The organism is Streptomyces sp. NPDC033178 (assembly GCF_055577685.1).
Genome location: NZ_JBVIPT010000013.1, coordinates 57,672 through 113,652 on the forward strand (window position 1 = coordinate 57,672; position 55,981 = coordinate 113,652).

The 55,981-nt window shown below is 70.3% G+C and carries 51 protein-coding genes and 1 pseudogene (2 of these 52 only partly in view); 27 read left to right on the forward strand and 25 right to left on the reverse strand.

Translation table 11 applies throughout. The annotated features are described in order from the left end of the window. The 4 genes from ACZ5VQ_RS29505 to ACZ5VQ_RS29520 form a co-directional block, all read right to left on the reverse strand. Window positions 1–863, reverse strand: partial view of an extracellular solute-binding protein gene (locus ACZ5VQ_RS29505; RefSeq protein ID WP_469107533.1) — the 5' portion only. 796 nt of this gene lie to the left of the window's left edge; only the first 863 of its 1,659 coding nucleotides appear in the window; it begins with the start codon at window positions 861–863; its stop codon lies beyond the left edge, outside the window. A gap of 69 nt (window positions 864–932) precedes the next feature. After that, entirely contained in the window at window positions 933–1,820 is an 888-nt protein-coding gene (locus ACZ5VQ_RS29510; protein WP_469107534.1) for a carbohydrate ABC transporter permease, read from the reverse strand. Beyond that, complete coding sequence (locus tag ACZ5VQ_RS29515) at window positions 1,817–2,671, reverse strand: ABC transporter permease (RefSeq protein ID WP_143634985.1); 855 nt, start codon at window positions 2,669–2,671, stop codon at window positions 1,817–1,819. Before ACZ5VQ_RS29515 ends, ACZ5VQ_RS29510 begins: the two co-directional genes overlap by 4 nt. A 267-nt stretch (window positions 2,672–2,938) precedes the next feature. Continuing rightward, window positions 2,939–3,655 (reverse strand): MerR family transcriptional regulator, encoded by a 717-nt coding sequence (locus ACZ5VQ_RS29520; protein WP_469107535.1) that lies wholly within the window; start codon window positions 3,653–3,655, stop codon window positions 2,939–2,941. 173 nt (window positions 3,656–3,828) lie between these two features. Between ACZ5VQ_RS29520 and ACZ5VQ_RS29525 the strand changes: the two genes are divergently transcribed. Beyond that, on the forward strand, window positions 3,829–4,020 hold the full coding sequence (locus ACZ5VQ_RS29525) for a hypothetical protein (RefSeq protein WP_055617641.1): 192 nt from the start codon (window positions 3,829–3,831) through the stop codon (window positions 4,018–4,020). Between the two features lie 216 nt (window positions 4,021–4,236). Here ACZ5VQ_RS29525 and ACZ5VQ_RS29530 read toward each other — a convergent pair whose 3' ends face one another. After that, window positions 4,237–4,668: a protease inhibitor gene (locus ACZ5VQ_RS29530; RefSeq protein WP_469107536.1), complete on the reverse strand. Its 432-nt coding sequence runs from the start codon at window positions 4,666–4,668 to the stop codon at window positions 4,237–4,239. 307 nt (window positions 4,669–4,975) lie between these two features. On the opposite strand from ACZ5VQ_RS29530, the gene ACZ5VQ_RS29535 reads away from it, so the two are divergent. From ACZ5VQ_RS29535 to ACZ5VQ_RS29555, 5 genes are all read left to right on the forward strand, one after another. Next, the gene (locus tag ACZ5VQ_RS29535; RefSeq protein WP_469107537.1) at window positions 4,976–5,548 is read left to right on the forward strand and encodes a hypothetical protein; all 573 of its coding nucleotides are present in this window, start codon (window positions 4,976–4,978) and stop codon (window positions 5,546–5,548) included. A 448-nt stretch (window positions 5,549–5,996) separates the two neighbouring features. Then, window positions 5,997–7,580, forward strand: a complete 1,584-nt coding sequence (locus ACZ5VQ_RS29540; protein ID WP_469107538.1) for a purine-cytosine permease family protein — start codon at window positions 5,997–5,999, stop codon at window positions 7,578–7,580. 99 nt (window positions 7,581–7,679) lie between these two features. Further along, a complete protein-coding gene (locus ACZ5VQ_RS29545; protein ID WP_469107539.1) occupies window positions 7,680–8,678 on the forward strand; it encodes a hypothetical protein in 999 nt (332 codons plus the stop codon). A gap of 188 nt (window positions 8,679–8,866) precedes the next feature. Next, the gene (locus tag ACZ5VQ_RS29550) at window positions 8,867–10,036 is read left to right on the forward strand and encodes a lactate 2-monooxygenase (protein ID WP_469107735.1); all 1,170 of its coding nucleotides are present in this window, start codon (window positions 8,867–8,869) and stop codon (window positions 10,034–10,036) included. Beyond that, complete coding sequence (locus ACZ5VQ_RS29555; RefSeq protein ID WP_469107540.1) at window positions 10,033–11,097, forward strand: 2-hydroxyacid dehydrogenase; 1,065 nt, start codon at window positions 10,033–10,035, stop codon at window positions 11,095–11,097. Before ACZ5VQ_RS29550 ends, ACZ5VQ_RS29555 begins: the two co-directional genes overlap by 4 nt. A 103-nt stretch (window positions 11,098–11,200) precedes the next feature. Here ACZ5VQ_RS29555 and ACZ5VQ_RS29560 read toward each other — a convergent pair whose 3' ends face one another. From ACZ5VQ_RS29560 to ACZ5VQ_RS29570, 3 genes are all read right to left on the reverse strand, one after another. After that, window positions 11,201–13,072, reverse strand: coding sequence for an RICIN domain-containing protein (locus tag ACZ5VQ_RS29560; protein ID WP_469107541.1), 1,872 nt, complete (start codon window positions 13,070–13,072; stop codon window positions 11,201–11,203). A 574-nt stretch (window positions 13,073–13,646) separates the two neighbouring features. Beyond that, complete coding sequence (locus ACZ5VQ_RS29565; protein ID WP_055617647.1) at window positions 13,647–14,024, reverse strand: hypothetical protein; 378 nt, start codon at window positions 14,022–14,024, stop codon at window positions 13,647–13,649. A gap of 3 nt (window positions 14,025–14,027) precedes the next feature. Then, the gene (locus ACZ5VQ_RS29570) at window positions 14,028–14,273 is read right to left on the reverse strand and encodes a hypothetical protein (protein WP_143634966.1); all 246 of its coding nucleotides are present in this window, start codon (window positions 14,271–14,273) and stop codon (window positions 14,028–14,030) included. A 197-nt stretch (window positions 14,274–14,470) separates the two neighbouring features. Here ACZ5VQ_RS29570 and sigJ point away from each other — a divergent pair, with 197 nt between their 5' ends. Then, complete coding sequence (sigJ, locus tag ACZ5VQ_RS29575) at window positions 14,471–15,433, forward strand: RNA polymerase sigma factor SigJ (RefSeq protein WP_469107542.1); 963 nt, start codon at window positions 14,471–14,473, stop codon at window positions 15,431–15,433. After that, window positions 15,430–17,181: a cytochrome bc1 complex cytochrome b subunit gene (qcrB, locus tag ACZ5VQ_RS29580; RefSeq protein ID WP_469107543.1), complete on the forward strand. Its 1,752-nt coding sequence runs from the start codon at window positions 15,430–15,432 to the stop codon at window positions 17,179–17,181. The genes sigJ and qcrB overlap by 4 nt, the downstream gene beginning before the upstream one ends. Here qcrB and ACZ5VQ_RS29585 read toward each other — a convergent pair. Next, a pseudogene (locus ACZ5VQ_RS29585) lies at window positions 17,153–18,115 on the reverse strand (hypothetical protein); the annotation flags it as partial. The gene qcrB and the pseudogene ACZ5VQ_RS29585 sit on opposite strands and share 29 nt — an antisense overlap. Window positions 18,116–18,572: 457 nt before the next feature. Here ACZ5VQ_RS29585 and ACZ5VQ_RS29590 point away from each other — a divergent pair. After that, complete coding sequence (locus ACZ5VQ_RS29590) at window positions 18,573–20,981, forward strand: SpoIIE family protein phosphatase (RefSeq protein ID WP_469107544.1); 2,409 nt, start codon at window positions 18,573–18,575, stop codon at window positions 20,979–20,981. Between the two features lie 47 nt (window positions 20,982–21,028). Here the strand turns inward: ACZ5VQ_RS29590 and ACZ5VQ_RS29595 are convergent, their stop codons facing one another. Further along, a complete protein-coding gene (locus ACZ5VQ_RS29595) occupies window positions 21,029–23,350 on the reverse strand; it encodes a ricin-type beta-trefoil lectin domain protein (RefSeq protein ID WP_469107545.1) in 2,322 nt (773 codons plus the stop codon). A gap of 398 nt (window positions 23,351–23,748) precedes the next feature. Between ACZ5VQ_RS29595 and ACZ5VQ_RS29600 the strand changes: the two genes are divergently transcribed. Together ACZ5VQ_RS29600 and ACZ5VQ_RS29605 are read left to right on the forward strand one after the other, a co-directional pair. Further along, window positions 23,749–25,005, forward strand: coding sequence for an SLC13 family permease (locus ACZ5VQ_RS29600; protein ID WP_469107736.1), 1,257 nt, complete (start codon window positions 23,749–23,751; stop codon window positions 25,003–25,005). Window positions 25,006–25,198: 193 nt separating this feature from the next. Next, a complete protein-coding gene (locus tag ACZ5VQ_RS29605) occupies window positions 25,199–27,097 on the forward strand; it encodes a glycoside hydrolase family 9 protein (RefSeq protein ID WP_469107546.1) in 1,899 nt (632 codons plus the stop codon). A 13-nt stretch (window positions 27,098–27,110) separates the two neighbouring features. Here ACZ5VQ_RS29605 and ACZ5VQ_RS29610 read toward each other — a convergent pair whose 3' ends face one another. Beyond that, window positions 27,111–28,025, reverse strand: coding sequence for a helix-turn-helix domain-containing protein (locus ACZ5VQ_RS29610; protein WP_469107547.1), 915 nt, complete (start codon window positions 28,023–28,025; stop codon window positions 27,111–27,113). A 64-nt stretch (window positions 28,026–28,089) separates the two neighbouring features. Between ACZ5VQ_RS29610 and ACZ5VQ_RS29615 the strand changes: the two genes are divergently transcribed. Continuing rightward, window positions 28,090–28,929, forward strand: coding sequence for a phytanoyl-CoA dioxygenase family protein (locus ACZ5VQ_RS29615; protein ID WP_469107548.1), 840 nt, complete (start codon window positions 28,090–28,092; stop codon window positions 28,927–28,929). 21 nt (window positions 28,930–28,950) lie between these two features. On the opposite strand, the gene ACZ5VQ_RS29620 is transcribed toward ACZ5VQ_RS29615, so the two are convergent. The 3 genes from ACZ5VQ_RS29620 to ACZ5VQ_RS29630 all read right to left on the reverse strand — a co-directional run bounded on the left by ACZ5VQ_RS29620 (window position 28,951) and on the right by ACZ5VQ_RS29630 (window position 31,840). Then, window positions 28,951–29,598 carry an HAD-IA family hydrolase gene (locus ACZ5VQ_RS29620; RefSeq protein ID WP_469107549.1) on the reverse strand — a complete coding sequence of 216 codons (648 nt, stop codon included), beginning with the start codon at window positions 29,596–29,598 and terminating at the stop codon, window positions 28,951–28,953. Window positions 29,599–29,703: 105 nt separating this feature from the next. Next, on the reverse strand, window positions 29,704–30,720 hold the full coding sequence (locus tag ACZ5VQ_RS29625) for an NAD(P)-dependent oxidoreductase (RefSeq protein ID WP_469107550.1): 1,017 nt from the start codon (window positions 30,718–30,720) through the stop codon (window positions 29,704–29,706). A gap of 217 nt (window positions 30,721–30,937) precedes the next feature. Next, a complete protein-coding gene (locus tag ACZ5VQ_RS29630; protein WP_469107551.1) occupies window positions 30,938–31,840 on the reverse strand; it encodes an alpha/beta fold hydrolase in 903 nt (300 codons plus the stop codon). 310 nt (window positions 31,841–32,150) lie between these two features. On the opposite strand from ACZ5VQ_RS29630, the gene ACZ5VQ_RS29635 reads away from it, so the two are divergent. The 6 genes from ACZ5VQ_RS29635 to melA all read left to right on the forward strand — a co-directional run bounded on the left by ACZ5VQ_RS29635 (window position 32,151) and on the right by melA (window position 38,516). After that, window positions 32,151–32,996: an endo alpha-1,4 polygalactosaminidase gene (locus ACZ5VQ_RS29635; RefSeq protein ID WP_469107552.1), complete on the forward strand. Its 846-nt coding sequence runs from the start codon at window positions 32,151–32,153 to the stop codon at window positions 32,994–32,996. Between the two features lie 12 nt (window positions 32,997–33,008). Further along, a complete protein-coding gene (locus ACZ5VQ_RS29640; RefSeq protein WP_469107553.1) occupies window positions 33,009–34,331 on the forward strand; it encodes an ABC transporter substrate-binding protein in 1,323 nt (440 codons plus the stop codon). An 81-nt stretch (window positions 34,332–34,412) separates the two neighbouring features. Then, window positions 34,413–35,381 (forward strand): carbohydrate ABC transporter permease, encoded by a 969-nt coding sequence (locus ACZ5VQ_RS29645; protein WP_469107554.1) that lies wholly within the window; start codon window positions 34,413–34,415, stop codon window positions 35,379–35,381. Further along, window positions 35,378–36,256, forward strand: coding sequence for a carbohydrate ABC transporter permease (locus tag ACZ5VQ_RS29650; protein ID WP_469107555.1), 879 nt, complete (start codon window positions 35,378–35,380; stop codon window positions 36,254–36,256). Before ACZ5VQ_RS29645 ends, ACZ5VQ_RS29650 begins: the two co-directional genes overlap by 4 nt. Before the next feature lie 5 nt (window positions 36,257–36,261). Further along, entirely contained in the window at window positions 36,262–37,209 is a 948-nt protein-coding gene (locus ACZ5VQ_RS29655) for a carbohydrate kinase family protein (RefSeq protein WP_469107556.1), read from the forward strand. Then, entirely contained in the window at window positions 37,206–38,516 is a 1,311-nt protein-coding gene (melA, locus tag ACZ5VQ_RS29660; protein WP_469107557.1) for an alpha-galactosidase, read from the forward strand. Before ACZ5VQ_RS29655 ends, melA begins: the two co-directional genes overlap by 4 nt. A 19-nt stretch (window positions 38,517–38,535) precedes the next feature. On the opposite strand, the gene ACZ5VQ_RS29665 is transcribed toward melA, so the two are convergent. Beyond that, window positions 38,536–39,051 carry a flavoprotein gene (locus ACZ5VQ_RS29665; protein WP_469107558.1) on the reverse strand — a complete coding sequence of 172 codons (516 nt, stop codon included), beginning with the start codon at window positions 39,049–39,051 and terminating at the stop codon, window positions 38,536–38,538. Between the two features lie 50 nt (window positions 39,052–39,101). Further along, the gene (locus ACZ5VQ_RS29670; protein ID WP_469107559.1) at window positions 39,102–39,560 is read right to left on the reverse strand and encodes a nuclear transport factor 2 family protein; all 459 of its coding nucleotides are present in this window, start codon (window positions 39,558–39,560) and stop codon (window positions 39,102–39,104) included. A 115-nt stretch (window positions 39,561–39,675) separates the two neighbouring features. Here ACZ5VQ_RS29670 and ACZ5VQ_RS29675 point away from each other — a divergent pair, with 115 nt between their 5' ends. The 4 genes from ACZ5VQ_RS29675 to ACZ5VQ_RS29690 all read left to right on the forward strand — a co-directional run bounded on the left by ACZ5VQ_RS29675 (window position 39,676) and on the right by ACZ5VQ_RS29690 (window position 43,219). Next, on the forward strand, window positions 39,676–40,248 hold the full coding sequence (locus ACZ5VQ_RS29675) for a TetR/AcrR family transcriptional regulator (RefSeq protein WP_469107560.1): 573 nt from the start codon (window positions 39,676–39,678) through the stop codon (window positions 40,246–40,248). 119 nt (window positions 40,249–40,367) lie between these two features. Next, on the forward strand, window positions 40,368–41,828 hold the full coding sequence (locus ACZ5VQ_RS29680) for an aldehyde dehydrogenase family protein (RefSeq protein WP_469107561.1): 1,461 nt from the start codon (window positions 40,368–40,370) through the stop codon (window positions 41,826–41,828). A gap of 244 nt (window positions 41,829–42,072) precedes the next feature. After that, entirely contained in the window at window positions 42,073–42,696 is a 624-nt protein-coding gene (locus ACZ5VQ_RS29685) for a LysE/ArgO family amino acid transporter (protein ID WP_469107562.1), read from the forward strand. Between the two features lie 73 nt (window positions 42,697–42,769). Further along, window positions 42,770–43,219 (forward strand): nitroreductase family deazaflavin-dependent oxidoreductase, encoded by a 450-nt coding sequence (locus ACZ5VQ_RS29690; RefSeq protein WP_469107737.1) that lies wholly within the window; start codon window positions 42,770–42,772, stop codon window positions 43,217–43,219. Between the two features lie 147 nt (window positions 43,220–43,366). Here the strand turns inward: ACZ5VQ_RS29690 and ACZ5VQ_RS29695 are convergent, their stop codons facing one another. Further along, window positions 43,367–44,377, reverse strand: a complete 1,011-nt coding sequence (locus ACZ5VQ_RS29695) for a cation diffusion facilitator family transporter (protein ID WP_469107563.1) — start codon at window positions 44,375–44,377, stop codon at window positions 43,367–43,369. A gap of 93 nt (window positions 44,378–44,470) precedes the next feature. Between ACZ5VQ_RS29695 and ACZ5VQ_RS29700 the strand changes: the two genes are divergently transcribed. The 3 genes from ACZ5VQ_RS29700 (at window position 44,471) to ACZ5VQ_RS29710 (ending at window position 46,397) form a co-directional block, all read left to right on the forward strand. Next, on the forward strand, window positions 44,471–45,487 hold the full coding sequence (locus ACZ5VQ_RS29700) for a glutathione S-transferase family protein (RefSeq protein ID WP_469107564.1): 1,017 nt from the start codon (window positions 44,471–44,473) through the stop codon (window positions 45,485–45,487). A gap of 76 nt (window positions 45,488–45,563) precedes the next feature. Next, entirely contained in the window at window positions 45,564–45,857 is a 294-nt protein-coding gene (locus tag ACZ5VQ_RS29705; RefSeq protein WP_362076084.1) for a DUF4235 domain-containing protein, read from the forward strand. 72 nt (window positions 45,858–45,929) lie between these two features. Then, window positions 45,930–46,397, forward strand: coding sequence for a peroxiredoxin (locus ACZ5VQ_RS29710; RefSeq protein ID WP_469107565.1), 468 nt, complete (start codon window positions 45,930–45,932; stop codon window positions 46,395–46,397). 22 nt (window positions 46,398–46,419) lie between these two features. Here ACZ5VQ_RS29710 and ACZ5VQ_RS29715 read toward each other — a convergent pair whose 3' ends face one another. Continuing rightward, the gene (locus ACZ5VQ_RS29715; RefSeq protein WP_469107566.1) at window positions 46,420–46,812 is read right to left on the reverse strand and encodes a VOC family protein; all 393 of its coding nucleotides are present in this window, start codon (window positions 46,810–46,812) and stop codon (window positions 46,420–46,422) included. A gap of 361 nt (window positions 46,813–47,173) precedes the next feature. Here ACZ5VQ_RS29715 and ACZ5VQ_RS29720 point away from each other — a divergent pair, with 361 nt between their 5' ends. Then, the gene (locus ACZ5VQ_RS29720; RefSeq protein WP_469107567.1) at window positions 47,174–48,205 is read left to right on the forward strand and encodes a 7-epi-alpha-eudesmol synthase; all 1,032 of its coding nucleotides are present in this window, start codon (window positions 47,174–47,176) and stop codon (window positions 48,203–48,205) included. A gap of 132 nt (window positions 48,206–48,337) precedes the next feature. Here the strand turns inward: ACZ5VQ_RS29720 and ACZ5VQ_RS29725 are convergent, their stop codons facing one another. The 5 genes from ACZ5VQ_RS29725 to ACZ5VQ_RS29745 are packed head-to-tail and all read right to left on the reverse strand — an operon-like array spanning window position 48,338 to window position 52,607. Beyond that, complete coding sequence (locus ACZ5VQ_RS29725) at window positions 48,338–49,591, reverse strand: cytochrome P450 (protein WP_469107568.1); 1,254 nt, start codon at window positions 49,589–49,591, stop codon at window positions 48,338–48,340. Further along, complete coding sequence (locus tag ACZ5VQ_RS29730) at window positions 49,588–50,208, reverse strand: GTP-binding protein (RefSeq protein ID WP_469107569.1); 621 nt, start codon at window positions 50,206–50,208, stop codon at window positions 49,588–49,590. The genes ACZ5VQ_RS29725 and ACZ5VQ_RS29730 overlap by 4 nt, the downstream gene beginning before the upstream one ends. Continuing rightward, complete coding sequence (locus ACZ5VQ_RS29735; RefSeq protein ID WP_189844169.1) at window positions 50,189–50,560, reverse strand: DUF742 domain-containing protein; 372 nt, start codon at window positions 50,558–50,560, stop codon at window positions 50,189–50,191. The genes ACZ5VQ_RS29730 and ACZ5VQ_RS29735 overlap by 20 nt, the downstream gene beginning before the upstream one ends. Next, on the reverse strand, window positions 50,557–50,967 hold the full coding sequence (locus ACZ5VQ_RS29740; RefSeq protein WP_055611716.1) for a roadblock/LC7 domain-containing protein: 411 nt from the start codon (window positions 50,965–50,967) through the stop codon (window positions 50,557–50,559). Before ACZ5VQ_RS29740 ends, ACZ5VQ_RS29735 begins: the two co-directional genes overlap by 4 nt. 5 nt (window positions 50,968–50,972) lie before the next feature. Continuing rightward, complete coding sequence (locus ACZ5VQ_RS29745) at window positions 50,973–52,607, reverse strand: sensor histidine kinase (RefSeq protein ID WP_469107570.1); 1,635 nt, start codon at window positions 52,605–52,607, stop codon at window positions 50,973–50,975. Window positions 52,608–52,965: 358 nt separating this feature from the next. Between ACZ5VQ_RS29745 and ACZ5VQ_RS29750 the strand changes: the two genes are divergently transcribed. Next, a complete protein-coding gene (locus tag ACZ5VQ_RS29750; RefSeq protein ID WP_469107571.1) occupies window positions 52,966–54,429 on the forward strand; it encodes a cytochrome P450 in 1,464 nt (487 codons plus the stop codon). Window positions 54,430–54,435: 6 nt separating this feature from the next. On the opposite strand, the gene ccrA is transcribed toward ACZ5VQ_RS29750, so the two are convergent. Further along, the gene (gene ccrA / locus ACZ5VQ_RS29755) at window positions 54,436–55,737 is read right to left on the reverse strand and encodes a crotonyl-CoA carboxylase/reductase (protein WP_469107572.1); all 1,302 of its coding nucleotides are present in this window, start codon (window positions 55,735–55,737) and stop codon (window positions 54,436–54,438) included. 88 nt (window positions 55,738–55,825) lie between these two features. Then, on the reverse strand, window positions 55,826–55,981 hold the final stretch of the coding sequence (locus ACZ5VQ_RS29760) for an alpha/beta hydrolase (RefSeq protein ID WP_469107573.1). The gene runs 858 nt beyond the window's last position; 156 of the gene's 1,014 nt are visible here — the last part of the coding sequence; its start codon lies off the right edge, out of view — the gene reads right to left on this strand; the stop codon is at window positions 55,826–55,828.

Below are 55,981 nucleotides of genomic sequence, written 5' to 3' on the forward strand. Positions count from 1 at the left end.
TCCTTCACCGACCAGCCCCGGGCGTGCACACCGTGCGCCGCAGAGTGGAACCCGTCCCCGAACACGGATCCGACCGCGGCCCCCAGGGCGTACTTCTTCGAGCCGGTCCCCCTCTTGGCGACCGCCGCGAAGTCCTGGTCGGTCCACCCCTCCTTCATCCCGGCATCGTCGAAGTACTCCTCGTTCAGCCAGAGCGTGGATCCGGGCAGCGGCCGCTCCAGGGGAATGCCGTAGATGCGGCCGCCGATCCGGCCCATGTCTCGCCAGGCGTGCGTCGGAATGTTCGCGAGGTTCGGATAGTCCTCGACCGCGTCCCCGGACAGGAAGGGCGTGAGGTCCTCGGCACGCCGCTGCACGAACTGGGCCTCGCGGGGCAGCGCGAACCCGGAGAAGATGTTGATGATGTCCGGGAGTTCGCCCGGATCGCCCGCCATCACGGTGGCCATCTTCTTCTGGTAGTCGGTCTGCGAGATGACCGTGTACTCGATCTTCACACCGAGCGCCTTCTCGACGGCCTGCCAGAACCTGTTGGACGAGGCCGGCTTCGGCGGCGTACCGAACGACACCGACATCACCTTGACGGTGGACCCGTCCCCCGGAGTGCGGGACACCGACCGCGCCAGATCCGCCGGGTAGGAGGTGTAACCGGGCTGAACCCCCTCCGTGGTGGGCGCGAGATCCGGCTTCGGACCCGCGAAGGCCTTGTACGCGGGCCAGGGGGCAAGCTTCTTGCCCGCGTTCGACACCCCGTCACCCCCCGACTCCGTGGAGCAGGCGGTCAGACCGGCCGGAGCAGCCAGCGCGACAGCACCCACGGCAGCGGTACGCATCAGGGCACGACGGGACAGCGGTGTACTGGACATACGTGTTCTCTCCCAGCTCTGGAGGAGGGGTTCGCCCCGTGGGGGGCGCGGGGCTGTGTCGGCGGAGCCCTAACTCTTGATGGCCCCGGTGAGCACACCCTTCGTGAAGTACTTCTGCAGGAACGGGTAGATCAAAAGAATCGGCACCGTGGCGATCACCAGCACAGCCATCTGCACGGTCTGCGGAGCATTGACGGTGCCCTCACTGGTCGCGGTGTCGGTGAGCCCCGACCCGGCAACGACATACGTGCGCAGCACCTGTTGCAGCGGCCAGTGGTCGCTCTCCAGATACAGCGAGGCATAGAACCAGGAGTTCCAGTACGCCACCGCGTAGAAGAGACCCACGACGGCGAGCGCGGCCTTGGACAGCGGCAGCACGACGGACCACAGCACCCGCCAGTCGCCCGCCCCGTCCAGCCGCGCGGCCTCGTACAACTCGTCGGGTATCGACTGGAAGAAGCCGCGCAGCACCACGAGGTTGAACACGTTGATCAGTACGGGGAAGACCAGCGACCCGTACGAGTCCAGCAGACCCAGCTCCTTGACCAGCAGGAAACTGGGGATCATGCCGGGCGGGAAGAGGAACGTGAACAGCACGAGGAGCAGCACGGGCCGGCCGCCGAAGACGCCTGGGCGCGACAGGGCGTAGGCGAGCGTGACCGTGCAGAAGAGGCTGAACAGGGTGCCGACGACGGTCACGCCCGCGCTGACGCCGAGGGCGTGGGTGACGATGCCGCCGTCGAGGATGTCGCGGTACGCCTGAACGGTCGGCTCGGTCGGCCACAGCACCCAGCCGCCGTTGTCGACCACCTCCTCGGGCGAGGCGAGCGAGGTCGAGAGGATCACCAGGAACGGCACACAGACGAGGAGGACGACGGCCACGAGCGCGACGGCCTTCGCCGCCTGGGTCAGGGGCCTGGGTTTCTCCATCCAGGCCGGACGGGCGTGGGCGCTCACTTGTAGACCCCCTGTTCGCCGAGGCGATGGGCGACCTTGTTGGCCGCGTAGACGAGCAGGGCGCCGATCACGCCCTTGAACAGGCCCGCGGCGGCCGCGAATCCGTAGTCGCCGCCGACCATGCCCTGGTAGTAGACGAAGGTGTCGATGATCTCGGCGGCCTCGGGGCCGACGGCGTCGCGCTGGAGCAGCATCTGCTCGAACCCGACGGAGAGGATGTCGCCGAGCCGCATGATGAGCAGCAGCACGATCACCGGCCGGATCGCGGGCAGGGTGACGTGCCAGAAGCGCCGCCAGGGTCCGGCGCCGTCGATGGCGGCGGCCTCGTACTGCTGCTCGTCGACCTGGGAGAGCGCGGCGAGGAAGATGATCGTGCCCCAGCCGGCGTCCTTCCAGATCACCTGGGCGACGGTGAGCGGTCTGAAGGCGTCCGGGTTGCCGATGATGTCGACGGTGCTCAGGCCGGCGTCGCCGAGGTAGCCGTTCACCAGGCCCGTGTCGCCGAGGACCTGCTGGAACAGGGCGACCACGATCACCCATGAGATGAAGTGCGGCAGATACGCCACCGACTGCACGAAGCGGCGGACGGTCGTCCAGGTCAGGGTGTGCAGGAGCAGGGCGAGGGCGAGCGGTACGGGGAAGTAGAAGACGATCTGGAGGACCGCGATCCAGAGGGTGTTGAGGACCGCGTCCCAGAACTCGGCGTCCTGGAACATCCGTTGGAAGTTGCCGAGGCCCACCCACGGGCTGCCCCAGATGCCGTCGAAGGGTACGTAGTCCTTGAACGCGATGACATTGCCGGCCAGGGCGCCGTAGTGGAACAGCAGGAAGTAGCCGAGCCCGGGGAGCATCAGCAGGAACAGCGCCCGGTTTCCTCGGCGCCCGCTCCTACGGTTCTGGAAACCTTTTCTCCTCCTGAACGCACCGGTCGGACGGCGTCTGGATGCGGTCACCGCCTCTGTACCTGCACGCTCCCGCACCACCGCGGCCACGGAGCCTCCTCGCCTCTGCCTGTTGGATGAGGGGAAATTAAAACGTTTCCAGAACAGGGTCAACACTTCTGACACAGAGCGGTAGTTGGCCTTGGTACGACACGTCTGCCGACCTGCGGAGATCGCTTAAAACGTTTTCGTGAGCCCCTGGAGGTACGCGTGGAGAGCCGCCGAGCCCTCCAGCCGGCTCCGGCTCCGCAGATGCAACGCGCGCTCCCGGCCCGCCAGTTCGGCCCGTACGCGCTCGGGGCTGCCGGTGGTGCGCAGTTCGGCCAGGACCGACTCGATGGTGGAGAACGGGTGGTGGCCGCGCCGCAGCAGCGCCACGATCTGGGCCAGCCGCGCTTCCGACGCGGAGTAGCGGCGGTATCCGGTGACCTTCTCCCGCGTCGGCCGCAGCAGGCCGCGCGTCTCCCACAGGCGCAGTACGGGTGTCTGCACTCCGACGGCGTCGGCCACTTCACCGATGCGCATCCCGCCACGGTCCCGGTCCGACGGCTCGGCCCCGTGGGTGATCAGCGTGTCCAGCGCCCGGATGACCTCGGCCAGTTCGGTGCGCTCGCGGTGGAGCTCGGCGTGACTTTCGTCGAGTACGGCGAGCGCGGTCTCCAGGTCGCCGCCGTGTACGGCACGCATGATCGCGCCGGTCGTCGGCCAGCCGTGTCCGACGGCCAGCGCACGGCCGGCCCTGAGCGCTTCGGCATGTGCGGTCGTGAACAACCGGTAGCCGCTGTCCGTGCGTTCGACGGGCGGCAGGATGCCCGTCTCCACGTAGTTGCGGACCTGCTGGGTCGAGATGCCCGCCTCACGCGCGAGGTCGACGGCCCGCAGCCGGTCGCCCACCCTGCCTCCTCAGCCTGTCGCTTCACCACGATTTGAGGGTTACAGAGTAGGCCGTGGGCTTGAGCTGGTACGAACTCGGATCAAGTCTCAAGAAGCACTTCAATGAAACGATTGAAGGAGAGCACACCGGAACAGGACCGGGAAGACAGGACCAGGAAGAGGAGAGCTCCGCCATGAAGTTCGTTCTCGAAGTCGACATGGGTGACACCGCCTGGGAGGGGAACGCCGCGCGGGAGCTGGGGCGGATCCTGCGCTACTGGGGAGGGAACCTCCAGCACTACGAGCTGAAGCCGGGCGACGGGGCGGCCGTTTCCGACTCCGACTACCGCGAGGTGGGTTCCTGGAGCATCACCGCTTCGGCATGACGAGGGGATCGGCTCCGGACTGACGCCGGGGCCGTCCCGGAAATGACGTCGCGGCCGTCCCGGGAATGACGCCGGGGCCGGCGGAGACGGCCCCACTCCGTCTCCGCCGGCCCCTGTTGCGAGATCGCATGGCACTCCGCGAGGGGACCCGCACTCCCCATCCGCATCCGCGGGCCTCCGTCGACGCACATCGGCGAACCGCGCGACCCCGGTCTTTTAGAACGTGAAGACGGTCGACCCGTAGGCGTTCTTCACGCACTCGTTGGAGAAGGTGCGTTCATAGGACACCCGCTTGCCCTGCCAGACACCGTCTACCGTGACGACGACGGGATCGTATTCGCGGGTGCACATGGCTTCGGTTCTTCCTGGCAGGGTGTTGAAGTCCCCTCCGGACGCCCGGAGTTCGGCGCAGGCCGACGCCGCGGCCGGGTGGGTCCCCGAGGCGGTCGGCGCACAGGTCAGGGTGACCGCGCGTTCGGGGGCGGCGTCGGCCTTGATCTCGCCGTGGCCCATCGTGAGCACCAGGGAGGAGGGGGCATAGAGGGAGTTCGGCGAGGGGGTGGCGGCGAGGGCGGTCCCGGTGAGGGGTCCGCATACGGCGGTGGCCGTCAGCGTGATCGTCGCTGCCCAGCGCGCGGTGTTCGGCATTGTGTGCATCCTTCCGCTCGGTTGGTTGCCGCCGGCTCGGTCGAGTGCCGGTGCGGCGAGCGCGAGTCTGCCGAGTCCGCGACGGAAACACACGTCGACCCCACGCGTTTCAGTAACCTTGCGTATTGAATCAGTGGCGCGAAGTTACGGAATTCGAACACGCCGACCCCGGAGTTGAGCGGACCCCGCGTCACCGGATGGACACGCTGGCCGGATATGTACTGCTCAGCAATAGGCCTGAAACATTCCGCTTCCAGCTGAGTCCCGACCCCTTGCGCCCACGCTGCAAGCAAGTAATCGTCATTACATGATTACAGCCGAACAGCACGAGAAATTGCGCGGCTGGTTCGCCGGCCGTCTGCCCGACGACCTCTTCGAGAGCCTCGGCGAGGTCACGGTCGACCGTGAGGAGATCACCGTCGTCGGCCGCATCCCCGAGCCCCGGCTCGCCGAGGGCGCCTCGGACGCCGAGCGGGAGGCGGCCGTCGGCTCCCGGATCCAGGAGTTCCGCGAGCGCACCCGTGACGCCCGGGTCGCCGTGGCCCGCGAGGCCGAGCACCGTTTCGGCAAGAAGGTCTCGTGGGGTGTGGAGTGCGGCGGCGAGCGAGCCCTGTTCACGCATGTCGCGGCGCCCGTGATGACCCGGCTGCGGCAGCCCCAGCGGCAGGTCCTCGACACCCTGATCGCCGCCGGGGTCGCCCGCAGTCGCAGCGACGCGCTCGCCTGGTGCGTCCGCCTCGTCGAACGCCACGCGGACGACTGGCTCTCGGAGTTGCGGGATTCCCTGGAACACGTCCAGCGGGTCCGCGCCCAGGGGCCCGACGCGCCGGGACCCATTGCTGAGGACGCGGGCCCCGAGGACACTCCGACCGACGGCTGACACCTGAGCCGATCCGGGAAACGACGCCAACGGGAGGACTTCATGCGCAATGTGGTCAACAGCCTCCGGGCACGGCTGACCGTGCTCGCGCTGCTCGTCTGCGGACTCGCGGCCCTCGCGCCCGTGAGCCACGGCGGATGACAACGATCACCTGACGGACAGGGGCCGCCCGCGAGACCGTGCGGTCCGTCCACCGGCAACCAGCAACCAGCAACCAGCAGGAGCTGATGGCGCATTCGTCCACCGGCAATAGCAAACATGGATGGTTCGTCCACTGGTGCGGGCCTCGGCCCAGCCCTTAGCTTCGGCAGATCACCGCACCAAGGGACGGCTTCCCCGCGCTCCGCGCACCCCAGCGACAGCGACACGCCGTCCGGCCAGCCGCGTCACCACGCGCTCCCCCGCCCTGCCGCCCCTCGGGGTGACGGTCCTTCGCTGGAGCCCCTCCTTGTCCCAGAACTCCCCCGCCACGCAGCCGCCCTCCCTCACCGAGGTCGAGCCCTACGGCGTCGAGCGGATCCCCGACGCGGACCGCTCCGCGAGCCCCCTCGACCTCTTCCGGCTCGCCTTCGGCGGTGCCAACACCTTCTCCACCTGTGTACTCGGCGCCTTCCCGATCCTCTTCGGCCTCTCCTTCTGGCAGGGGCTCGCGGCCACGCTCCTCGGAGTGGTCGCCGGTGCGCTGATCCTGTGCCCGATGGCGGTCTTCGGGCCGGTCAACGGCACGAACAACGCCGTCTCCTCCTCCGCCCACCTGGGTGTGCACGGCCGGGTCGTCGGTTCGTTCCTGTCGCTGCTCACCGCGGTGGCGTTCTTCTCCATCTCGGTGTGGAGCTCGGGCGACGCCCTGGTCGGCGGTGCGCACCGGCTCTTCGGCCTGAGCCGCAGCGACCTGTCGTACGTCGTCGCGTACGCGCTATTCGCCGTTCTGGTGCTCGCGGTGTGCGTGTACGGGTTCCGTTTCATGCTGTTCGTCAACAAGGTCGCGGTGACCTCGGCGACCCTGCTGTTCCTGCTCGGCGCGGTGGCCTTCGCCGGGGACTTCGACGCCTCGTACGCGGGGATCTTCACGCCGTCGGCCGACGCGGCGACCCAGGATCTGTTCTGGCCGTCGTTCATCGGCTCCGCGCTGATCGTGCTGTCGAACCCGGTGTCCTTCGGGGCGTTCCTCGGCGACTGGTCGCGCTACATCCCGGCGAGCACTCCCCGCCGCAGGGTGATCGGCGCCGCGTTCCTGTCGCAGATCGCGACCCTGCTGCCGTTCGTTTTCGGCCTGGGAACCGCGAGCATCATCGCGGCGAAGGCACCGGAATACGTCGACCCCGCGGCGCCGAACTTCGTGGGCGGGCTGCTGGCCATCTCGCCGAGCTGGTTCTTCCTGCCGGTGTGTCTGCTCGCTCTGATCGGCGGCATGGCGACGGGCACGACCGCGCTGTACGGAACCGGGCTCGACTTCTCGTCCGTGTTCCCCCGGCTGTCCCGGGTGCAGGCGACGGTGCTGGTGGGCGTGCTGTCCATCGCGTTCATCTTCGTCGGGCGCTTCGGTTTCGACCTCGTACAGAGCATCTCGACGTTCGCCACGATGATCATCACGTGTACGACACCGTGGATGGTCGTGATGATGCTGGGCTTCCTCACCCGGCGCGGCTGGTACGACCCCGACGCGCTCCAGGTCTTCAACCGGCGCCAGCGGGGCGGCCGTTACTGGTTCGCGCACGGCTGGAACTGGCGCGGGATGACCGCATGGTGGGTCTCCGCCGTCATCGGCGTCCTCTTCACGAACATCCCCGGCCAGTTCGTGGGCCCGCTCGGTGACCTGGCCGGCGGGGTCGACATCGGCCTGCCGATCTCCCTGGCCGTCTCCGCCGTGCTGTTCCTGTCGCTCCTGTGGTTCTTCCCCGAACCGCGGGCGGCGTACGGACCGGAGGGCGCCCGCCTGGTGCGTACCGTCGATGTACCGGTACCACCGATCACCGGACCGGGCAGCGGGGCCACCGAGAAGCGACCCGTACTGGCCACCGAGGGCCCGTGACGACTTCTGACGGCTTCTGAGCACTTCGGAGGGCGAAAACCGGACAGCCGGCTCGGCTCGGGGCCGTCCGGGTGCGGGGCCTTCGTAGACTGCCGCGCCATGGAAGAGATCTACGAGCTGGGCGCGATCACGTGTCCGTCCGGTGAGTTGGTGGTCCTCGACGGTGGCCACCTGGGCATGTGGAGCGGGGAGCGGTCGCCGGCGGAGGTGGACCCCTGTGCGTTCGGCGTCCAGGATCCGGAGGTCGCCGCCGATGTGAGCGGGGCGGCCGACTTCACGATCACCGGCCCCGACGCCGACACCGCGGCCCACTCCTTCGGCCGGCAGCCCGGCCGCGTGCTCCATGACATCCCGGCGTCCGGAGTCGCGCGGATGCGTGAACTCTTCGACGCGCACTGCCGGGAGCACGGCTTCGACGCCCGCCTGGAGGCCTGCGAGCGAGTGCCGCACCGGGAGCGGGTCCGGCGGTGCGCGGCGCGGGGCGGCGGCTGCTTCCTGATGCACGGGGTGCCGGTCGTGGCGCTCGGCGGTCTGCCCCGCGACCGCGCCCTCCCGGTGCTGGCGTCCGGCGCCGGCATCGTGATCCCGGTGGACCCGGCCCCCGCCGCCAAGAGCGTGGAACTCGGCGACGTCCGGGTCGACTGGGCGCGGCTGCTCTTCGGGGACGCCGACGCGCTCAACGCCTGGCAGCACGACGAACCCGTGGACGGACTGGCCGACGTCGCGTTCTGGGGTGCCGCCGAGGAACAAGCCGCCGCCGAGTTCGCGGTTCCCGCGCTCGGGGAGCCCGGCGAGGACGGGGTCAGGGGCTGGACGGGGCTGACCGTGCCGGAGGCGATGCGCCGGGCCGGTGCCCTCTTCGACTGGAAGGACGCCGCCCCGGGGCGGCGTCTGATGGTGGACTTCCGCCCGCACTCCCACCACTGGCAGGTCATGCGCGAGGTCCGTGCCTCCGCGGTCGAGTCCGGAACCGTCGAGGTCGGCGGCGCGCGCGTGCTGTGCACGATGACCGGTCAGGGCGACGGCTGGTTCCCTGTGTCGGCGGAGCTCGGCCCGACCGGTGAACTGGTCGCCGTACGCGTGTCGTTCACGAGCTGAGCCCGGCTGGTTCACCGGCCGGGCCCGGCAGGCCCGGCGATCTTCGCGTCGACGGTGGACGGATCTTGTCCCGCTCGTCAGGATCGTCGCAGGAACAGCGAGGTGTCCGGCGGAAACGGGGCACGGTCTCCAGCGCGAACGGCACGGTCTCCACCCGCGAGACCAAGGGCGAGAGGCGGAACGTACGGATGACGAAGCACTGGGCGGACTTCCAGTACGAGATCTATCTGAACGGCATGACGGGCGCGGTGCCCCGACTGCCCACCGATCTGACCCGGCTGGAGGAGCTGGCCGAGCAGCGGCTCGAACCCGGTCCGGTCGGCTATGTGGCGGGCAGCGCGGGCAACGGCAGCACGGCTCGGGCCAACCGGGCATCGCTCGAACGGCGCCGGATCGTACCCCGCATGCTGCGCGATGTGCATGAACGCGATCTGTCCGTCGAGGTGCTGGGCCGCCCGCTGCCCGCTCCCCTCGCCCTCGCGCCGGTCGGCGTCCTGTCGATCATGCACCCGGAGGCCGAGTCGGCCGCCGCCCGGGCCGCCGCGGCGCAGGGTGTGCCGTACATCCTGTCGTCGGCGTCCAGCACCCCGATGGAGCAGGTCGCTGAGGCGATGGGTGACGCGGAACGCTGGTTCCAGCTGTACTGGGCGAAGGACCGCGAGGTCACCAAGAGTTTCCTGAACCGGGCGAAGGCGGCTGGATTCACCACGCTCTTCGTCACGCTGGACACGCCGTTGCTCGCCTGGCGGCCGCGCGACCTGGACCTGGCGTATCTGCCGTTCCTGCACGGGATCGGCACCGCCAACTACTTCTCGGACCCGGCGTTCCAGGCCGGTCTGGCCAAGCCGGTGGACGAGGACCCGAACGCGGCGGTCATGCACTTCGTCGGGATGTTCGCCGATCCCGCGAAGACCTGGCCCGATCTGGAGTTCCTGCGCGAGAACTGGGACGGTCCCATCGTCCTCAAGGGCATCCTGCACCCGGACGACGCCCGCCGGGCCGTCACCGCCGGGATGGACGGGGTGGTCGTCTCCAACCACGGCGGCCGCCAGGTGGCCGGCTCCGTCGGCGCCGCCGACGCGCTGCCCCGGGTGGTCGAGGCGGCCGGTGACCGGCTGACCGTCCTCTTCGACGGCGGGATCCGCACGGGCGACGACATCTTCAAGGCGCTCGCGCTGGGCGCCGAGGCGGTACTCGTCGGACGTCCGTACGCGTATGGGCTCGGCCTCGACGGCCAGGCGGGAGTGGAACATGTCATCCGCTGTCTGCTCGCCGAACTCGACCTCACCCTCGCACTGTCCGGTCACGCGGGCCCGGCGACGCTGAGCGCCGACGACCTCGAAGAGGAGACCGCATGACCGACGACTCCCCCAACCCTGCCCCTGCCCCCGCCACTGCAACTGCCACTGCAACTGCCGCTGCCACTGCCACTGCCACTGCCACTGCCACTGCCAAGAACGTCCTCGCCGTCATCTCGCCCCACGTGGGCGGCCGTTCGGGGGGAGCCGGGCTCGCCACGCTGTTCCCGAAGGAGGTCCGAGTCACCGTCGTGGAGTCGGCCGACGAGGACCCGGCCGCGCTGCGCGAGGCGCACGTCGTCATCACCGGGCTCGCCCCTGTCACCGCCCGACACCTGGCCTCCGCACCGGAGTTGGAGCTGATCCAGTGCGCCGGCCACGGCTTCGACTACGTGGACCTCGAAGCGGCCCGCGCACGGAACATCCCCGTGTGCACCATCGGCTCCAGCGGTGCCGAGAAGCAGAACGTCGCCGAGCAGACCTTCGCCCTGATGCTCGCCCTCGCCAAGCAGTTGATCCCGGCGCACACCGCGCTCGTCGACGCCGACTGGGCGCTGCCGCGGCTCCAGCGGTCCATCACCGAACTGTCAGGCAAGACCCTCGGAGTGATCGGACTCGGCCACATCGGCCAAGAGGTCGCCCGCCGTGCGGTCGCCTTCGACATGACCGTCCTGTACGCCGGACCGCGGTCCGTCGGCCCGGAGACCGAGGCACGGCTCGGGGGCGCACGCCATGTCGGTCTCGACGAGCTGCTGCGCGCGTCGGACTACGTCACGCTGCACGCGCCGCTCAACGACACGACCCGGCATCTCCTCGACGCCGACAGGCTCGCGCTGCTCAGGCCGACGGCGTTCGTCGTCAACACCGCGCGGGGCGCGCTGATCGACCAGGACGCCCTCGCGGACGCGCTGGAGTCGGGTGCCCTGGCCGGGGCGGGCATCGACGTCTTCGACCCCGAACCTCCCACACCGGCCCTGCGGCTGCTCAAGGCCCCGAACGTGGTGCTCTCGCCGCACGTCGCAGGCGTCACCCGCGAGACCCTCGTACGGATCGCGCTGGCCGCCGTCCAGAACGTCACCGGGTTCCTGACGGGCGAACCACCCCGGGACGTCGTCTCCTAGCACCAGGTCGGAGCAGGACCGGATCGAGGCAAGACCTGGTCTAAGCAAGACCTGGTCGAACCAGGGCCTGGTCGAACCAGGGCCGGAACTTGGCAGAACCGGGTCAGAGACCGAGGTTCGAGACCGTCCGCGCCAGCAGAAGGGGCACCGGCGCGACGGGCCGCGGGGCGGAGTCGTCGACGGTTACGGCGCGGCGCTCCGCGTAGGGCCCGGACACGGTGGTGGTCGGCTCGGGCTCGGCGTCCTTCTCCGCGGCCGACGGCTCCACCTCGCACGGGGACTCGGCGCAGTCGGAGCCGGAGCCGGAGCCGGAGTCCGATTCGGCGGACGTCGGGTCGGCATCCGGCCGGCCGGACGACGGCGCGCCCGTTCCGGCGATCGACAGCGACTCGGGGCTGGCCGTCGTGGCGTCGGTCAGCCAGCGCTGTTCGTCCGACCTGTCGCGGATCTTCACCACGACCTCCGCGTCCGGGTCGCCGGAGGAGGGTGCGACGGCGAGCCCCTCCTGCCAGCGGGGCAGCAACTCGCCCTGGACGGTGAGGTCGTAGCGCACGTCGTCGCCCCGCTTCGCCGACGCGGCGACGCAGCGGCCCAGGACGACCACGCCCGCGTCCACATGGGAGTCCAGGCACAACTCGGGTTCGGCGACGCTGCGCAGGAGTCCGTCCTCCTCGTACGACCACCGCTGTGTCCTGGCCGCGGAGCATGTCTCCAGTTTGGTGCCGACACCGGCCTTGGCCCTGCCGCCCTTGATGTCGAGGCAGAGGTCCGCGGCGAGGTTGCGCAGCCGGGTCTGTCCGGGAGGCGTGGGCAGGCCCGCCGAGTTGGGCGGGGACGAGGACCTGGCGGGCGGCGTCTGTCCGCCGGCCCCCGGAGCGATGCCGCTGGACGCGCCGGCGGAGGCCGAGGGATCCGCGTCACCGTCGTCCGACGACCACAGGCTGGCGACCAGGACGGAGGCGAGCAGGGCCACCGAGACCAGTCCCGCTCCGGTGAGGAGTGCCTTCGAGTGCCGGGAGCTCGGCGAGGAGTGGCGCCCCTGCCTCGACGGCCTGGGCGAGAGCTGGGACAGCAGACGGGGGCGGTCGCCGCCGCCCGGGCGTCTGCCGCTGTTGCGGCCCGGACGGGCACCCGAGTGACCGCGGCTGGGCCGCGACTCGAGATAGCGGCGAGCGCCCCAGCCGAGCATCGACTCGGCGAGCAGACCGCCCAACCCACCCTCGAAATGACTGAGTTGCTCGGCCGCGTAACGGCAGAAACGGCACTCCAGGAGATGCTGCTGCACATCGGGGAGCAGCGCGCCGCCGCGGCGAATCGGAACGTCCAGGAGACGGTTGTAGTAGCGGCAGTCTTTGTTCGGCGCGAGTTCACGGTGAGCCCGAACACAGCCCTCCCGGAATTTCTCCCGGGCCTGCTCCAGAGCTGCCGACGCGGTGTCGGTATCCATACCCAGCAGACCGGCCGGTACGGATATGGGCTCGGCCTCGACCTCGGTGTGCCACAGCACGCACTGGGCGAGTCCCGGGAGGGACTGGAAAGAACGCTCGGCGAGCTTGCGATTTTCCGGCGTCATGGACTTCGTCGCGCGCATACCGCGACCCCCGGCGGGTTTCCGGAGATCCGGCAGCACCGCGGATATCCGGTCCTCCGCGGACCATGCCTTGATGATGTCCCGCACGGCCACCAGGAGCTGGGGGCGCAGGGCGACGGCGGACCCGGCGCGCCGCAGGCGTTCCAGCACCTGTTGGAACGCGGCGGCGGTGACCATGGAGGCGACGTTCGCCGAGGAAGCGAGGCAGATGACCGCGTAGTCGTGCGTCGGCTGCCAGTGTCGCGCGAGCAGCAGCGCCACGGAGTGGGTGAGCTCGCCCTCCGGCTGCGCTCTGAGGAGGGCGGCGAGGCTCTCGTCGGATTCCCCGGGAGCGGCTCCGGAGCCCGGCGGATACGGAGGACGAGGCGGGTGGGGGGTGTGCACTGAGCGGTTTCCTTCCAAGGCACAAGGTGGCACACAGAAGTTGTGACCGCCGAAAAGGAGCTCCTGGTTGGTGCGTACCTTTTTGGCTTGACGCAGGGAATGCGGTCGGGATGTCGACCACTCGACGTCCGTCGGCCGTGAGCCTTTTGAGCCCGACGGCACGATGAAATCCCGAGCAGCGAATCAGACCTGACCATTGGACATGTACGAGGAAGTTCACCCTTGCACAAAACTCTCACACCCAACAAGGCACTTGAGCTACTTCAGCAACATCCGCGCATTGAAGGAAAGTCAGTCCCACCTAGGGCAACTCGCCTCGGCCGCCCCGCATTTCGAAATGGCAATCGTTGCCATGCGCCCCGTGTGAACCGCGCGCCCACGCCGGCGCCTCTCGCACGCTCCCCGCGCGCGGCAGGGCGTAGTCCACTGGTGACGGCCCTTCTCGGAGGCCCCGCACGGGACGGCGGCTCTCCCGCGCGAAACGGGCCGCCGACCCCGATCCTCCCGCCCTCGGTCGGCGGCCCCGAGGGCGGGTCGTCGTGTCCTGGGCGGCTCGCACCTGTCGCGGCGTGACTCAGATCTGCCAGGACCGCAGACGGTCGGCCGCCGCGAAGACGTCCACCTTGCCCGAGATCAGGTCGCGGGCGAGGTCCACGAGTGCGCCGTACGGCGGATCGATCCCGACGCCGCTCACGAACATGTACGAGACCGCCGTCGCACACGCGAAACGGGCGTTGGCGGACGGCAGCGGCTTCAGCAGGGCCAGGGTGTGCAGCAGCGCTGCGGCGCGCCAGGCCGGGTCCGAGTCCACCCCGAGCCGGGGCGGGTCCACTCTGTGCCGGGCCACGGCGGCCACGAGCACCGAGAAGTCGTTGACGGTCGGCTGGTCGGGCAGCACCTCTTCATGGCGCTGGAGCAGCCAGGGCACGTCGATGTGGATGACGGGTGCCATGAGTCAGGCGGCCCGCCCCTCGCCCCTGGTGGGTGGTTCGTCGTCGGGGAAGGCCGCGGCGAACTCGTCCGCGTGCGCCGCGAAGAACCGGCGGAAGACGTCCGCGCCTTCCTGCAGCGCCCGGTGCCGCACGATGTCGGCCGCGGCCGCCTCACGAACCAGGGCCTTCATCGACGTACCGCGCTCCTTGGCGATCTGCCGCAGATCCTCGAGCTCGCGCTCGCTGAATTCCACGTTGAGAGCAGGCATGCCCTCACGGTACCGCGCGGGTACTTACTCGTAAATACATGCAGGTCAAGTGGCATGTACAACGGTACCGACACAGCGCGACCCGCAATACTCCGGCGTACTCCATCTGAGACGTGCGTCACATCCCGCCCGTCGGCTGTCACATTCCGGGCCCCCGCGGCCCTCGCATGAGTGAGCGCGCTACGGGAGGCACACGCATGTCCGAAAGTCCGGCACCGGAGACCGACGAGGCACTGAACACGGCGACCCGGCTGTTCATCGACCACCGCGAGCTGTTGTTCGCGATCGTCTACAACATGCTCGGCGGCGTCGCTGACACCGAGGACGTACTCCAGGACACCTGGCTGTCCTGGTCCCGGAGCCGCGACCGGTCGCCGCTCCGGGAGATCGACAACCCGCGCGCGTACCTCGTACGCATAGCGGTGAACCACGCGCTCAAGCGACGGGCGGTGATCAGCCGCCGACGGGAGACGTACGTCGGTCCCTGGCTGCCCGAGCCGCTCGTCGCCGAGTCCACCGAGCCGGCGGCGGCCGCGGACGCCGCCGACCGTGTGCTGCGCGGGGAGTCCGTGTCGATGGCGATGCTCGTCGTCCTGGAGTCGTTGTCTCCGCTGGAGCGGGCGGTGTTCGTTCTCAACGAGGTGTTCGGCTACGCCCACACCGAGATCGCCGAGGTCATCGACCGCAGCCCCGCGGCCGTCCGCCAGCTCGCGCACCGCGCCCGTCGGCACGTACACGCCCGCCGTCCGCTGTACGAGGCACATCCGCGGGTGCGAAGAGAGGCGACCGAGCGGTTCGTCGAGGCCGCTCTCGGCGGGGACATCGGCGCCCTGATGGAGATCCTCGCGCCGGACGTGACGGTGTGGTCCGACGGCGGCGGCAAGCGTCGTCCGGCGGGGCTGCGGCCGATACACGGGCGGGACAAGGCCATCCGTCTCCTCACCTCCTACGCCGGGCGGGGCGAACCCCAAGGGCTGGCCATCCGCTATCGGCGCGTCAACGGCGACGACTCCGCGGTGCTCTTCGCGGGCGAGTCTCCGTACGCGGTCCTGGTCATGGACCTCACCCCCGAGGGCGACCGGGTGTCCGGCCTCTACATCGTCTCCAACCCCGACAAGCTCACGCACGTGCACCTGGGAGAGAAGGAGGGGGACGCATGACCACCACCGAACGGCAGGCCGCGAAGGAGTCCTCCGGTCAGCGCGTCGCCGACTGGCTCGACGGCCGCCTCGGCACCCACAGCCTCGGCAAGAAGTATCTGCGCAAGGTCTTCCCGGACCACTGGTCGTTCCTGCTCGGGGAGATCTGCCTCTACAGCTTCGTCATCCTGATCCTGACCGGCGTCTATCTGACGCTGTTCTTCCATCCGTCGATGAACGAGGTGACCTACCACGGCAGTTACGTCCCGCTGAACGGCGTGCGGATGTCGGAGGCGTACGCGTCCACGCTGGACATCAGCTTCGACGTGCGGGGCGGTCTGCTGATCCGGCAGATCCACCACTGGGCGGCGCTGATCTTCATCGCCGGGATGCTCATGCACATGATGCGGCACTTCTTCACGGGCTCGTTCCGCAAGCCCCGTGAGGTCAACTGGCTGTTCGGCTGGACGCTGTTGTTCCTCGGACTCTTCGAGGGCCTCTTCGGCTACTCGCTGCCGGACGACCTGCTGTCCGGCACCGGAATGCGGTTCGTGGACGGCGCGATCCTGTCCGTGCCGATCGTCGGAACGTATCTGTCGTTCTTCCTGTTCGGCGGCGAGTTCCCCGGGCACGACATCATCGGGCGCTTCTACTCGCTGCACATCCTGGTGATTCCCGGGATCATGGCGGCGCTGGTGGTCGCGCATCTGATCCTGGTCGTCTACCACAAGCACACCCAGTTCCCCGGGCCGGGGAAGACCGAACGGAACGTAGTGGGCGCGCCGTTCATGCCCGTCTACATGGCCAAGGCGGGCGGTTTCTTCTTCCTGGTGTTCGGGGTGATCGCGTTCATCTCGGCGATCGCGTCGATCAACCCGGTCTGGTCGTACGGTCCCTACCGAGCCGACCAGGTGTCCACGGGCGCCCAGCCGGACTGGTATCTGGGCTTCGCGGAGGGCCTGGTGCGCATCATGCCCGGCTGGGAGATCAACGTGGCCGGGCACACGCTGGTCCTCGGCGTACTGATTCCGATCGTCGTCTTCCCGCTCCTGCTCATCTTCATCGGCGCCTATCCGTTCCTGGAGTCCTGGATCACCGGTGACAAACGGGAGCACCATCTCCTGGACCGTCCGCGCAACCGGCCGATCCGTACGTCCATCGGCACGGCGTGGATCAGCATCTATCTGATCCTGCTCGCGGGCGGCGGCAACGACATCGTGGCCACCCGCTTCCATCTGTCGATCAACACGGTCACCTGGGCCGTCCGGATCGCGCTCTTCGTCGTCCCGGTGATCGTCTTCGTCGCGACCCGGCGCATCTGTCTGGCCCTCCAACTCCGGGACCGGGAACTGGTGTTGCACGGCCGCGAGACCGGCGTGATCAAACGGCTCCCGCACGGCGAGTACGTCGAACTGCACCGGGCCCTCTCCCCCGCCGAGCTGCACACCCTCACCCAGCACGAGCAGCCCCGGCCGCTCGAAGTCGGCCCGGCCGAGGACGCGAACGGCGTGCCGAGCCCGAACCGCCGGATGCCGATGCTGCGTCTGCGGGCCCGGCTCTCTCGCGCGCTGTACGGCGAAGGCACCCAGGTGGCGAAGCCGACGGCCGAGGAGTACCGGGCGGCCCACCGGCCCGATGGGCACCCGGCCGACGAGCGCTCGTCCGTCGAACAGCACCCAGCCGTCGAACAGCCGCCGGGCGAACGGCAGGTGAGGGAGCATCAGGTGAGTGGCCGTCAGGTCAGCGAGGCGGGACCTCCAGACGGCTGATCCGCAGGGCACCCCGGACCTCTCCCGGCTGGCGGCTCTTCATGGTGACCCGGAGCCGGCTGCCGCGCACCGCGTCGAAGGTGATCACCGTCGACGCGTCGGACGCGGTGGCCCAGTCGACGTCGGCTCCCTTCACGGGGCGATAGCGGTGTCCGTCCCAGGCGGCGACCTCCGCCGAAGCGGGCAGGGAGTGCGTGGCGTCGACCGTGAAGCAGACCTCGATCCGGTCGAAGGAGCGGGCACGGCCCCACTCGACGGACACCCAGTCCTCCTCGCGGGCGCCGTCGAAGGCGGGCAGCAGGGCCGTGGCCGCCTTGAGGAACCCGTTGGACCAGCCGGTGCCCGCGTCGCCGTCGAGCATCGCGGCGGGCAGGGTGTCCGGACGGCCCGAGTAACTCGCGTCCGCCAGCGGGTAGTCGGGGATGCCCGGTCCGGGGTCGGGGGCGAAGCCGACTGCCGGGGTCAGGACTTTCGGGCGCGCGGCCGTGGCGCGAACGGTCACGGTGGCCGTCCGCAGTCCCGCCGAGCGCGCCCGAAGCGTGAGCCTTCCGTCCTCGGTGCCGGAGCGGACGATCGCCAGGGCCTTGCCGTGGAAGGCCGTTATGGACCATCGGCTTTTCGGTCCACTGGCTCTTGAAGAGGTGGTACATGTCCTTCGGGAAGCCCGCCGTGTCCACCGCGCCGAAGAAGGACGCCTTGACCGGGAACACGTCGTACGGCGTCGGCTCGCCGATGTAGTCGATCCCCGACCACAGGAACTCGCCCGTGAACCACTTCCGGTCCCGGTCCTTCTTCAGCCCGTACTCGCCGCTCATCGTCCAGGAGGCGAGGTTGTTGTCGTACGAGGACGTCGAGCGCCGGCCGGGGGTGTGGTTCTCGCCCGTGTTGAGGCGGTCCGGCTCCTGGTACGCCCCCGGGTGGAGGTCTCCGACGAGGGTCGGTGAGGCCGGCCGGATCGACGAGCGCGAAGCGCCAGCCGTCGCGGAGCGGGACGGTCCGCCCTCCGGTGGCGGGCCGGGCACGGAGAGCGGCTTCCTCGGCGGCCGATGCCTCGGAGGCGCCCGCGAGGATCACGGGAGCCGCTGTGCCGGCGATCAGTACGGACCTGCGAGTCACCGTCACGGTGTTTTCCCTTTCGTAAGGGCTCACCTTTGCTCACAACTGCTCGCGAACAAACAGATTCTGACAGTGCGACACATGCAACCGTCAAGACGCCGGTAAGCGCTTCCCGTCCCTGGCGTCACATCGGCCTGAATCCCACGGTGGCGGAGGGGGCCGGCAGGGGGCAGGCGCAGGAGCCTGTGTGCCATGTGCGGAGGACCCCGACGCACTAGGCTGGAACACAAGTGACGCACCTGTTCACTGTGAGTGTGCGCAATGGAGTGGCGGCGATGAGGAGCCACAACGAATCCTCGGACGACAGCCCGGGGTACCCGTTCGACGAGACCGCCACGGCGCGGGCCGTCATCGACGGCGACGGCATCCTCGTCGAGTGGAACGAGGGCGCCCGGCGCCTGCTCGGCCATGCCCCGGGCGAGGTCGTGGGCCTGCCCGCCGCGAACCTGCTGGCCCGGGACGCCGGAGCCCCGCTCCCCCCGTCCGCCGACCGCCGCTGGAACGAGACACTCGCACTGCGCCACCGGGACGGCCGGACCCTGAACGTTTGGCTGCTCGCGCACCGGCGCAGGCCCGAGCTCGGCGACCGCAGCGACTGGCTCGTCGTCACCCCTCTGGAGAACGACGAGCCGCCGACGCAGGCCGATTCCCTCTCCGCCATGTTCCTGGAGCAGTCACCCTGCGCCACCGCGCTCTTCGACGAGCGGCTGCGGCTCCGGCGGGTCAACTCGGTGATGGCCGAGTCGATAGGCCTCCCGGAGGAACGCATCCGCGGGCTGCGCATCCCGGAGATCGGCGGCAGCCCGCAGAACGACGAGTTGGAGGCATCCATGCTCCAGGTGCTCCTGACCGGGCAGCGCAAGGACGTACAGACCCAGGGCACCGGCAGGGCGGACGGCGCGCTGGCCTGGCTCGCGCGGATGGCGCCGCTGACCGACGCCGAGGGCCGGGTGGTCGGCGTCTGTCTGTCCGCCCACGACTTCACCGACCAATACCTCGCCCGGGAGCGCCTGCAGATCGTGAACGAGGCGAGCATCCGCATCGGCTCCACCCTCGATGTCACCCGTACGGCCCAGGAGCTGGCCGATGTCTGCGTGCCCGCGCTCGCCGACTTCGTCAGCATCGACCTCGTGGACCCGCCGGAACACGGCAACGAGCCGTACACCGGGCCGATCTCCGCTCCCGTGAGCCTGCGCCGCGCCGCCCACCGGTCGGTGAACCCCGGCAACCCGGAAGCCGTGGTCAAGCTGGGCCAGATCGACGTCTACCCCTCCCCCTCGCCGCAGGCCGACTCCCTGGTGGCCGGCCGGGCCATCGTGGCCACCGATCCCATGACCACACTGGCGGACTGGCTCGCCTGGGATCCGGCGCGCGGCGAGCGCGTCAGGGAGCTCGGCATCCACACGACGATGTCCGTTCCGATCCAGGCCCGCGGTGCGACGCTGGGCGTCGCCGTCTTCACCCGGTTCCGGCGCCCCGACCCCTTCACGGCCGACGACGTCCTGCTGGCCGAGGAGGTCACGGCCAGGGCGGCCGTCTGCATCGACAACGCCCGGCGCTTCTCCCGCGAGCGCGAGACCGCCATCGCCCTGCAGCGCAGTCTGCTGCCACGGACGCTCCCGCGGACGGCCGCCGTCGAGGCGGCCTCGCGCTATCTGCCCGCGGCCCGGGCCGGGGTCGGCGGCGACTGGTTCGACGTGATCCCGCTGTCGGGGATGCGCGTCGCCATGGTCGTCGGAGACGTCGTCGGCCACGGGGTCCAGGCCTCCGCCACGATGGGGCGGCTGCGGACCGCCGTGCGCACGCTCGCCGACATCGACCTGGCACCGGACGAACTGCTCACCCACCTCGACGACCTGGTCGTCCGGCTCTCCGAGGAGGCCGGCGTCGAGGGAACCACCGGCGAGGTGGGGGCCACCTGTCTGTACGCCGTGTACGACCCGGTCACCCGCGTCTGCACACTCGCCCGGGCGGGCCACCCGCCACCACTGATGCTGCGGCCCAGCGGCTCGCCCGAGGAGATCGACGTACCGTCGGGGCCTCCGCTGGGCCTGGGCGGGCTGCCGTTCGAGTCGGTCGAAGTCAGGCTCCCCGAGGGCACCGTGCTCGCCCTCTACACCGACGGGCTGGTCGAGAGTCGCGACCGTGACGTGGACGAGAGTCGCGCGGTGCTGAGCCGGGCGCTGGCCCGCAGCGCGGGCTCCCTCGACGAGGCCTGCCACGACATCCTCCAGTCGCTGCTCCCGCCGACCGGCGCCTCCGACGACGTGGCCCTGCTGCTCGCCCGGACGAAGGGGCTGCCGACCTCCCAGGTCGCGACCTGGGACATCCCGGCGGACCCCGCCCTCGTCGCCCCGATCCGCAAGCAGGTCGTCCAGCAGCTGGAGACCTGGGACCTGAGCGAGGAGGGCTTCACGACCGAACTGGTCGTGAGCGAACTCGTCACCAACGCCATCCGGTACGGCGAGCGTCCCATCCGGCTACGGCTGATCCACGACGCCGCCACGCTGATCGTCGAGGTGTCGGACTCCAGCCACACCGCGCCGCATCTGCGTCGCGCCAAGGTCTTCGACGAGGGCGGGCGCGGTCTGCTCCTGGTCGCCCAGCTCACCCAGCGCTGGGGCAGCCGCCACAACCCCGAGGGCAAGACGATCTGGGCGGAGCTGACACTCGGCGAGGAGTGACGCGCCGGAAGCCTCAAGAGTCCTGACGGTCCTGACGGGCCGTCAACTCACCGGCCGCCGCCGTACCCGCCTCCTCCGTAGCCACCGCCTCCGTAACCGCCCCCGTCGTATCCGCCGTATCCGCCGTATCCGCCGTATCCGCCGCTGTAGCCGTCTTCTCCATAGCCACCGCCGTAACCGCCCCCGTAGCCGCCACCTCCATAGCCACCGCCATAGCCACCGGACGCGCCGTCGTACCAGCAGTAGTAGCCGTAGCACACCCAGCTCGGAGCGGGTGCGGGCGTCGGGGGCGGAGGCGGAGGGGGTGTCTGGGAGGGCGCGGGCTTCGGGGGCGGTGGGGGTGGTGTGCGGGTGGGCTTCGCGCTCGGGGTGCGCGTCGGCTTGGCCGTGTCGCTGTTGGTGTACGACGTGATCCACTCCATCTGGAGCGAGTCCACCGAGGTGTCGATCTCCCAGCGCTGGGCCTTGCCTTCGCTACGGGTCTTGAGGACCAGGCCCGTCTCCTCGTCGCCCGAAACGGGTGCCAGTGCGAGCTTCGGTCGCCCCAGGGGCACCAGGTTTCCCTCAAGGGTGAGGTCGTAGCGGACGGACACCTGGTCCTCGTCGCCGTCGCAGGGGCCCAGCCGGACGGAGGAGGGGAGCCGGGAGTCGAGGCACATGTCCTTGTCGGCCAGGCTGCGCAGCAGACCGTCGCTCTCGTACGCCCACTGCTGGCGCTCCGAGGAACTGCAGGTGGCGACGACGGCCTCCACGCCCGCGACCGCCTTGCCGTCGGCGATCCCGACGCAGTCGCCGCTCGCGACGTTGCGGAGCCGCCCGCTCAGCGTGCCGGTCGTGCCGCCGGTGCCGATCCTGGTCGGCCTGGTGTCGGGTTCCTCCGACGCCGTTCCGGCATCCGAGGAGGAGGGCTGCCCCGCGTTGTCCCCGCCGGACCACAGGACCAGTGGCACGAGTACGCAGCCGCTCACGGCGAGGATCGCCAGGGCGAGGTTGCGTCGGCGCGGGGAGCGCCTGCCGGGCTCGCCCGGGCGGGCGTCCGCGTGCGGCGGAAGCCGTACGGCGTGGCGCGGACCCCCGCTGTGGAGAGCGGCGCCCGGCCGACGACCGGCATCAGGGTGGGGGCCGGCACCTGGGGTGTTGGCCGTGCTCGCGTGGCCGCTCGCACTCGGGTGAGACCCGCTTCCCGACCCCGGATCGGCGCTCGGACCGGTGCCCGGACCGAAAGCCTGACCGGCAGCCGGGTGGGCGCCTGCTCCCGGGTGAGGGGCGAGATCCGGACGGGGGCCGACGCCAGAGGGATCAGGAGCCTGCCGAGGGCTGGGCCCCCAGACGGAATCGGTGTCCGCGTAGACGTCGGCCTCCGAGGGACGTCCTGCACCCGGCTGGGGGGCGGAACCCGGCCCGGACGCGGTGCCGGTCCCGGGCCCGGTGCCCGGCTGTGATCCCGCAGCCTCCGGGTAGGACCCCACTCCCGGGTGCGGGTCCATGCCCGGAGCCACCGACACCACGGGGCCCGCCTGCGCCTCCTCCGCCCGGACCCGGCGTCCCGGCCTGGAGTGGAGATACTGCTGGGCCGCCCAACCGAGCACCCCCTCGGCCAGGAGGCCGGCGAGACGGCCGCCCGACTGGTCCAGTTGGCCGGCCGAGGACTGGCAGTGCGGGCAGCCTGCCAGGTGCTCCTGCAGATCGGGGCAGATCCTGCCGCCGGGCCGGAGCGACACGTCGAGCAGCCGGCTGTAGCGGCGGCATTCCTCGTCGGGGGCGAGTTCGCGATGGTTCTCCAGGCAGTTCTGGCGCAGCAGTTCCCGCGCCCGGTCCAGCGCGACGGAAACGTCCTCGACGGAGATCCCGAGCAGGCGGGCCGGTACCGCGAGATCCTCGGCCTCCACCTCCGCGTGCCACAGAACGCAGCGGGCGGACTCCGGCAGCCGATGGAACGCGCGGGACACGAGCCGCCTGTTCTCCGGCGGCAGAAGCCGGTCCGCGGCGCGTTCCTTGTCGTTCGGGTCGGACCGCAACTCGGGACGGAGCAGCTCCCGGCGTTTGTCCGCGTCCCATTCGCCCGCTATTCGGCGCACGGTCACCAGCAGTTGCGGTCGCCATGCCGCCTTCGGTCCGGTGCGCCGAACCGACTCCCCGAAGAGCCGGGTGAATGCGGCGGTGGTGAGCATTCCGGCGTACTGCGCACCGTTCGTGCACAGTCGGGCGTACGAGAAGACCGGCACCCAGTGCCGGGAGAGCAGTTCCCCGGAGGGATACTGGGCGGGTGTCTTGCCCGAACCCCTCTTCAGGTCCGCCGTGAGCCGTTCGTCCGTCGCATCGAACAGGCTTCCGGTTGTAGGGGAATTCGACGGGGTCGCGTCGCTCACGTGCACTTTCCTCCAAAGCCCCCGCAGAAATAGTCCATACCAAGGGGTACGAAATTTTTCCTGCACGCTGACGGGTGCACCTTTGCACAACGCACCGCCCCGGAACAAGAGACCGCTCTCAATCCTCCATTCCCAGCAACGTCTTTGGCGGAGACAAAGTGTCAACAGAAGCCCGAAGCAATGCGATTCGGAATGGCACACTCTCAAGTTACCTGAAGTAAGTACCGATTTGGCATCGCGAAGAAGAGGGCTGCCGCCAGTAATTCGTTGGAATATGCAACCCAAGAACGCAGGGAAGGAGCTTGACGGCGGAGTCTTCGACTCACCCCCGTTCGCCTCCGCAACAGGCCGTCTGATTCGATTCAACGAAACCGACAATCACTCCCGAAGGACGAACCCTGAGTTCCACGCTCGCCACAGCCCTTTCCGCCGTTCTCCTCGTGGCGGTACTGGCCTGTGCCGTGATCCGTCCCTTCGGCCTGCCGGAGGCGACCGTGGCGGTCCCGGCCGCCGGTGTGGTGATCGCGGCCGGCGCGATCACGCTCGACCAGGCACGCGCCGAGGCCGAGCTGCTCGGACCCGTCGTGGGCTTCCTGGCCGCGGTGCTCGTACTCGCCAAACTCTGCGACGACGAGGGGCTCTTCCAGGCGTGCGGCGCCTGGCTGGCGCGTACGTCCAAGGGGCGGCCGCAACGACTGCTGGCCGCCAACTTCGTTCTCGCCTCGGTGATCACGGCCGTGCTGAGCCTGGACGCCACCGTCGTCCTGCTCACGCCGGTGGTGTTCGCGACCGTGGCCCGGCTCGGCGCCCGCCCGAAGCCCCATGTGTACGCCACCGCCCATCTGTCGAACACGGCCTCGCTGCTGCTGCCCGTCTCCAACCTCACCAATCTGCTGGCGTTCACGGCCAGCGGTCTGAGCTTCACCCGGTTCGCCGTGCTGATGGGGCCCGCGTGGGCCGTCGCCATCGCGGCCGAGTACCTGGTCTTCCGGCGCTTCTTCGCCGACGACCTCAGGGGCGACGCCCCGGAGCCTGCCACCGTCGAGCCCGTCGAGCCGCCCGTGTTCGCGCTGGTCACGGTCGCCTGTACCCTCGCGGGCTTCGCCGTGGCGTCCGCGCTCGGCATCGAACCGGCCTGGGCGGCGCTGGCCGGGGCGCTCGTCCTGGCCGGCCGGGCGCTGATCCGCGGGTACACCACACCGCTCGCCGTCGCGCGCGCCGCCTCGCCGGCCTTCCTCGCCTTCGTCCTGGCACTCGGGATCGTGGTGCGTGCCGTGGTCGAGAACGGCCTCTCGGACGTGCTCGGCCACCTGGTCCCCGACTCGTCGAGCCTGTCGGCGCTGCTCGGCATCGCGGCCCTCGCCGCCGTCCTGGCGAACCTCATCAACAACCTGCCCGCCGTCCTCGTGCTGCTGCCCCTGGCGGCCGTGGCGGGCCCCGGTCCGGTCCTCGCCGTACTGCTCGGGGTGAACATCGGCCCCAACCTCACCTACGCCGGATCGCTGGCCACGCTGCTGTGGCGGCGCATCGTGCATCAGCACGAACACGACGTCGATCTCGGCGAGTTCACGCGCCTCGGCCTCATCACCGTGCCCGCCACGCTGATCCCCGCCGTGGTGGCCCTCTGGCTCTCACTGCGCGTGTTCGGAGGCTGAGGCGCGCACGCCCCGGGGCACCTCGACCGGGCCACCTCAACCGGGTCGACCGCCGCGGCCCGGCCAGGTCGTGCGCGGAGCATTGACGCTGTGACATGGTCATGCAATGCTCCGTTTTGGGAGCGCTCCCACTGTCCTGTCGTCCCCGTGAGACGGCATCCGTGGACCCAGTCCAGGCACCGGGAGGCGCTCCATGCTCACGTTCCCGCACGTGCACCGCCGTCCCACAAGACGCCGTACGAGAAAACGCACGACGGCCGCCCTGCTGACGGCGGCCCTGCTCTCCGGCGGCATGGCCCTCGCACCCGGCGCGACCGGGCTGCCGTCCGCCGCGTCACCGTCAGCCGCACCGCCGGCCGCCGCGGACCCGGCCGCCACCGCCACGACGCCCGTGCGCGTGAACCAGGCGGGCTACCTGCCGGACGGCCCCAAGCGCGCCACGGTGGTCACCTCGGCGGCCCAGCCGCTGACCTGGCAGTTGCGCAACGCGTCGGGCGCCGTGGCCGCCTCCGGCCGAACCGTCGTACACGGCACGGACACGGCCTCGGGCGAGGCCACCCACACCGCGGACTTCTCCGCGTACCGGAAGGCGGGCTCGGGCTTCGTCCTGGTGGTCGACGGGCTGAGCAGCGCGCCCTTCGACATCCGCGCGGATCTCTACGACAGCCTGCGCTCGGACGCGATGGCGTTCTTCTACCACCAGCGCAGCGGCACGCCGATCGAGGCCTCGCTGGTGGGTCCCGCCTATGCGCGGCCCGCCGGGCACATCGGGGTCGCACCGAACCAGGGCGACACGAACGTGCCCTGTCAGGCCGGGGTGTGCGACTACACCCAGGACGTTCGGGGCGGCTGGTACGACGCGGGCGACCACGGCAAGTACGTCGTCAACGGCGGGATCTCCGCCTGGACGCTCGTCGACTCCTTCGCGCGGGCCAAGCGAGCGGGCAACGCGTCCGCGCTCGGCGACTCGACCCTGCGGATACCCGAGCGCGGCAACGGCGTCCCGGACGTGCTGGACGAGGCCCGCTGGGAGCTCGACTTCCTGATGCGGATGCAGGTGCCGGAGGGCAGGCCTTACGCCGGTATGGCCTTCCACAAGATCCATGACGCGGCCTGGACCGGCATCCCGACCCGTCCCGAACTGGACTCCCAGCCGCGCGAGTTGCACCGCCCCTCCACTGCGGCCACGCTCAACCTCGCCGCCACGGCGGCCCAGTGCGCGCGTGTCTTCAAGCCGTACGACTCCACGTACGCGAAGCGGTGTCTGAGCGTGGCCCGCACGGCGTGGACCGCGGCGAAGGCCAACCCCGCGCTGTACGCCCCGGAATCGGACAGCACGGGCGGCGGCCCCTACAACGACACCCAGGTCACCGACGACTTCTACTGGGCGGCGACCGAGCTGTACGCGGCGACCGGGGAGCGTGCCTACCGGGACGCGGTCACCTCCTCGCCCTGGCACACCTCGTCCGGCGCGCTCACGCCGACCGGCTTCAACTGGGCCGACACCGCGGCGCTCGGCCGGCTGACCCTGGCGACCGTGCCGAACGGGCTGCCCGCCTCCGACATCAGGCGGGTGCGCGCGTCCGTGACCGCCGCGGCCGACGGACACCTCGCCATGATGGCGGGCCAGGGCTACGCCGTGCCCATCCCCGCGAACGGCTACGTGTGGGGCTCCAACAGCCAGGTCACCAACAATGCGATCGTCATGGCGACGGCCTACGCGCTCACCGGCCAACAGCGGTACCGCGCCGGGGTGTTGGAGTCGATGGACTACCTGTTGGGCCGCAACACCCTCGATCTCTCCTACGTCACCGGCTACGGCGACACGTACGCCCGCAACCAGCACCACCGGTTCTGGGCGAACCAGTACGACGCCTCGCTGCCGAACCCGCCTGCGGGCTCCCTCGCGGGCGGCCCCAACAGCGGTCTGCAGGACCCGGTGGCGCAGGAGCACCTGGCCGGCTGCTCCCCCGCGGCCTGCTACATCGACGACATCGGCTCGTACTCCACCAACGAGGTGACGGTCAACTGGAACGCCCCGCTGGCCTGGCTGGCGGCCTTCGCCGCCGAGCGCTGCCCGCCGCGCGACTAGATCACGACGGTCGTCAGCGTCGGAGCCCGGCCCGGTACGCGCCGGGCGGGGCTCCGTAGCGCTGCCGGAAGACCCGGTTGAAGTGGAACGGGCTGCTGAAGCCGGAGGCCGCGGCGACCCGTTCCACCGGCAGGTCGGTGGCTTCCAGCAGTCGCGCTGCGTGCAGCAGCCGGGCGATCAGCAGCGCCCGCATCGGGGACCGGCCGAGCTGCTGGGTGAAGAGATGCGCGAAGCGGGACGCCGAGAGCGAGACCCCTGCCGCCAGTGACTCCACGGTGTGCGGGGCGCCCGGGTCGGCCGCGATGAGCGCCTCGGCCTGCCGGATCCGTACGTCGAGGCCGGACCGGTCGGGTTCCCCGCGTGCCGTGGCGGTGGCGAGCAGGACGACGGACTCCAGGGAGCAGAGGGTGAGCTCGCGGGCGGCGGTCCCGTGGGCCACGGCGACCCGGCCGTCCTCGGGCTCCTCCAAGGGCTCTTCCTTCGGTGGAGCGCCCGCGCCCGTCCACCGGGCGTCCGTGAGCATCCGCCGGAACGCCGACTCCAGCCGGCCGCGCACGCCGTCCGGGACCGGTGTGACGGCGTACAGCCGGTCCCCGAGCGCGTACGGCCGCAGCCAGTCCGTCCAGGTCGGCCGTGCCTGGCAGTGCACCCACCAGAACGCCCAGTGCCTCGCGCCCGGTGCGACGGCGTAGTGGTGGGGCAGGTCCGGGCCGAGGACGACGAGGTCACCCGTGCCCGCATCCGTCTCGGCTGCTCCCTGGGCGAGTCGGCCCTCACCACCCGTGGTCCAGACGAAGAGCCAGCTGTCTGCGCCACCCGGCCGGCTGACGCTGTAGCCGGGGTGCTGGTCGAAGCGGCCGACCGTCACCAGGCCGGGCGGCGGTGACGGGGCAGCAGGCTCGGGCAACTGGTCAGCACGCACAGGCATCCTCCCGGAAGGCACTTCTGCCTAGCGTGGACCATGCAGGACACCGACGCGAAGGGACGGTCGTATGACAGTCACGGACAGGGGCGCGAAAACGGACGCGGGCGGAGGCGCGAGCGGGGATGTCGTACGGCGCTTCGAGCAGGACGGCTTCACCGTGGCGCGCGGGCTGTTCGCCCCGGCCGAGATCGACGCGCTGTGTGCCGAGTTCGCCGCACTGCACGCCCGCGGACCGGTCCCCGGGCACTTCGAACCCCGCGCGACCGAGACGACCGGCCCCGCGGACCCGCTGCACGTCTACCCCCGGGTCATGAACCCGCACCGCATCAACGACCTGGCGCTGCGCCACCTCCTCGAACCCCGGCTGCGGGACATCCTCGAACTGCTTCTGGGCGAGGAGGTGTTGGCCGCGCAGAGCATGTTCTACTTCAAGCCGCCGGGCGCCCGCGGCCAGGCCCTGCACCAGGACAACTTCTATCTGCGGGTGGAGCCGGGCACCTGTGTGGCCGCCTGGGTCGCCTGCGATGTGATCGACCGGGAGAACGGCGGCCTCGAAGTGGTCCCGGGCACCCACCGCATGGACGTGTTCTGCCCCGAGGAGGCCGACGAGGGGCTGTCGTTCGCCCGCGAGTACGTCCCGCCGCCGCCCGGACTGGCCCCCGTTCCGGTCGACATGGAGCCGGGGGACGTCCTGTTCTTCAACGGCAGCCTGGTGCACGGCTCCCAGCCCAACCGCAGCGCCGACCGCTTCCGCCGCTCGTACATCGGCCACTACGTCGGCCGCTCCGCCGAGCGCATCGGCCGCTTCTACCCCACCCTGACGATGAGCGGGGACCCGGTGCCGCTGCGGGAGAGCGAGGGCGCGGGCCCGTGCGGCACGGAGTTCGAACCGGCGGGCCCGCACTGAGGCCGTCGGAATCCCGCCGGGTCAGGAGCGCAGCAACTCCGCCGTGCCCAGGTCGAGTACGCCGTCGTGCCAGGTCACCCCGCGCAGATCCCGTACGACGACGAGGGCGTCGGTGTCCAGACCGCGCGGCCCGACGCCGATGACGTACGCCCCGGCCGCCGCCCCCGCCGTGGCGCCGGCCGCGCTGTCCTCGAGGACGACCGTGCGTGCCGGGTCCGTGCCCAGCTTCCCGGCGGCCGCGAGATAGCCGTCGGGGGCGGGTTTGCCGTGGGTGACGTCGTCCGCGGTGATGAGCACGGGCGGCAGGGGCAGGCCCGCGGCGGCGATGCGGGCCCGGGCGAGCGCGTTCACTCCGGAGGTCACCACGGCCCAGCTGCCTCGCGGCAGGCTCGTCAGCAGGTCGAGGGCGCCGGGCAGTGCGGTCGTGGTGGCCGCCGCCTCGATCTCCAGGCGGTCGATCTCGGCGAGGGCGGCGGACCGTTCCCCGGGGTCGGGCACGAGCAGTGCGACGGTGTCGGCGGAGCGCCTGCCGTGCACCATCGCGGTGACCCGGTCGGCGGAGAGACCTCGGGCGCGGGCCCACTTGCTCCATGCCTGGTCGACGCCGAGGTCCGAGTCGACCAGCACGCCGTCGTTGTCGAACAGCAGGCCCTCGCAGGGGATGTTCACTGAAATGCACCTCACAGGGGCGGTTCCGGGCACGTCGGGCGACGTGCTTCCGCGGCCGGGGGTCCGCGGGGCGTCTCCCGGGAAAGCACGGCACGGCCGGACTCTTCAGGTGACGGGACGGTTGCGGTATCGGCCGACGAGTTCGCGCGCCGCGGTCTGCATCCGGGCGGGCGGCAGCCCGTCGGCCAGCAGGGTCAGGTCGTCGACGACCATGTCGCCGATGGTCAGGAAGGCCTCCGGGATGCCGCCCGCGCGGTGGGCGGAGAGGACCAGGCCCTCCAGTTCGCGGGACGGGTCGTCGGCGGCGACGGGTTCGTCGGGCCAGACGTCGATGCCCGCGAGCAGCCTGCCCTCGGCCACCCGCGCGAGCAGCGCGGGGAAGTCCACGACGGGCGCTCTGCTGACCAGTACGAGCCGGGCGCCGTCGGGCAGCAGGCCGAGTTCGCGCTCGCCGAGCAGATGGCGGCTGTCGTCCGTGACGGTCGCGAGGACGAAGACGAACCGGCTGTGGGTCAGGGTCTCGTCGAGGCCGGCCGGGACGAGTCCCTGCTCGCGCAGGACGGCGGCCGGCAGCCAGGGGTCGTAGACGCGGAGGGTGGGACGGAAGGGCGCCAGGAGCGGGTGGAGGCTGCGGCCGAGGTTCCCGAATCCGATCAGGCCGACGTCCGCGCCGCGCAGCAGTACGGCGTCGGTGTTGCCGTCGGAGACGTACCGTTCGCGTCCTGCGCGAAAAGCTCGGTCCTCACGGCTGATGCCGCGCGCGAGGTCGAGCGCGAGCCCGAGGGCGTACTCGGCGACTGCCTGGGCGTAGGCGGGTCCGCAGCCCAGGACGTGGATGCCGCGCCGGAAGCACACCTCGTAGTCGACGTTCGGGAAGAAGTTGCCCTCGACGTTGAGCAGGGCCCTCAACTCCCCTGCCCGGGCGAGACGTTCGGCCGGCAGATCGGGCTGGCCGACGACCGCGAACGCGTCGGGCAGCACCTTGTCGAAGGCTTCCTCGGTGTCCGGCTCCACGACGGCGAAGCGATCGTGCAACCGGGTCAGTGCGTCCCGGGTGAAGATGCGTTCCTTGGGGTGCGGGTCGGTTTGCAGGATCACGAGCGGCTTGTGCGGGGTGCTCACGGTTCTCCTTGCATCCGTCACGGTTCTCCTCGTGCCCGTACGAGACGTCATGCCCGTACGAGAAGTCGCCCCCGTACGGGAAGTCGTGCCCGTGCGGGAACGGGCGTCGGCCTCACGAAACGGTAGCCCGGTGCTGCCGGCACGGCACCATGGCCGAGCGGCCGTCTCCCGTGTTCGGTGCTCCGGACAGCCATCGCTCGCAGGGCGGGGCCCACGGTCAGCCGGCGGAGAGCCGCGCGGCGAATCCCAGGATGGCGTCGGCGACCGGGCGCGGGTTCTCCAGCAGCATCGCGTGGGTGCCGTCGATGTCGGCGACGGTCACCTCGGCACGGCTGTGGGCCAGTTCGGCGAGATCCCGGGCGAGTCCCGTCGCGTAGGCCGCCATCAGTCCGTCGAACCAGTCGAGGCCCGGGATCGACGGGACCGGCCGCAGCGCGCGGCCGAGCAGCAGGGGCCGTTCCATGCGGTGGAAGAGCGCGAAGAGGTCGAGCGAGTCGATCTCGGCCAGCATCTCCAGGGCGTGCTCCCGACCTGGCCGCAACTCCAGCTGTCCGTCGGCGCGTTCGTGGACGGAACGCCGGACTCCCGCCTCCAGCAGCTCGTACGGGATGCCCAGTTGCGCGGACATCGCCCGCTGCTGGGCGAGCAGGTCCCTGAGGCCGCCCGGGGGAACGACCTGGCCCGCCACCGTCGTGGCCAACTCCCGCATCTGGGCGAGCCGTTCCTCGACGTACGCCGGATCGAGGCCGACGTACTGGCCGGGCCGTCCCCACCCGAATCCGTCCAGGTTCACCGCGCCCGGAGTGACCCCGGGGTGATCCAGGGCGTACCGGACGGCGAGCATCCCGCCGAGGGAGTGGCCGACGGGGAGCGCCCCGGGAATGCCGTGCGTGTCCAGGACCGCCTCGATGTCGGCGAGCACCTCGGGGATGCTCCACGTCCCGTCCGGCGAGAATCCGTGGCCCCTGAGGTCCACGGCCAGCACCCGGTGGTGGCGGGCGAGAAGCGGGGCGACGGCGGCCCAGTCCGCGAGAGTACGGCCGGCGCCGTGCAGCAGCAGGAGCGGGGCGCCCTCGCCGCCGTGGTCGTGGACGGCGAGGGTGACGTGTTCTCGGATCATGATCAAACACTAGAACGTCTGGTCGGTTGGGCGTTCCTGTGGGGTGGCCGGTCCATGCGTCGTCGGGTGCGACCAGCCCCCACCCACCCGCGGCCAACAACACACCGGTCCGGGCGGAGCCGCCCCACAACCCTGCGCGGACTTGACGCGCAGAATTTCGCACGGTTTGATCCTGGGCGTGCCCAGGCCCGCAGCCCGGCACGCAGAGGTACGCCCAGCCGGTATCGGACAAGGTTCTCAGTCCGGCCAAAGTCGCCAGGACCGTCACGGGGTCCGAGGCGGGGACGTACTCGCGATTGATGGAGCGGACATGCCCGTCAAGCGTGGCGCCCGCGTGGGAGTGTTCAGGGCGACCATCGCCCTGATCGTCCTCGCCGCACTGGCTTCCTGTACGTCGGATCCGGACGACAAGGGTCCGGACGAGTCCACGAGGCCGAGCCCGAAGGCCGTTCGGCTGCCGCCCGTGCACGCCGGATTCGACTACCAGATCGGTGGCGCCTATCCGCCGCCCGCCGGCGTCCGTATCGTCGCCCGCGACCGCGAGGCCGAACCCGCGCGCGGCCTCTACAACATCTGTTATGTCAACGCGTTCCAGGCCCAGCCGGACGAGCGGGACGACTGGCCCGCCGACCTGCTGCTGCGCGACAAGAAGGGCAAGGTCGTCGTCGACGGCGACTGGGACGAGGCACTGCTCGACATCGGCACACCCGCCAAGCGCGAACGCGTCGCCGGCCGGATCAACGAGTGGATCGACGGCTGCGCGGACAAGGGCTACGACGCCGTCGAGCCCGACAACTTCGACAGCTTCACCCGCTCCCGCGGGCTGCTGAGCGCGGCCGACGCCACCGCCTTCATCAAGCTGCTCTCGGACCACACGCACTCCCGGGGCCTGGCCATCGGACAGAAGAACACCGTCGAGCTGGCCGGTCAACGAGGCCGTACGGGGCTCGACTTCGCGGTGGCGGAGGAGTGCGGCGAGTACGACGAATGCGGTGAGTACGCCGAGGCGTTCGACGACCGGGTCGTCGTGATCGAGTACACCGACAACGGTTTCAGGAAGGCCCGTTCGGGCTTCGGCGACCGGCTGAGCATCGTGCGCCGGGATGTGCTGGTGTCGACGCCGGACAGCGCCGACTACGTCCGCAAGACCCGCTGACGGAGGCTCCCGATGACTCGGACCCGAGGTGTGTTGTGCCCTGTTGAGCGCCGCGGCCTGCTCAAGGGGGCTGCCGCTGTCGCCGCCGCGCCCCTCCTGGGCGCCTGTTCGCAGGGCGCGTCCGACGGCGTGGGTGCCGACGGGAAGGTGACCGTGGAGCTGTGGCACGGTCAGGTCGACATCGCCAAGGACGCCATTCAGGCGCTGGTCACGGAGTTCAACCGGACGCATCCGAGGATCCGGGTGGACGCCGGTGGCGGCGGGGTCGTCTCCGACGCGATGCTGCAGAAGGTGACGGCTGCGCTGGCCGCCGGCTCGTACCCGGACATCGCGTACGTCTTCGGCTCCGACCTCGCCAGCATCGCCCGCAGCCCCCGGGTCGTCGACCTGACCGACGCGATGCGCGGCGGCCCCACGGCCTGGAACAGCTTCTGGGCGCCGGTGCGCGAGGCGGTCACCGTCAACGGCAAGGTGCGGGCCGCTCCCGCGCTGCTCGACTCGCTGGCCGTCGTCTACAACAGGAAGCTGTTCCGGCAGGCCGGTGTCCCCTTCCCCGAAGCGGGCTGGACCTGGGACGAATTCACCGACACGGCAAGGAAGTTGACCGACTCCGGACGGGGCGTCTTCGGAACGGGCTGGCCCGGCACGGGCGACGAGGACACGGTCTGGCGGCTGTGGCCGATGATCTGGGACCTGGGCGGTGACGTCGTCGCCGCCGACGGCAGGAGCATCGGCTTCGCCGGCCAGGGCGTCCGAGCACTCGACACACTGCGGCGACTCGTCGAGGACAAGAGCGTGTACGTCGACCCGAAGCCCGGCGGCGAGCAGATGTACCAGGTGTTCCTGGGCGGCCGGATGGCGATGGTGGCGACCGGGCCCTGGCAACTTCCGGACATCCTGGACGCCGAGGTGGACTACGACGTCGTACCGCTGCCGTCCTACAGCGGGCGCCCGGTGACGATCTCGGGCCCCGACACCTGGACCGTCTTCGACAACGGCACCGCGCGCTCGCGGGCAGCCGTGGAGTTCGTCCGGTGGATGATGCGGCCGGAGCAGGACGCCCGGTGGGACATCCGGGCCGGGAGCCTGCCCCTCGGTTCCGCGACGGAGCGGCGCCCGCAGTGGCGGACCCACTCCCGGGAGACCACTGGGCTCGCGGTGTTCACCGACGCGCTGGACTCCGCCCGGGTCCGGCCCGTCCACGCCGCGTATCCGCAGATCTCCCAGGCCCTCGGCGAAGCGATCGTCTCGGTCCTGCTCGGCAGGGACTCCCCCGCCGAGGCGCTGCGCCGGTGCGCCGACAAGGCCGACGCGGCGCTACTCATCCCGCGCTGACCCCGCACGGATCCGGACCCCTCACGGATCCCTCGCTCGACCTGTGCTGATCCCCGCGCTGTACCAAGGGAGGAAGGCCGCATGACATCACTGCCCCGCGCCATCACCCTCGCGCCGCAGTCCCAGCCGCGGGCGCCGGCCGTCTCACGGCGCGGTGCGCGGCGGCGCGCCCGGCGGGAGAAGGCCACCGCCTGGGCTTTCATCGCGCCGTCGGTTCTCGTCATCCTGGGCCTGGGCATCGTCCCGGTGGTCTGGTCGCTGCTGCTGTCGTTCCGCGCCGACGACCTGGTCACGCCGGGCCGCTGGGTGGGTCTCGACAACTACCGGGCGCTGGCCCAGGACCCCAACTTCCATACGGCGGTGGGCAATACGCTGCTGTATGCGGCGCTGTTCGTGCCGCTGAGCCTGCTCGGCGGTCTGGCGCTCGCGCTCGCCCTGAACCGGCGGATCCGGTTCATCGGCCTCTACCGGACCCTGCTCTTCATCCCGTTCGTGGTGTCCGCGGCCGCCCAGGGCGTGCTGTTCTCGTTCATCCTCGATCCGGAGTTCGGCGCGGCCAACTCGCTGCTGCACAAGTTCGGCATCTCGCCGCAGGGCTTCCTGACCGACCCCGACCAGGCCATCCATCTGCTGGTCCTGATCTCCCTGTGGAGCGGTGTCGGCTTCTGCGTGGTCGTCTACCTCGCCGCGCTGCAGGACGTACCGCGCGAACTCGTCGAGGCCGCCCGCATCGACGGGGCCGGCCGGTGGCGCGTACTGCGGCACATCACCCTCCCGGCCCTCACCCCCGTGACGGTCTTCCTGCTGCTGTGGCAGCTGATCACCGCGCTCCAGGTCTTCGACCTCGTGTACGTGACCACGAAGGGCGGCCCGCTCGGCTCGACCACCGTGATCGTGTACTTCGTCTGGCAGCAGGCGTTCCAGATGTTCACGGCGGGATACGGGGCCGCGGCCGCGTACGTCCTCGCGCTGGCCCTGCTGGTCGCGGGGGTGGCCCTGCGTGTCGTCCGGCGCCGGCAGGGTCGTGTCGTGGAAGGAGCCCTCCGATGAGCACGCGTCCGACGAGTGCGCTCAAGGTGAACACGCGCGGGGTGGGCCCGCGCGTGACGGGTCCGCGCGGGGTGAACCCCTGGCATCTGCTCCTCGCCCCGCTGGCGCTGGCCTTCGCGCTGCCGCTGGTGTGGCTGCTGCTGAGCTCGGTGATGACGAACGCGGAGATCAACCGGTTTCCGCCGGCGTTGTGGCCCGACGGCATCGATCTGGGCGGCTACCGGTATGTGCTGGGCAACGCGATGTTCCCGCGCTGGTTCGCGAACTCGCTGATCGTCGCGTCGGTCGCCGTCGTGTCGAATCTGCTGTTCGGGTCGCTCGGCGGCTACGCGTTCGCGCGGATGCGGTTCGCGGGGTCGCGGGTGCTGCTCGGGCTGATGCTGGCGACCATGGTCATCCCGTTCCAGCTGACGATGATCCCGACCTTCCTGGTGATGAAGTGGCTCGGTCTGATCGACACGCTGGGCGCGCTGATCGTGCCGTCGCTGGTGACGCCCTTCGCCGTGTTCCTGTTCCGGCAGTTCTTCCTGACGCTGCCGAGGGAGATCGAGGAGGCCGCCTGGATCGACGGGTGTTCGCGGCTGCGGGTCCTCTTCTCGATCGTCATGCCGCTGGCCCGGCCCGCCCTCGCGACGGTCGCGGTGCTGACGTTCCTCACGACGTGGAACGACCTGTCCTGGCCGCTCATCGCGATCAACCACGACACGCAGTACACGCTCCAGTTGGGTCTGACCACCTTCCAGGGGCAGCACCACGCGCGGTGGTCCGCGGTGATGGCGGGCAACGTCATCACGGTGCTGCCGGTCCTGGTGGCGTTCCTGCTGGCGCAGAAGACGTTCGTCCAGTCGCTCACGTCCAGCGGACTGAAAGGGTAGCCGCCTTGTCCCGTTCCTTCGACCTCCTGGTGATCGGTGACGTCAATCCCGATGTCGTGGTGGGTCCGGTGCCCCACGCGATGGCCTTCGGCCAGCGTGAACAGCTCGTCGAGCGGGGCGGGCTGGTCCTCGGCGGCTCGGCGGCCATCATGGCGTGCGGTGCGGCACGGCTTGGGCTGCGGGTGGCCTTCGCCGGGCGTGTGGGGGACGATCCCGCGGGCGCGTTCGTCCGCGGAGCGCTCACCGACCGCGGCGTCGACGTCACTCACCTGACCACCGACCCCCAACTGCCCACGCCCCTCACCGTGGTGCTCAACGACAAGGACGGCGACCGGGCCATCCTCACCTCGCCCGGCTGTCTGACGGCGACGAGTGCGCAGGACGTGCCCGAGGCATTGCTGGCCGACACCCGGCACGTGCACGCGGGGTCCTTCTTCCTGATGCCCCGTCTGGCACGGTCCCTGCCAGCCGTGTTCGCCGGAGCCAGGTCCCACGGGGCGAGTACCTCGCTCGACACCAACGACGATCCCGACGGCAGCTGGGACCGCGAACTGCTCGACCCGGTACTGGAGTTCACCGACATCCTGCTGCCGAACGCCGCCGAGGCCCGCGCGCTCACCGGTGAGACCCAACTGGAGGCAGGGGCAGCCGCGTTGGCGGGAATCGTCCCGCTGGTCGTCGTCAAGGACGGCTCCGAGGGCGCGCTGGCCCACGACGGAGACCGGGTCCGGCGCGTTCCGGCCATGCCGGTCGAGCCGATCGACACCGTGGGCGCGGGCGACAGCTTCGACGCCGGATTCGTCACGGCGACCCTGCGCGGTCTTGACCTGCGCTCATCGCTTGCGCTGGCCGCCGTCTGCGGTTCGCTCTCGACCCGCGGCCACGGCGGTACGGCGGCGCAGCCGACGTGGCGCGAGGCCCTCACCCGCACCGACCTGGAGAGCCGCACATGACCGAGGTAAAGATCGCCTTCGTGGGAGCCGGCAGCGTGGTGTTCACGCAGGGGCTCCTGGCCGACCTGTTCGCCTTCCCCGAGCTGGGGCACGCCCGGATCGCCCTGCACGACATCGACGAGGAACGGCTGGCCACGGCGGAGGGAGCCGCCCGCCACATCGCGGACGAGCGCGGCGCCAAACCGACGATCACCGCGCACCTCGACCGGCGCGCGGCCCTCGAAGGCGCGGACTTCGTGGTCAACACCGTCCAGGTCGGTATGAACGAGGCCACCCGCAAGGACTTCGACGTCCCGGCCCGCTACGGAGTGCGCCAGACCATCGGCGACACCCTCGGCATCGGCGGCATCTTCCGGGCCCTGCGCACCTTCCCGGTGCTGCGCGCCCTCACCGAGGACATGGCCGAACTCTGCCCGGACGCCCTGCTGTTGAACTACACCAACCCGATGGCGATGAACGTCCTGTACCTGTCGCGGATCGCACCGGCCCTGCGCGTGACGGGCCTGTGCCACTCGGTGTACTGGACGATGCACGACCTCTCACAGCTGGCGGGTGTCCCCTTCGAGGAGGTCTCCTATCTGGCGGCCGGCGTGAACCACCAGGCCTGGGTGCTGCGTTTCGAGCGCGACGGCCGCGACCTCCACCCGCTCCTCGACGCCGCGATCACCAAGGATCCGGGTCTCCTGCGCCGCGTACGGGTCGACATGTACCGCAGGCTGGGCCACTACCCCACCGAGACGAGCGAGCACTCGGCCGAGTACGTTCCCTGGTATCTGCACCACGACACCGAGATCGAACGTCTGCGGCTGCCGGTGGGCGCGTACTTGGACATCATCGAGGAGAACACCGCCGACTACGAGCGCACCCGCCGGGCCCTCCTCGCGGACACTCCGCTGCCCGTCGAGGGCACCATGGAGTACGCACCCCAGGTCATCCACAGTGTCGTCACCGGGACCCCACGCACGATCTACGGGAACGTCCCGAACCGCGGGCTCATCGACAACCTGCCCGCCGACTCCGTGGTCGAAGTGCCTTGCCTGGTCGATGCGTTGGGCGTCCAGCCGACCCGCGTGGGGTCACTGCCCCCGCAGTGCGCGGCGCTCAACAGCGCGTACGTCTCCGTCACCGACCTGGTCGTCCGCGCGGCCACGGACGGCGACCCGCGGCACATCCGCCACGCCGCGATGGCCGACCCCGCGACGGCGGCGGCCCTTCCGGTGGAGCGGATCTGGGACCTGTGCGACGACCTCGTACGGGCTCATCGGGAGCTGCTGCAGCCGGAGTTGAGGGAGGAGCTGGGGCACTGACACCCGGCCCGGGACCGGGTCAGCGCTCCAGGAGATCCAGGGCCTGCTCCCAGCGGAACTCCCGGCCCGCCGGACCGCCGAAGGCGTGTTCGCCGAACCGGACGCCCATCCCGCGCAGCCTTTTCAGGCTGTCCTGGTATGCGGGGTGGGCCGTCAACGCCTCGCTCACACAGGGCAGTACGGAGATCGGCACCCCCATCCCGTACGCCTCGCAGAGTGTGCCGAGGGCGAGGGTGTCGGAGATCCCGGCCGCCCATTTGTTGACGGTGTTGAAGGTCGCGGGCGCCACGGCGACGGCGTCCGGGTCGGGGAAGGGGCGCGGGTCGCCCGGGGCACGCCAGGCGGACCGGATCGGCCTGCCGGTCCGCGACTCGACCGCCGCGGTGTCGAAGAAGCCCGTCGCGATCGGGGTCGCGAAGACCCCGACGTCCCAGTTCCGCTCCTGCGCCAGAGTGATCAGCTCCTCGACCCCCTCGGCGACTCCGGCGGCGCAGACGACGACGTAGAGGAAGGGCTTCCGGGCCTGTTCAGTCACCCGGGAACCCTACTGAACGTCGCCTCGCCGCCCTGGCGCCTTGCGGCCCGCTACTGGACGGGGAAGGAATCCCCTCGCTCCGTGTCCGGGCGCGGGCCGTGGATCCGGCGTTCCTTCTCCTCGATCGGCACGTCGTTGATGCTGGCCTCGCGCCGCGTCATCAGGCCGTGCTCGTCGAACTCCCACAGCTCGTTGCCGTAGGAGCGCCACCACTGGCCATCTGCGTCGCGGCACTCGTACTGGAAGCGGACGGCGATGCGGTTGCCGTCGAAGGCCCAGAGGTCCTTGCGCAGGGCGTACTCCTGCTCGCGCCCCCACTTGTCGGTGAGCATCTCCACGATCCGGGCGCGGCCGGTGACGAAGGTGTCGCGGTTGCGCCAGACCGAGTCCTGCGAGTACGCGAGCGACACCTTGTGGGGATCGCGGGTGTTCCAGGCGTCCTCGGCGGCCTGGACCTTCTGGGCCGCGGTCTCACGGGTGAAGGGCGGCAGGGGCGGGCGGTCGGTCATGACGGCTTCCTCTCGATGGCGGTGCGACGAGTAGGAGAACGCACGTTCTCCGGTGTGGCTGCTAACGTAGAGAACGGTGGTTCTCCCGTCAAGACATCAAGGAGTGGTCCGGTACATGGACAGCGCGGTCGCCAGGGATCAGGCCCTGGACGCGGCGGAAGCCCTGTTCTACGGGCGGGGCATACAGGCCGTCGGCATGGACGACATCCGTGGCGCGTCGGGGGTCTCGCTGAAACGGCTCTACCAGCTGTTTCCCGCCAAGGAGCAGCTGGTCGTGGCCTATCTGGAGCGTCGTGACATCCGCTGGCGGCAGCGGCTGGCGGACCACGTGGCCGGGCACGATGATCCCGCGCGGCGCATCGTCGCGGTCTTCGACTGGCTCGGCGAGTGGTTCCGTGAGCCCGACTTCCGGGGCTGCGCCTGGATCAACTCGTACGGGGAGCTCGGCGCGACGTCGGATCGGGTCACCGCCCAGGTCCGCACCCACAAGAGGGCTTTCAAGGAATATCTGGCCGGTCTCGTGAACGACGCCGGTCTGCCCCCCGCCCTGGCCGCACAGGTGTATCTACTGGCGGAGGGAGCCATGGTCACCGCCGGGATCGAGCAGAGCGGCCCGAAGCCCGCCGAGCAGGCAGGACGGGCGGCCAGGATGCTGGTGGAGGGACACGGCGGGACCGTCGGCCATTGACCGATGCCCCGTCGAGTTGCAGACTCCATTTGAAGATTCAACGGAGAATTGTTCACCAGGCGAACACGCTTGCCTTGCGGAGCACGGCGTATCGCCTCGCATGACGGGAAGAGCCGCGCATGACCCTCCATCGTGACCTGCTGATCGGCGGCAAGGACCTGCCCGCGACCTCCGGGCGCACCGCCGAGGACGTGAATCCCTACAGCTCACAGGTGTACGCCACGGTCGCCGCGGCCGGCGTCGAGGACGTCACCCGGGCGGTGGACGCCGCCGACGCGGCCTTCGCCGACTGGGCGGCGCTCGGGCCCGCCCAGCGGCGGAAGATCTTCCTCACCGCGGCCGACCTGCTGGAGGCCCGCACGGACGAGGCCGTACGGATCATGGCGGGCGAGGTCGGTGGGACCCGGCCCTGGGCCATGTTCAACGTCGGACTGGCCGCGAACATCCTCCGCGAGGCCGCCGCCGCGGTGACCGCGCCGCGCGGCGAGGTGCTGAGCGCGCAGGAGGAGGGCGCGCTGGGGCTCGCGATCCGCGAACCGGTGGGTGTCGTGGCCGCCTTCTCGCCGTGGAACGCCCCGGTCATCCTGGGCGTCCGGGCGGTGGCCGCGCCGCTCGCCGCGGGCAACACCGTGGTGATGAAGCCGAGCGAGGACGCGCCGATCGCCTGCGGACTGTTCGTCGCGGACGTCCTGCGTGACGCGGGCCTCCCCGACGGCGTCCTGAACGTGATCACGAACGCTCCGGAGGACGCGGCCGCCGTCGCCGAGGCCCTGATCGCCGACGAACGCGTTCGGGCCGTCAACTTCACTGGTTCCACGGCCATCGGCCGGATCATCGGCGTGCACGCGGCCCGGCATCTGAAGCCCGCGGTCCTCGAACTCGGCGGCAAGAACTCCGTGATCGTGCTCGACGACGCCGATGTCGACTACGCGGTCGACGCCGCCGTCTTCTCCGTCTTCATGAACTCCGGGCAGATCTGCATGTCCGCCGACCGGATCCTCGTCCACGAGAGCCTGGCCGAGGAGTTCACGGCCAAGTTCACCGCGAAGACCGAGTCGCTGGCGTCCGGTGACCCGGCGGACCCGCACACCGTCGTCGGCCCGCTCGTCACGACGGACGCCGCGCGCCGGGTCGCCGCGCTCGTCGAGGACGCCGTCGCCAAGGGCGCCACCGTGCTCACCGGCGGCGCCGCCCCCGAGGGCGCCGTGCATCCGGCGACCGTGCTGACCGACCTGCCCGAGGACGCCGACCTCTACCACGGCGAGGCGTTCGGCCCGCTCGCCGTGATCAGCACCTTCGGCACCGACGACGAGGCGATCACCTTCGCCAATGCCACGGAACACGGACTGACCTGCGGGATCATCACCGAGAACGGCACCCACGGGCTCAAGGTCGCCCGCCGGATCCGTACCGGCATCGTGCACGTCAACGACCAGTCCGTCGCCGACGAACCGAACGCCCCCTTCGGCGGGTTCAAGGGCAGCGGATACGGCCGCTTCGGCGGGCGCTGGGGCATCGAGGCGTTCAGCAACACGCGCTGGGTGACGCTGGCGACACAGCAGGCGCACTTCCCGTTCTAGTCGGTCCGCCCGACGCGGCGGCACAAGGGCTGCGGCGCACCTCACGTGTGCCGCAGCCCTTCCCCACGCGCGTACGTGACGCCTTCCCGTACGAGACAAATGAGTTGCCCCGGTGGCTGCCCCGACGCCACCATCTGCCCATGACCACGACCGAAGCCCTTCTGCCGCCGACCTTCGCCACCGCTCGTCCGGTGCGGGTCCAGCAGCAGTCCGGCCGACCGCGGAGGCTCTCACTTCCGCGGTCGTGACCGCCGCGCTCGTCGCGGGGCTTCTCGCGGGCTATGGCATCGCCATCCCCGTCGGAGCGGTCGCGACCTACCTCGTCTCCCTCACCGCCCGTACGTCCCTGCGGATCGGCGTGTGCGCCGCGCTCGGCGTGGCGACGGCCGACGGGCTCTACGCCCTGGTGGCCGCGCTCGGCGGCTCCGCACTCGCCACCGCCCTCCAGCCCGTACTGGTCCCGCTGCGCTGGGCCTCGGGACTCGTACTCGTCGCCCTCGCCGTACAAGGCGCAGTCACCGCACTCCGCCAGTACCGCGAGCAGCGGCTCGCCACCCGGTCCGACCGGACGCCGGTGAGCCCCGGCCGCGCGTACCTGGCCCTCCTCGCCATCACCATGCTGAACCCCACCACCGTCGTGTACTTCGCGGCGCTGGTCCTCGGCAGCAGTGCCGGCGAGGCCGTCGGCCTCCTGGAACAGGGTGTGTTCGTCCTCGCCGCCTTCGCCGCGTCGGCCAGCTGGCAGCTGCTGCTCGCGGGCGGCGGTGCGCTGCTGGGCCGGGTTCTGACGGGTCGGCGGGGGCGGCTGGTGACGGCACTGGTGTCCAGCACCGTGATCCTGGCCCTGGCCGTACGCATGCTGGGATGAAATCACTGGGGTCGCCGTGTTCAACCAGGAGCCGGCACGAGTCGCACGAACGACGATCGATGGGATGGATGTCATGCCTCTCAAGGGCGAGTACGAACCCAGCCCCACCAAGTGGGTACGTGATCAGGTCGAGTTGTACGAGAGCTCGAACGGAACCGAGGGAACGACGTTGATGGACACGGGGTTGCCCGTGATCGTGCTGACCACCCTGGGTGCCAAGAGCGGGAGGATCCGCAAGACGCCGCTCATGCGCGTGGAGCACAACGGCACGTACGCCGCCGTCGCCTCGCTGGGCGGCGCGCCCAAGCACCCCGTCTGGTATCACAACGTCGTCGCCGATCCCCACGTGGAGCTCCAGGACGGCGGGACGCGCCAGGACATGACGGCGCGCGAAGTGACCGGCGAGGAGAAGGCCCAGTGGTGGGAACGGGCGGTCGCGGCGTATCCGGCGTACGCCGACTACCAGAAGAAGACCGACCGCGAGATCCCGGTCTTCGTACTGGAGCCGGCCGCCGGGGAGTGAGCGGCGCGGGCACATGACCGTGGGCCGAAACGGGGCACCGCCCCGGTGCGGCCCGTCGTCCTGGTCCCGACAGGGGGCTCCGCGGCGGCGCCCGGAACTCGTTCGAAGAAAGTCGGCATGATTCCCGGACGGCCGGGCACCCGACGTTCAGGCCCCGCCGCGCTCCCCCGTCGCGGCGGGGCCGCCGACGTGTGCGCCGGTGCCGGAACCCACGTGTTCGGCCCGTGCGGAGCGGCGCGCGACGGCGGCGTCCGTCACGTCGAGGAAGATCTGGTCGGCCTCCGGAATCGTGTGGGACACGGACCGCTTGATGCGCTCGGCGACCAGCTCGACCTCCTCACTGTCCAGGCCGGGGACCAGGTCGATCCGGGCGGCGACGAGCGTCGAGTCGGGGCCGAGCTGCATGGTCAGCAGGGCCTCCACCGAGTCGATCTCGGGCTGGGCGTCCAGCAGCGAGCGGATACGGTTGCTCGATTCCAGATCCGTGGCCTGGCCGATCAACTGGTCGCGTGCGTCACGGCCCAGCCGGTACGCCACGTACACGAGCAGCGCCCCGATGGCGAGCGACGCCGACGCCTCCCAGACGATCCGGCCGGTGATCATGTGAAGAACCATCCCGGCGATCGCGAGAGTCACACCGAGCACGGCGGTGCCGTCCTCGGCGATGACCGTCCGCAGGGCCGGGTCACCGACTCCGGCGGCGAGGCCGCCCTGCTTGCGCACCTGGTGGAGCGCCCGTAGTAGGGACACGCCCTCGACGAACAGGGCGACGACGAGGACGACCAGCCCCACCACATAGCCGTCGTGGTTCTCCGTGCTCCCCCTGCTGAGGGCCTCGAAGCCCTGGAGGAAGGAGAAGCAGCCGCCCATCACGAAGATCCCGACCGCGGCCAGCAGCGACCAGAAGAAGCGTTCCTTTCCGTAACCGAACGGGTGCCGACTGTCGGCGGAGCGCCGGCTGCGGCGCAGCGCGGCGAGGAGGAAGACCTCGTTCAGGCTGTCGGCCACCGAGTGCGCGGCCTCCGAGAGCAGTGCGGGGGATCCCGCGATCAGCCCGCCCACGGCCTTGGCCACGGCGATCACGAGGTTCGCGGCCAGCGCCACCAGCACGGTGACCCGGGTCCTGCGATCGGACGGTGTGGAGGGCTTGTGACTCATCTCGGCCGAATGCCCCTCCCACCGGCCCTCACACGGGGCGACGGCGGTTTTCGGGGAACCCTCCCCAGAGCAGGCGCACGGAAGGAGCCAGGTATGAGCGACACCGAGGGCAACAGGTCGTACGGGCGGAAGTCCTTCAAGCGGTCCAAGAGCCACTTCGCGGACCGCGTCACGGCGGACGGCCGGGACGGCTGGCCGGTCGAGGCGGGGCGCTACCGCCTGGTCGTCAGCCGGGCGTGCCCCTGGGCGAGCCGCGCGGTGATCTCCCGGCGGCTGCTGGGGCTGGAGGACGCCCTGTCGATGGCCATCGCCGACCCGATCCAGGACGACCGCAGCTGGCGGTTCACCCTGGACCCCGGCGGCCGGGACCCCGTACTCGGCATCCGGTACCTCGGCGAGGCGTACGAGGCCCGGGAGCCGGGCGCTCCGGGCGGCGTCAGCGTGCCCGCGCTCGTGGACGTGCCGACCGGCCGTCTGGTGACCAACGACTACCAGCGGCTCACCCTGGACCTCGCCACCGAGTGGACGGCCCTGCACCGCGAAGGCGCGCCCGACCTCTACCCGGCGGACCTCCGCGACGAGATCGACGAGGTCATGGCGGAGGTGTACGAGGACGTCAACAACGGGGTGTACCGGGCCGGCTTCGCCACCGGCCAGAAGGAGTACGCGGCTGCCTGCGAGGGAGTGTTCCGGCAGCTGGAGCTGCTGTCGGAGCGGCTCGCGGGGCGCCGCTACCTGGTCGGGGAGACGATCACGGAGGCGGACATCCGGCTGTTCACCACGCTGGTCCGCTTCGACGCCGTCTACCACGGCCACTTCAAGTGCAACCGGTGGAAGCTGACGGAGGACGCGGTCCTGTGGGCGTACACGCGTGACCTCTACCAGACGCCCGGATTCGGGGACACGGTCGACTTCGACCACATCAAGCGGCACTACTACCAGGTCCACACGGGCATCAACCCGACCGGCATCGTGCCGCTCGGGCCGGACCTGTCCGGCTGGCTCACCTCGCACGGCCGCGAGGAGCTGGGCGGGCGCCCCTTCGGGGACGGGAGTCCGCCGGGGCCGGTGCCCGAGGGCGAGGAGGTGCCGGCGGCGGGCCGGCCCTGAACCGTCCGTCTGCTTATATGCCGCTCAACGGGACACTCGCCATAGTGCCGGGACATGTAGGCCGAAGGAGACCCAGGTGCAAAAGAAGAAGCTGCCTCTCGTTTACAAGCCCCTCGGGTTCGCGCTCGGCTGGGCGAGCGGATCTCTCGCCGGAATGGCGTTCCGGGCGACCTGGAAGGCCATACGCCACGAGGAGGACGCCCCCGACGCGCTGGACAAGGACCGCGGCTGGGGCGAGATCCTGCTGGCCGCGGCCATCCAGGGCGCGATCTTCGCGGTCGTCCGCAGCGCGGTGGACCGTACGGGGGCGACGGCCATCGAGCGGTCGACCGGAGTGTGGCCCTCCGGCGACAAGGGGGGCCGCGACTGACTCCCTTACCGTCCAGTACGGTTGGCCTCCACGCAGTCGGCCCGGAGCCGGCCGGGAGTCAGGGGAGCGATCGTGAAGAACCAGATAGAGGTCGGCGACACCGTCGAGGACTTCGAGCTTCTCGACGAGACCGGCGCCTCGCGCAAGCTCTCCGAGCTGCTGGGCGAGGGGCCGGTCGTGCTGTTCTTCTATCCCGCGGCGCTGAGCGCCGGCTGCACCGCCGAGGCGTGCCACTTCCGCGATCTGGCCGCCGAGTTCACAGCTGCCGGGGCGCGCCCGGTGGGGGTCAGCGGTGACACGGTCGAGCGCCAGCAGGAGTTCGCCGGGAAGCACACCCTCGGGTTCCCGTTGCTGTCCGACCCGGAGGGCCTGATCCGCGAGCAGTTCGGTGTGACGCGGGGGTTCTCGCTTGCGCCCACGAAGCGGGTCACCTTCGTGATCTCCGAGGACCGGAAGGTGCTGGAAGTGGTGCGCAGCGAGCTCAGGATGAGCGCGCACGCGGACCGCGCCCTGGCGGCCCTGCGCACGCACAACGGCTGAACAGGCAAGTCCTCCTGTTCGATCAGCCCTGCTTGGGCGCGGTGGTCCGGTTACTGCGGACGGTGAACGAGTGGCCGGCCGGATCGGCGTATCCCCGCTCCTCGAACGGACCGGACGGGTCCTTGGTGTCCAGCGCCCGGCCGCCGAGCCCGATGACCTTGCGCTCGGCCTCGTCCAGGTCCTCGACATGGAAGTCCAGGTGGGCCTGCAGGGAGTTCTCGGGGCGCGGCCAGCTCGGCGGAGTGGCGTTCACATCCCGCCGGAACGCGATCCGGAACCCGTCGGTTCCCTTGATCTCCACACGGTTCGCCGACGCGTCCGTCTCCTCCGCGTCGAGGAACTCCTTGTAGAACGCGGCGAGTTTCTCGGGCTCGGCACAGTCCAACACCACGACGCCCGCCACTACCAGTGCCATGTTTCCTCCGTACACCGACCGACCGACCACGAGCGGCGCTCCGCCCACGGCTCCACGGCGACCGGGTACCCCGCCTGCGGAAATCAGTCGGCCGCGCGCCCGTGACCCGTCCCAGCGGAGGGCGAACGCGCGCATTCGGCCACGGAGACCGACGAATCGTCGAGGTCACGGAGTGGTGTAACGCAGGTCACGGTCAAGTCACCGAGGTCGCGGCATAGATCATTTACGATCAGGGCAGCCTCGTAGCGTAAATCGAGTCAACTTTCGTCTCGGGAAACGCAGTTCGAGCCAGCGGGCGTCAATTTCGACGTCCGCCCACAGGGATGGGGGGCCCTGTGCATCGTCTCAAGAGAGGACGCGAATGCCGCAGGACGTCAGGTTCGACCTCCCCTTCACCACCCCCGTCAGCGAACATCTCGAGTACGCCCGCGCCCGCCATCTGCGCTGGGTATGGGACAAGGGCCTGGTGCGCAGCCAGGCCGGATTCGAGGAATACCGCTCCTGGGATCTGCCCCAGGCGGCGGCCCGCACCTATCCCCACGCCTCCGCCGACGACATGGTCGTCCTGATGAACTGGTTCTCGCTGGCGTTCCTTTTCGACGACCAGTTCGACTCAGGAAGGCCGGATCGCGCCGACCGCATAGCGGAGGTCGCGCGGGAGCTCATCGCCACCCCCCTGCGGCCGGCGGGCATCACCCCTCGTGTGGCGTGCCCGATCACCGTGGCCTGGGCGGAGGTCTGGGCTCATCTTTCGGATGGCATGTCTCTGACATGGCGTACGAGATTCGCGGCCTCCTGGGGCCGCTTTCTTGTGGCGCACACCGAGGAGGTCGACCTGGCCGCCCGCGGCCTGGCCGGCACGCTCGACCTTCAGGAGTACGCCGAGTTCCGCCGTCGTACGGTCGGCATCCACCACAGCATCGACGCCGGTGAGCGCAGCCGCGGCTTCGAGGTGCCCGCCGAGGTGCAGGCGCATCCGCTGATGGAGAGAATGCGGGACCTGGCCGCCGACACCATCGGCTTCATGAACGACATCCACTCCTTCGAGCGCGAGAAACGCCGAGGGGACGGCCACAACCTGATAGCCGTCCTGCACCGCGAGCGCCGCTGCGGCTGGCAGGAGGCCGCCGACGAGGCGGTCAAGATGACCACGGACAGCCTTGCCGAGTACCTCGAACTGGAGGCGCAGGTACCGCAGATGTGCGACGAACTCGGCCTTGACGAGGACGACCGCACGAAGGTCCGGATGGGCGTCGAGGCCATCCAGCACTGGATAAACGGCAACTACGAGTGGGCACTCACCTCGGGCCGCTACGCCGCGGACAAGGAATCCCCCGCCGCCAAGGCCGAGTTGGCAGGCAAGGGCTCACTGGACGATCTCCTGGCGGTCTGAACACAGTTCCCCGCGCCCCCGTCAGGGGCGCGGGGCTGTGACATTGTGCGGCTCCGCCGCGTGGGCGCGACAAGCCACAACGAATCCGCAGCCGACCCACAACAGTCGCCTCGGGAAAGACCAGCGGAGCGCCTACGCCGTGAACTCCACCGGAAGCCGGTCGAGTTTCGCCTCCCACGTGGAAGCCGTGGACGTGAGCTCGTCCGGCGTCACCGCGAGCCGCAGCCCCGGCAGCCGGTGCAGCAGGACATTGACGGCCGTCTCGATGATGGCCTGTCCGATGTTCTGCCCGGGGCACTCGTGCGGTCCCCCGCTGAACGCGAGGTGCGACTGGTTGCCGTGCACGGAGATGCCGACGTCGGGCCGGATCTCCGGGTCGACGTTGCCGGCGGTCAGGCCGAGGACGAGCAGGTCGCCCTCCTGGATACGGTGCCCGCCCAGTTCGAGGTCGGCCGCGGCGAACCGCCCCGGCAGGACGGCCAGTGGCGGGGTGTTCCACATGACCTCCTCGACGACGGCGGAGATGTTGAGCTGTCCGCTGACCAGACCGGAGAGCCGGTTGGTGTCGGTGAGCACCAGTTGGAGCACCCGGGCCAGCAGATTGCTGGTGGTGGCGTGCGCGGTGATCAGCACCAGACGAAGATGGTTGATTATCTCGTCGTCGTCCAGGTCGGCGTGGTGCTCCAGCAGACCGGTCGTGAAGTCGGAGCCCGGCTCCACCCGCTTGCGCTCGGCCAGTTCGCCGAGGATCTGCATGATGCGGTCGTTGTGGACGAGGGCGTCCGCACCGCCCTTCATCACCTGTGCGCAGGACTCGGCGAGCTTCCGCCCCTCGCCCTCCGCGAGCCCGAACACCCTGGTCAGTACGAGCATCGGCAGGAACTCGGCGTATTCGGCCACCAGGTCGGCACTGCCGGCACCGGCGAACGCGTCGATCAGTTTGTTGGCGAAGTGTGTGACATGGCGGCGGATGCCACGGCCCGAGACGGCCTGCAGGTTGTCCGTCACCGCGCCGCGCAGCCTGCGGTGCGGTTCGCCGTCCTGGGAGACGCAGTCGGGCCGCCACCCCAGCATCGGAATCAGTGGCGAGGTGCTCTCGACACGCCCGTCCTTCCAGTCCCGCCAGATCCGCGAATCCCGGCTGAACTGGCGGGGGTTGTCGAGCACCCGTCTGTTCTCCCGGTAGCCGAGGACCAGCCACGCCGGGATGTCGCCCTCAAGCAGTACCGGCGCGACCGGCCCGTGCTGCTTGCGCAGGCGCGAGTAGATACCGATCGGGTCGGTCGCCGCGTCGGGCCCGTAGAGACGGGTGAGCCCGTCTCCCCCGCCGTGCGCGACCGGGCAGCCGCGCGGGGCGTCGGGACCGTTTAAGGGCTGGTCGGTCATCGGGACTCCAGAGCGACTGCGGAGCGTTCTTTGAGGTGGCGTATCAGCGCAATGAGCACATCACGGCTGGAGACCCGGTCGCGGGCGTCGCAGGCCACGATCGGGGTGTGCGGGGAGATGTCCAGCGCGTCGCGGATCTCCTCGACCGGGTGGTCCTTGGAGTCGGGGAAGACGTTGAGGGCGATCACGAACGGGACGTTCTGCCGCTCCATCTCCTCGATCGCCCGGAAGCTGGAGGCCAGTCGACGCGTGTCGACCAGGACCACGGCCCCGAGCGCGCCCTTGAACAGCCCGTTCCACAGGAACCAGAACCGCTCCTGGCCGGGAGTGCCGAACAGGTACAGCACCAGCTGGTCGTTGATGCCGATCTTGCCGAAGTCGAGGCTGACGGTGGTCTCCTGCTTGTCCGCCACCCCGATCAGGTTGTCGACGTCGGCGCTGGCCTGGGTCAGCGTCTCCTCGGTGGTGAGCGGCTTGATGTCGCTGACCGAGCGGACCATGGTGGTCTTGCCGGTGCCGAACCCGCCGGCGATCATCACCTTCACCGAGCGGGCACCGGCCGGCAGAGTGCCGTCGGCCGAGTACCGGTCGGGATGGTCAAAGCCTTTCAAGTCCACTGAGTACCTCCTCAAGGAGCGCGAGGTCGGGCCCGCGACCGGCGTTCGACGCCGGGATGGGGTCACGGGCTTCAACGCGTCCTGCGTCCAGCAGATCGGCCAAGAGCACCGCGAGAATGTTGAAGGGCAATCCGAGATGGGCGCCGAGTTCGGCCACCGACAGCGGATCGCGGCAGCGCCGGAGGATCTCCTCGTGCTCGTGCTGCAGTCCGGGGACGGCTGCGGCACGGGAGGTGATGAGGGTCGCCACGTCAAGGCTCGACGACGAACCGCCCGGTCCGCTGCGACCGCCCGTGAGGACGTAGTAGCGCTCCAGACCGGACGGGTCCGTGGGTCGGCGGGGACCACTCATCCAGAGTGCTCCTCCAGGCGCGGAGTGGTGCCGAGGAGCTCACCCATCCTGCGGGCCAGGTCCCTCATCTGGTGTCCGAGCAGGCCCTGGTCGAGCCCCTCCCTCGCGAGCACTCCGAGGTACGTCTCCACGCCGGCGCGCACCACGAAGAGGTGACCGCCGTCCACCTCGATCATCGCGAGGCGCAGTTGCCCGGCGTATTTGGGGAACTGCTCGGCCACGGGCTGGGCCAGTGCCTGCAGGCCCGCCACCACAGCGGCGAAACGGTCCACGTCGTCGGGGTCGTCGGCGCCGTAGGAGGTGATGGCCTTGCCGTCGCTGGAGGCCACGAGGGCGAAGCGGATCTCCTGGATGCTCTCCACCAGATCGCGGAGCGCCCAGCTCACGTCGGTTCCCTGTTGCGTCATGTGGACTAGTCGCTCTCTTCAGTGCGGTGCTCTGTGGACTCACGTCCGGCGGTCGGCTCGTGTCCGGCAGCCGGCTCGCGTCCGGCGGTCGGCTCACGTCCGGCCGTGGCGAAGGCGGCCAGGCCGGTGAAGGACTCGTCCGGCGGCACCGCGTGCGAGGCGGTGGCGGTGGACTCGTCCTCCCGTGCGACCGACCTGGGCCTCTCGGACTCGGCTCGCCTGCGGCGCCGGGGCAGACCGCCGGGCGTGGTGTCCCCGGTCTCCTCCGGCTCCTCGGCCTGACCCGATTCCTCGGCCGGGGCCGAACCGGTGCCCGGCGCGACGGAAGCCTCAGCGGCAGGAGCCGGCGCCGTGACGGCGGCGGGCAACTGGCTGAAGTACTTGTGAGGTACCACGATGACCACCGAGGTGCCGAGCCACGGCGAGTCCGCGAAGGTGACCCTGATGCCGTACCGGCGGGCCAGGGCTCCCACCACGCGCAGACCGAGGTGGGCGTCCTCGGACACCCCGCCGAGGCCGGGGCCAGGGGCCACACCCTCCAGCGACTGGAGTGCCTCCTGCTTCTTCTCCTCGTTCAGGCCCTTGCCGGAGTCCTGGATCTCGACACCGACGCCATTGGGCACCTCCTTGCCAGAGACGATCACCGGCTCGGTGGGCGGCGAGTAGCGCGCCGCGTTGTCGAGCAGGTGGGCGAAGATCAGCGTGAGGTGGTCCACCATGCCGCCGTCGACGCCGAGTTCGGGCAGGTGCTGCACCTGGACGCGGTCGAAGTCCTTGATCCGGCCGATGCCTCCGCGCACCACGCTGAGCAGGCGCTGAGGCTCCTGCCACTGGCGGCCGGGCCGGTCCGAGCCGCCGAGTACGCCGATGCTCGCGGCCAGCGAGTCGGCGGGGCCGAGCTGCTGGTCGAGCTCCATCAGACCCTGGGCGACGGAGGGCAGCCTGCCGTGTTCGCCCTGCATCTCGTGGAGCCGGCCGCGCAGCTTGCTGGTCAGTACGTGGATACGGCTGCCGATGCTGATGACGGCCTGCTCGGCGGAGGTGGAGCGGTTGAACTCCTGCTCCACGCCGATGAGTGCCGTCCTGAGCACCTTGCGCAGTTGGGCCTGCAGGTCGGCGCTGACCTCCGCGCACTGGTTGACGGAGGGCAGCACGTCGTCGATGGAGTCACCGGCCCGCAGCCGCTCCAGCGCCTCGGGCAGCTGCTGGTCGGCGAGCTGGGCGACGGCCGCGAGCTGCCGGTCGAGCTGCTCCTGCCAGGCCTGCGTCTGCTCGGCGATCCGCGCCTCGTAGGCCTTGGCCTGCTCGGCCAACTGGGCGTCGTACGTGGAGCGTTCGGCGGCGTACTTGCGCTCCAGGCCGGCCACGTGCTGCTGCCACTGCTGGGAGTGTTCGGCCTGCGCGTTCCTGAACTCGCCTGCGCTGCGGCGCAGCTGGAGCTGGGAGCGGACGAGGAGTCGTACGGAGATGGCGCTCGCAGCCGTCGCCGCGACGCCGGAGACGATCGCGGGTATCTGGGTCGAGTCGGGTCCGGCGACCGCGGCGGCGACGGTTCCAGCGCCTAAGGCCAGCGGCATCAGCCACCAGCTGTACCAGGCGGCCGGTGCCCGCGCCTCCGGTGGCGGAGTGGCAAGTTCCATCTGCATCCTTCGAAGCAACACGATCGAACAGGGGGGAGAAGCTCGGGGCAGCACTCGCCGCGCGGTGATCCACCCCGCGACGGGCATGCGTGGACAGCGAGCGACAACCGATTGCTGTCGCGTCAACTCGCCGCGCCTCAGGGAACCTTATCGGGTTTGATCTACCTCGGATCAACCTCTCCCCTCCGGTTCTGTGAAGCTTTCGTCACGCTCCGACCAGGCCTTACGGGTCGACAAATCCCTTAACCCATCACCCATGCCGAAGGGCGGTGTGACGAAAACGGCGGGTACGACACGGATCGCGTGGGCATGCATGTCATGATCACACCACCCGAGTTGATCTTGAGGAGACTCACCGATGAGCGGCGTATCAGGTTCTCCCGCCGCGGCACCGACCGCGCCCGGCCGCCTGCCCTTGATCGGACACGGACACCAACTGGCCCGACGTCCCCTGGAGTTCATGAACGCGCTGCGCGAACAGGGCAGCGTCGTGAAGATCCTGATAGGCCCCACCGCCGCGTATGTGGTCACCGACCCGGCCGTCACCCGCCGGGTGCTGGTGACGGAGGTCGACGCGTTCGCCAAGGGCGGCAAAATCATCGACGCGCTGCGGGTGTTCTTCGGCGACGGCCTCGCCACGATCGCCGACGGCGACCTGCACATGAAGCACCGGCGGCTGATGCAGCCGATGTTCAACAAGTCGCACATCGCGACCCGTGGCGACGTCATGATCAGCCACGTACGGACGGCGACCGAGGCATGGGCGGAGGGGGTCGCGCGTGACACGTACGAGGACATGAACGACCTGACGCTGTCGACGTTCCTCGTGGCGCTCTTCGGCTCGGGCCTGCCGGGTCATGTCGAGCAGGAGTTCCAGGGCCTCATGCCGGAGATCATGCGTGGCACGATCCGGCAGACCATCCTGCCCGGTTGGGTGACGAAACTGCCCCTGCCCGCGAACCGCGCGCACGAGCGGCGGGTCGCCCGGCTGCGGACCCTCATCGACCAGGCCATCGACCACCACCGCGCCCAGTTGGCGTCCGCGGAACAGCCCGCGCCGCCGCCCGGCTGCCCCGCCCATCAGGACGGCGTGCAGGCCGAGGGCACCGCGTCGCAGACCGGCCTCTTCTCCACTCTCCTCACGGCCGACGACCCCGAGACGGGCCCCCTCTCCCGCCAACAGCTCCAGGACGAGGCGATCACCCTCCTCACGGGCGCGATCGAGACCACCGGGACGACCCTGGCATGGACCCTGTACGAGATCAGCCGCAACCCGGGGATCGAGCGGAAGCTGCACGCCGAACTCGACGCCGTCTGCGGCGAACGCCCGCTGCGCCAGGAGGACCTGGGCTCCCTGCCGTACATGCGCAGTGTCCTCAAGGAGGCCATGCGCATGTACGGGCCCGCCTGGCTCGTCACCCGGACCACCACGCGGCCGGTCGTCCTCGACGGAGTTCCGATCCCCGAGGGCGCGGACGTCGTATACAGCCCGTACGTCCATCAGCACGACCCCGAGGTCTATGCGGACCCGGCGGCCTTCGACCCGGGCCGTTGGGAGCCCGAGCGCGCCAAGAGCATAAACCGCTCCTCGTTCCTCGCCTTCGGGGACGGCCGGCGCAAGTGCATCGGCGAGGAGTTCGCCTGGACCGAACTCCTCATCGTCCTGGCCACCGTCGTCCAACGCTGGCGGCTGACCCTCACATCCGCTCCCCCCCGCCCCCAGGCCATCGTCACGGTCAAGCCCGACAAGCTCTCGATGACACCGCGGCCGCGGGTCCCGACGAAGGCCCAGGAGCACGAGGAACAACCCGCTCCTTCCTGATGACGGTCATATCCCGGTGAGGCGCTCCCGGCGCTCGGGGTCCATGACCCCGAGCCCGGGCCCGGGAGCGAGCGCGAGTACGCCGACCTTGCCCAGGTGGGTGTTGTTCTGGACCAGGCGGGCCGCCTCGGCCGTGTCGGTGAGCGGGTAGGTCTCGGTGAGGGCGGGGGTGAGATGGCCGAGGTCGAGGAGGCGGCCGACGGCGGCCTGTTCGTGGAGGTTGGAGCCGTGGCTGCCGATGACGCGCTTGAGGCGCATCCAGAGGTACCGGTTGTCGAACTCGTGCTGGTAGCCGGTGCTGGAGCCGCACGTCACCACCGCCCCGCCCCGGCGGACGACGAAGACGGAGACGCCGAAGGTGGCCCGGCCGACGTGCTCGAAGACGATGTGCGGGTCCTCCCCGGTCGCGGCGCGGACCAGCTTGCCGAGCCGTTTGCCGACCAGGGCGGGATCGGCGGGCGGCTCGCTGCCGCTGAGGCCGATCTCCTCCCGGTTGATGACGTGGTGGCAGCCGAGCCGGCGGGCGTACTCCGCCTTCCGCTCACTGCTGACGACGCCGACCGCTATCCCCCCGCCGTTGCGGACGAGTTGGACCGCGTACGCGCCGAGTCCGCCCGCCGCTCCCCAGATCAACACCACGTCGCCCTGGGTCATCCGGGCACCCCGGTCACTGACCAGCATGCGGTACGCCGTGCCCGCGCACAGTGGGTTGGAGGCAGCCTCTTCCCAGGTCAAGTGGGCTGGCTTGGGCAGGAGTTGACTTGTCCGGGCCACGGCGTAGTGGGCCAGTCCTCCGTAGTTGGTCTCGAAGCCCCACGCCAGCATGCCGTTGCCCAGCATGCCGTCGGCGTGGGTCGCCGGGTCCTCCTCGTCGACGTACACGGGGCTCACCACGACGTGGTCGCCGACCCGCCATCTGCGCACACCCGAACCCGCGCGCACGACGACACCGGAGGCGTCCGAGCCGATGACGTGGAAGGGCTGGTCGTGCCTGGCCGCCCAGCGGTCCTGACGGCCGAAGTGCTTCAGGAAGGTGAAGGTCGGGATGGGTTCGAACATCGCCGACCAGACGGTGTTGTAGTTGATGCCGCTGGCCATGACGGCCACCAGCACCTCGTTCGGGGCGAGTTCGGGCATCGGCACCGCACCGATGTGGATGGATTTCCGTACGTCCTTGTCGGCGACTCCGGTGAAGCTGTCGATGTCCTCCGCGCGCAGGTGGGCGGCGGTGAAGCGGTCGGGCGGGGGCAGGTGCTCCAGTTCGGTGCGGGCGGCTCCCGCGACGACTGCCTCGGCCAGGGCATCCATGGTGGTTCCTCCTTGAGGGGATCGACTCGGGTCAGGGGTCCGCTCAGGCCGGGGCCCGATCACGGGTCGGCTCGGGCCGGGGCCCGAGTCAGCTCAGGCCCAGGCCCGCCGCGAGCATGGGCCACGACGCCTTGAACTCCTGTCGCCAGTACGGCCACGCGTGTGCTCCGCCGTTGTAGAAGTGCACCTGGGCCGGGATGCCCAGGGCGTCCAGCCGTTCGGTGAACCGGTGCGCCTGGGACCA

Excerpts from the sequence above, each read along its gene's own strand:
- ACZ5VQ_RS29515 (WP_143634985.1), bottom strand. The coding sequence starts at position 2,671 with ATGCTCCCCGGGCTCGGCTACTTCCTGCTGTTCCACTACGGCGCCCTG.
- ACZ5VQ_RS29525 (WP_055617641.1), top strand. The coding sequence starts at position 3,829 with ATGAAGTTCGTTCTCGAAGTCGACATGGGTGACACCGCCTGGGAGGGG.
- ACZ5VQ_RS29530 (WP_469107536.1), bottom strand. The coding sequence starts at position 4,668 with ATGCCGAACACCGCGCGCTGGGCAGCGACGATCACGCTGACGGCCACC.
- ACZ5VQ_RS29535 (WP_469107537.1), top strand. The coding sequence starts at position 4,976 with ATGATTACAGCCGAACAGCACGAGAAATTGCGCGGCTGGTTCGCCGGC.
- ACZ5VQ_RS29545 (WP_469107539.1), top strand. The coding sequence starts at position 7,680 with ATGGAAGAGATCTACGAGCTGGGCGCGATCACGTGTCCGTCCGGTGAG.
- ACZ5VQ_RS29550 (WP_469107735.1), top strand. The coding sequence starts at position 8,867 with ATGACGAAGCACTGGGCGGACTTCCAGTACGAGATCTATCTGAACGGC.
- ACZ5VQ_RS29555 (WP_469107540.1), top strand. The coding sequence starts at position 10,033 with ATGACCGACGACTCCCCCAACCCTGCCCCTGCCCCCGCCACTGCAACT.
- ACZ5VQ_RS29565 (WP_055617647.1), bottom strand. The coding sequence starts at position 14,024 with ATGGCACCCGTCATCCACATCGACGTGCCCTGGCTGCTCCAGCGCCAT.
- ACZ5VQ_RS29570 (WP_143634966.1), bottom strand. The coding sequence starts at position 14,273 with ATGCCTGCTCTCAACGTGGAATTCAGCGAGCGCGAGCTCGAGGATCTG.
- sigJ (WP_469107542.1), top strand. The coding sequence starts at position 14,471 with ATGTCCGAAAGTCCGGCACCGGAGACCGACGAGGCACTGAACACGGCG.
- qcrB (WP_469107543.1), top strand. The coding sequence starts at position 15,430 with ATGACCACCACCGAACGGCAGGCCGCGAAGGAGTCCTCCGGTCAGCGC.
- ACZ5VQ_RS29590 (WP_469107544.1), top strand. The coding sequence starts at position 18,573 with ATGAGGAGCCACAACGAATCCTCGGACGACAGCCCGGGGTACCCGTTC.
- ACZ5VQ_RS29605 (WP_469107546.1), top strand. The coding sequence starts at position 25,199 with ATGCTCACGTTCCCGCACGTGCACCGCCGTCCCACAAGACGCCGTACG.
- ACZ5VQ_RS29610 (WP_469107547.1), bottom strand. The coding sequence starts at position 28,025 with ATGCCTGTGCGTGCTGACCAGTTGCCCGAGCCTGCTGCCCCGTCACCG.
- ACZ5VQ_RS29615 (WP_469107548.1), top strand. The coding sequence starts at position 28,090 with ATGACAGTCACGGACAGGGGCGCGAAAACGGACGCGGGCGGAGGCGCG.
- ACZ5VQ_RS29630 (WP_469107551.1), bottom strand. The coding sequence starts at position 31,840 with ATGATCCGAGAACACGTCACCCTCGCCGTCCACGACCACGGCGGCGAG.
- ACZ5VQ_RS29635 (WP_469107552.1), top strand. The coding sequence starts at position 32,151 with ATGCCCGTCAAGCGTGGCGCCCGCGTGGGAGTGTTCAGGGCGACCATC.
- ACZ5VQ_RS29640 (WP_469107553.1), top strand. The coding sequence starts at position 33,009 with ATGACTCGGACCCGAGGTGTGTTGTGCCCTGTTGAGCGCCGCGGCCTG.
- ACZ5VQ_RS29645 (WP_469107554.1), top strand. The coding sequence starts at position 34,413 with ATGACATCACTGCCCCGCGCCATCACCCTCGCGCCGCAGTCCCAGCCG.
- ACZ5VQ_RS29650 (WP_469107555.1), top strand. The coding sequence starts at position 35,378 with ATGAGCACGCGTCCGACGAGTGCGCTCAAGGTGAACACGCGCGGGGTG.
- melA (WP_469107557.1), top strand. The coding sequence starts at position 37,206 with ATGACCGAGGTAAAGATCGCCTTCGTGGGAGCCGGCAGCGTGGTGTTC.
- ACZ5VQ_RS29670 (WP_469107559.1), bottom strand. The coding sequence starts at position 39,560 with ATGACCGACCGCCCGCCCCTGCCGCCCTTCACCCGTGAGACCGCGGCC.
- ACZ5VQ_RS29675 (WP_469107560.1), top strand. The coding sequence starts at position 39,676 with ATGGACAGCGCGGTCGCCAGGGATCAGGCCCTGGACGCGGCGGAAGCC.
- ACZ5VQ_RS29680 (WP_469107561.1), top strand. The coding sequence starts at position 40,368 with ATGACCCTCCATCGTGACCTGCTGATCGGCGGCAAGGACCTGCCCGCG.
- ACZ5VQ_RS29690 (WP_469107737.1), top strand. The coding sequence starts at position 42,770 with ATGCCTCTCAAGGGCGAGTACGAACCCAGCCCCACCAAGTGGGTACGT.
- ACZ5VQ_RS29695 (WP_469107563.1), bottom strand. The coding sequence starts at position 44,377 with ATGAGTCACAAGCCCTCCACACCGTCCGATCGCAGGACCCGGGTCACC.
- ACZ5VQ_RS29700 (WP_469107564.1), top strand. The coding sequence starts at position 44,471 with ATGAGCGACACCGAGGGCAACAGGTCGTACGGGCGGAAGTCCTTCAAG.
- ACZ5VQ_RS29715 (WP_469107566.1), bottom strand. The coding sequence starts at position 46,812 with ATGGCACTGGTAGTGGCGGGCGTCGTGGTGTTGGACTGTGCCGAGCCC.
- ACZ5VQ_RS29720 (WP_469107567.1), top strand. The coding sequence starts at position 47,174 with ATGCCGCAGGACGTCAGGTTCGACCTCCCCTTCACCACCCCCGTCAGC.
- ACZ5VQ_RS29725 (WP_469107568.1), bottom strand. The coding sequence starts at position 49,591 with ATGACCGACCAGCCCTTAAACGGTCCCGACGCCCCGCGCGGCTGCCCG.
- ACZ5VQ_RS29735 (WP_189844169.1), bottom strand. The coding sequence starts at position 50,560 with ATGAGTGGTCCCCGCCGACCCACGGACCCGTCCGGTCTGGAGCGCTAC.
- ACZ5VQ_RS29740 (WP_055611716.1), bottom strand. The coding sequence starts at position 50,967 with ATGACGCAACAGGGAACCGACGTGAGCTGGGCGCTCCGCGATCTGGTG.
- ACZ5VQ_RS29745 (WP_469107570.1), bottom strand. The coding sequence starts at position 52,607 with ATGGAACTTGCCACTCCGCCACCGGAGGCGCGGGCACCGGCCGCCTGG.
- ACZ5VQ_RS29750 (WP_469107571.1), top strand. The coding sequence starts at position 52,966 with ATGAGCGGCGTATCAGGTTCTCCCGCCGCGGCACCGACCGCGCCCGGC.
- ccrA (WP_469107572.1), bottom strand. The coding sequence starts at position 55,737 with ATGGATGCCCTGGCCGAGGCAGTCGTCGCGGGAGCCGCCCGCACCGAA.